We start from the raw sequence: 57671 nt of genomic DNA on the forward strand, positions 1-57671 counted from the left end.
ACCGCTGCCAATGTCAACGGCGGCGCGGGCGGCAATGGCGCGGCTCCGGGCACCGGTGGCAAGGGCGGCGTGGGTGCGAGCTTGTTCGGGGGCAGTGGCAGCGATGGCGCCCGCGGTGGCGGCGGCAACGGCGGTGACGGCGGTGATGGTTATGACGCGGCCACCGACGCCAATGCGTTAGCCGGTGCGGCCGGCGGCAACGGGGGCGCCGGTGGCAACGGTGGGGCCTACGGCAACGGCGGCAACGGCGGCGCCGGCGGCAACGGCGCGAACGGTGCCGCGGGCACCGCGGGCACGGCCACCAACCTCGACGGCGGTAACGGCACCGATGGCGGCACCGGCGGCCGGGGTGGTGACGGCGGGGCCGGCGGAACCAACGCCGGTAACGCCGGCAATGGCGGCGCCGGCGGGGCCGGTGGTAACGGCGGTGCCGGCGGGAACGGTGTTGAGGGGACCAACGGCGCCGACGCCGAAGCCGGCAGCGGCGGCAATGGCGGTGACGGTACCGACGGCGGCAGCGGCGGCAACGGCGGTGCCGGCGCCAACGGCGGTGTGGGTGGTGCCGGTGGCGTGGCACAGGCCGACGGCTACAGCGACGGTGCCGCAGGTGCCGGCGGGGTCGGCGGCAACGGCGGAGCAGCCGGCAACGCCGGTGATGGCGGTGACGGCGGAGCCGGCGCTGCGGGTGGAACCGGAACCACGGCCGGCAGCGGCGGCAACGGCGGCAATGCCGGCGACGCCGGTAGCGCCGGTAACGGCGGCACCGGGGGCGCCAGCGGTGACGGCAGCACCACAGCCGCCGACGGCACCGCCGGAGCCGCGGCGACCGGCGTCGGCAACGGCGGCAACGGCGGGGCCGGCGCTCACGGCCAAGTCGTCACCACCGGCAACGGCACCATCGCCCAGGACGGCGGCAACGGCGGCGCCGGCGGGGCGGCCGGGGCGGTCGGCAACGGCGGTCGGGGCGGTGCCGGCGGCAACGGTGTGGACGGCACCGGCGGCAACCCGCCGGCGCAGAACATCCCGCCGGCGGCTGGAAACGGTACCGATGCACCCGTAATCGAACAGGGCCCCGGCGGCATCGGGGCCGACGGCGGTGCCGGCGACCCCGGCACGGCAGTCGGCCAGGCCGGCGGTAACGGTGGGATCGGCGGCGGCTTCGCCAGCCCCACCGCAGACGCCACCGGCGGTAACGGCGGGACCGGCGGCACCGGTGGGCTCGGGGCGCCCGGTGGTGACGGCGGGATGGGCGGCACCGTATTCGGCGGCGAGGCCAACGGCACCGGCGGCACCGGCGGCACCGGTGGTGATGGCGGCCCCGGCGGAGCGGGAGGCAACGGCGGCAACGGCGGCAACGGCGACGTCGGCGCCGGCAACGGTACCGGCGGCGACGGCGGCAACGGCGGCACCGGCGGCACCGGGGCGGCCGGCGGCGACGGCGGCAACGGCGGCTACGGCGACAGCGATGGCACCGGCGATGCCTCCGGCGGTGCCGGTGGTCACGGCGGTAACGGCGGCGACGGCGCCAGCGGCACCAGCGGCAGCAATGGGGGCGCCGGTGGTGCCGGCGGAGCTGGCGGCACCGTGAGTGGTGTCGGCGGTGACGGCGGCGCCGGTGGCAGCGGCGGTAACGGCGCGGACGGTGACGTCGGCGGTGCCGGAGGTAACGGCGGCACCGGCGGCGCGGTCAGCAACGGAAACGTGGCCACCGCTGGCGACGGCGGTGACGGCGGTGACGGCGGCAACGGCGGCAACGGCGGTGACGGCGGCAACGGCGGCAACGGCGGGAACGCCGGCCACGGCGCCGACGGCGCGGGCACTGCCGGTGCTGGTGGTGCGGCGGGTACCGCCGGGACGGGCGCCGCGGGCGGTGACGGCGGTTCCGGCGGCGCTGCCGGTCAGGTTGCGCAGGGCAACACCATCATCGACGGCAGCGACGGCTCGGAAGGCCAAGGCGGCGCCCAGGGCACCGACGGCACCGCCGGCCAAGGCGGCGCGGCTGGTCAGCCCTGATCCTTGGTTGACGTTCGCCGAGCGTGTACCTGCTGCGAAATTTCGCCCGATTTTTCGCAGTGAGTACACGCTCGGCGAAGCGGCAAAAGCGCTACAGCTGCCGGATGGCCTCGATGCGCGCCCGCAGCTGATCTGACGTCGCTGCCGCCACCGGCGGGCCGCCGCAGATTCGGCGCAACTCGTTATGGATCCAGCCGTGCGGCTTGCCGAGGCGGTGATGCGCCGCCGAGACCAGCGCGTTGAGTTCGTGACGCAGCGCCCGCAACTGGCCATGGGTGGTCACCGGCACCGGAACCCCGCCGTCGTTGACCGCCTTGGACCGCCGGTCGAGCTGCTCTTCCTGCCTGCGCCGCAACAGGTCCCGCATCTGGTCGGCGTCGAGCAGCCCGGGGATGCCCAGATAGTCGGCCTCCTCCTCGCTGCCGGCCGGGGTGGCGGTGCCGAATGAGGCGCCGTCGAAGATCACCTGATCGAGCTCGGCGTCGGCGCCCAGCGATTCGAACTTGTTCTCCAGCTCCGAGGGCTCGTCGCGCCGGCGCTCGGCCTCGGCGAGCTCGTCGCGTTCGGACTCCCGGTGCGGCTTGCCCAACACGTGATTGCGCTGCTGTTCCAGCTCGCTGGCCAGGCCCAGCAGCGACGGCACCGACGGCAGGAAGATGCTGGCGGTCTCGCCGGGCCGCCGCGACCGCACGAACCGGCCGATCACCTGCGCGAAGAACAACGGAGTGGACGCGCTGGTGGCGTACACCCCGACCGCCAGCCGCGGCACGTCGACACCCTCGGAGACCATCCGCACCGCCACCAGCCAGCGACTGGTCCCCGCGGAGAACTGCGCGATCTTGTCGGAGGCACCGGCGTCGTCGGAGAGCACCACGGTCGGGGCCTCGCCGGTGAGGTTCGTCAGCAGTTTGGCGTAGGCCCGGGCGGCCTTCTGATCCGAGGCGATGATCATCCCGCCGGCGTCAGCCATGCCACCGTCACGCAGCTGGCGCAGCCGCTTGTCCGCAGCCGTGATGACCGCCGGCATCCATTCCCCGGCCGGGTCCAGCGCTGTGCGCCACGCCCGGGCGGTGTGTTCGGCGGTCAGCGGCTCGCCGAGCCGGGCCGAGTACTCTTCGCCGGCGCTGTCACGCCAGCGGGCCTCGCCCGAATACGCCATGAACATCACCGGGCGCACCACGCCGTCGGCCAGCGCCTCCGGGTAGCCGTAGCTGTCGTCGGCCACCGATCGGAGGTGGCCGGCGCCATCGGGCTCGTAGTTGACGAAGGGGATGGGACTGTCGTCGCTGCGGAACGGCGTGCCGGTCAGCGCCAGCCGGCGAGTGGCATCGGAGAACGCCTCCCGGATGCCGTCACCCCAGCTCTTGGCGTCGCCGCCGTGGTGGATCTCGTCGAAGATCACCAGCGTTTTGGCGGCCTCGGTGCGCACCCGGTGCCGGGCGGGGTGGCTGGCGACCTGCGCGTAGGTGACGACGACACCGTGGTACTCGGAGCTGGTCTGGGCGGCGGAGTTGGAAAACCGCGGGTCCAGTGCGACGCCGTGTTCCGCGGCGGCCGCCGCCCATTGCACCTTCAGGTGCTCGGTGGGCACCACGATCGTGATGCGCTCGACGGTGCGGTCGGCGAGCAGTTCGGCGACGATGCGCAGCGCGAAGGTCGTTTTGCCGGCGCCGGGGGTGGCCACCATCAGGAAATCTCGCGGCTTGGCGGTTAGGTACCGCACCAGAGCCCGCCGTTGCCAGCCCCGCAAAGCCCGGGTGCTGGGCGCTGCGTCAGCCCGCACCCGGTCTCCTATCTGATCGGAATGCAGTCTAGGGCAAGCCGATAGCATCGCAGGCGTGTCCACCCCGGGCGAGCCGGAATCCGTGCGTGTCGAGCGATTGCTCGACGCGCAGACCAGAGCCGCTGCGCTGTTCGACGAGATCGAGCGCCGCGGCATGGTCCGCCCCGGTGTCGGCGAGCGCCAGTTGTCCGATGAGATCGCCGACCTGGCCGCCCACATGTTCGGGGTGACCCGGCACTGGCACAAGCGGGTGGTGCGCGCCGGCGAGAACACCCTGCAGCCGTTCCGCGCCGACCCGCCCGATCGCGTCATGGCCGACGACGACATCGTCTACCTCGACCTGGGACCGATCTTCGAGGCGTGGGAGGCCGACTTCGGCCGCACCTTCGTGCTCGGCGACGACCCGGACAAGCTGGCGTTGCGTGACGCGCTGCCGGGAGTGTGGCAGTCCGGGCGGGCGTTCTTCGACGCGCACGCCGAGATCACCGGCGCCCAGCTCTACGACCACGTGGTGGGATTGGCGCGCGGGCGGGGCTTCGAGTTCGGCGCACCGATCGCCGGGCACCTGCTGGGTGAGTTCCCGCACAAGAAGATCTCCGGCGACGACGCCCAGTTCTACATCACCCCCGGCTCGGACAAGCCGATGCGCCGCACCGACCGCACCGGCCGGGTCTGCCACTGGATCCTCGAAGTGCACCTGGTCAACCCGGATCGCGGGTTCGGCGGCTTCTATGAGGAACTGCTCGACGTGGGTTGAGCCCGGCTATACGGGATAGACCACCCCGGTCAGTTCCTCCGAGACGGTCCAGAGCCGCTGCTGCGTGTCGGCGTCGTGGGATTTACGGCTGGACTTCACCAGCGTGGGGTAACCGCGTTGTTCGCCGAAACCGTCCGGGCCGTAGTACTGCCCGCCGAGTACGCCGGGGTCGGTGGCGGCGCGCAGCGTCGGCAGCGCGCCCATGTCCGCACCCTGGAAGAGCGGTTTGATCAGGGGGTAGGCGGCCGCAGCCCAGCGCGGCAGGTGGCGCATCAGCTCGGTGTCCGAGCCGCCGGGGTGGGCGGCCGTGGCGATCGTCGTCCCATGCGCCGCCAGCCGGCGCTGCAGCTCATAGGTGAACAGCAGATTGGCGAGCTTGGATTGCCCGTAGGCCCGGACCCGGCTGTAGCCGCGCTCGGACTGCAAGTCGTCGAAGTGGATGTCGGCGCGGATGCGGTGGCCGAGGCTGCTGACCGTCACGACCCGGGACCCGGGGACCGGCAGCAGCCGGTCCAGCAGTAGACCGGTGAAGGCGAAGTGGCCCAGGTGGTTGGTGCCGAACTGGAGCTCGAAGCCGTCCTTGGTGGTCGACTTGGGCGGGTACATCACTCCGGCGTTGTTGATCAGCAGGTCGATGCGGTCGTGGGCGGCGCGCACCTGATCGGCAGCGGCGCGGATCGAGTCCAGCGACGTCAGGTCGAGCTCCTGCAGCGCCACGTCGGCGCCGGGGCTGCGCCGGCGGATGAGCGACTCGGCGTCCTTGCCCTTCTCGAGATTGCGCACCGCGAGCACCACCTGGGCGCCCCGTTCGGCGAGCGCGGCGGCGGTTTCGAAGCCGAGGCCGGTGTTGGCCCCGGTGATGACGGCGACCCGGCCGCTCTGGTCGGGGATGTCGGCGGTTGTCCACTTGGCCACGGGAGACTCCTGAAGCGGTAGGGTAAACGGGGCGGGCGCTCCGGTTGGTTCAACTATACGGAACGCGCGCCCCGTTTTGTCAATCGATTGGGGATTCTGGTGGCTCGATCAGCACGCCCGTTGCGTGCCGATGCCGCGCGCAACCGCGCGCGTGTTCTGGAAGTCGCCTACGAAACCTTTGCGGCCGAAGGCTTGTCGGTACCGATCGACGAGATCGCCCGGCGCGCCGGAGTGGGAGCCGGCACCATCTACCGGCACTTCCCGACCAAGGACGAGCTGTTTCGGGCCGTCATCAAAGACCGTATGCAGCGCGTCGTCGACGGCGGCTATGCCCTGCTGGAATCCGACGAACCCGGGGCGGCGATCTTCACTTTCCTGCGGTCGGTGGTGTTGCAGTGGGGCGCGACGGATCGGGGTCTGGCCGAAGCGCTGGCCGGCCTCGGCATCGATATCGCGCAAGCCGCGCCGGAGTCCGAGCAGGCATTCCTGGCGGTGCTCGGCGAACTGCTGCGCGCCGCCCAGCAGGCCGGCACCGTGCGTCACGACCTCGACGTACCTGAGGTGAAGGCGATCCTGGTCGGATGCCAGGCGATGCAGTCCTATAACTCCGCCTTGGCCGAGCGCGTGACCGACGTCGTCATGGACGGTTTGCGCGCGCCGCAATAGGGCGGCGGTGATCTTGCACTCTCCATGGGCGAGTGCTAAGAATGACGTTGGCACTCGCGACCGGTGAGTGCTAGGTCGGGACGGTGAGGTACGGGGCCGCACCTGCGGAGCACACCCACAGCCGTCCGTCGCGGGCACTGACCCGACCGACAAGACGTGCATCCCCTAACCGGAGGAATCACTTCGCAATGGCTAAGCAAATTGCGTATGACGAAGAGGCCCGTCGCGGCCTCGAGCGGGGCCTGAACGCCCTCGCCGACGCGGTCAAGGTGACGCTGGGCCCCAAGGGCCGCAACGTCGTCCTGGAGAAGAAGTGGGGCGCCCCCACGATCACCAACGATGGTGTGTCCATCGCCAAGGAGATCGAGCTGGAGGACCCCTACGAGAAGATCGGCGCCGAGCTGGTCAAAGAGGTCGCCAAGAAGACCGACGACGTCGCCGGTGACGGCACCACCACCGCCACCGTGCTGGCCCAGGCGCTGGTCAAGGAAGGCCTGCGCAACGTGGCGGCCGGCGCCAACCCGCTGGCCCTCAAGCGCGGCATCGAGAAGGCCGTCGAGAAGGTCTCCGAGACCCTGCTGAAGGACGCCAAGGAGGTCGAGACCAAGGAGCAGATCGCGGCGACCGCCGGGATCTCCGCGGGCGACCAGTCCATCGGTGACCTGATCGCCGAGGCGATGGACAAGGTGGGCAACGAGGGTGTCATCACCGTCGAGGAGTCCAACACCTTCGGCCTGCAGCTGGAGCTCACCGAGGGCATGCGCTTCGACAAGGGCTACATCTCGGGCTACTTCGTCACCGACGCCGACCGTCAGGAAGCGGTCCTGGAGGACCCCTACATCCTGCTGGTCAGCTCCAAGGTGTCGACGGTCAAGGACCTGCTCCCGCTGCTGGAGAAGGTCATCCAGGGCGGCAAGCCGCTGCTGATCATCGCCGAGGACGTCGAGGGTGAGGCTTTGAGCACCCTGGTCGTCAACAAGATCCGCGGCACCTTCAAGTCGGTGGCCGTCAAGGCCCCCGGCTTCGGTGACCGCCGCAAGGCGATGCTGCAGGACATGGCGATCCTCACCGGTGGCCAGGTCATCAGCGAAGAGGTCGGCCTGTCGCTGGAGACCGCCGACATCTCGCTGCTGGGCAAGGCGCGCAAGGTCGTCGTCACCAAGGACGAGACCACCATCGTCGAGGGTGCCGGTGACTCCGACGCCATCGCCGGTCGGGTGTCGCAGATCCGCGCCGAGATCGAGAACAGCGACTCCGACTACGACCGGGAGAAGCTGCAGGAGCGGCTGGCCAAGCTGGCCGGCGGCGTCGCGGTCATCAAGGCCGGGGCTGCCACCGAGGTGGAGCTCAAGGAGCGCAAGCACCGCATCGAGGACGCGGTGCGCAACGCCAAGGCCGCCGTGGAGGAGGGCATCGTCGCCGGTGGTGGCGTGACCCTGCTGCAGGTCGCGCCGTCGCTGGACGAGCTGAAGCTCTCGGGCGACGAGGCCACCGGCGCCAACATCGTCAAGGTCGCGCTGGAGGCCCCGCTGAAGCAGATCGCCTTCAACGCCGGCCTGGAGCCGGGCGTGGTGGCCGAGAAGGTCCGCAACTCGCCCGCCGGCAGCGGCCTCAACGCCGCCACCGGTGAGTACGAGGACCTGCTGAAGGCCGGCGTCGCCGACCCGGTGAAGGTGACCCGCTCGGCGCTGCAGAACGCAGCCTCGATCGCGGCCCTGTTCCTGACCACCGAGGCGGTTGTCGCCGACAAGCCGGAGAAGGCGGCCGCACCCGCGGGCGACCCGACCGGTGGCATGGGCGGCATGGACTTCTAAGTCTGGTTGCACGAAAGAGCCCGGCTCCCCGCGGTGGGGGCCGGGCTTTTTCGTAGCTGTGCCGGCCGTGCGCAAGGATGGCGGTATGGAGATCCTGCTGCTGGGCACCGGCAGCGCCGACGGCTGGCCGAACCCGTTCTGCCGGTGCGCCTCCTGCCGATCGGCGACCGAGGTTCGCGGGCAGACCGCCGCGCTGGTCGACGACGTGCTGCTGCTCGATTGCGGGCCGGAGGCGCCGCGCGCCGCCGCACGCTTCGGGCGATCGCTGGCTTCGGTGCGCCATATCCTGTTCACCCACGGCCATTGGGATCATGTCGGGCCGGCAGCGCTGCTGATGCGGCACTGGACCGGGGCCGGCGAGCGCCTCGATGTGGTCGGGCCGGCCAGCGCTCTCGACCAGTGCCGGCACTGGGTCGGCCCCGACGATCCGGTGCGCTTTGTCGAGGTCGGGCCCGGCGACGACGTGCGGTTGGGTGACTACCGGGTGCGCGTGCTGGCGGCCGCGCACGGGGCGGACCTCGGCGGTGACGCGGTGCTCTACGACCTGGAAACCGTTGGGGGTCGGATTCTCTGGGCCACCGACACCGGCCCGCTGCCCGAACAGACGCACGCCGCGGTGGCGGGCGCCGCCTTCGATGCGGTGTTTCTGGAAGAGACGTTCGGGATGCACACCGGGCACGGCACCGAACACCATGATCTGCCCGCGTTCGCGGCGACCGTCTCGGCGTTGCGAAGCTCCGGTGCTGCCGTGGCCACGACCGATGTCATCGCCGTCCACCTGAGTCACCACAACCCTGCGGAAGCGGAATTGGTTGCAGTACTAGCAGATTCGGGTGCGCGTGCCGGGCGTGACGGGGAGATCGTGGGCGCGGCGCCGACCCGGGTCCTGGTTCTCGGTGGAGCCCGGTCGGGCAAGTCTGCGCACGCCGAAGCGCTGCTGGCTGGACAGGCTGCGGTGACCTACGTGGCCACCGGCGGGGTGCGCGAGGGCGACCCGGAGTGGGCCGAGCGGGTACGGTTGCACCGGTCCCGGCGTCCGGCGTCGTGGCGAACCGTGGAGACCAGCGATGCCGCCGATATGCTGCGGGCGGCCGAAACCCCGCTGCTGCTGGACTGTTTGGGCACCTGGCTCACCGCCCGGATGGATCTGCACGGCGTGTGGGACGGCGGCGCACTGGACGGCGTGCACACCGACATCGACGAGCTGGTGGCAGCTTGGCGGGCCTGCCCGGTGCGGGCGGTGGCGGTCAGCAACGAGGTCGGTAGCGGGGTGGTGCCGGCCACCGGGTCCGGCCGGCTGTTCCGTGACCTGCTCGGTGTGCTCAACGCGCGGATCGCCGCCGCGTCCGACGAGGTGGTGCTGATGGTGGCAGGTCGGCCGCTCAGGCTCCCTGCGCAGTGAGCTTCAGGTCGACGCAGTCGCTGTAGCAGGGGGTTTCGCCCGGTGACTCCGGGGTAGCGACCCGGATCAGCACCGCGCGGCTGGGGGAGATCGCTACGCGGGCCAGCTCGCCGGCGTCGGAGACCTCGGCGGTGCCGTCGACGATGACGGTGTAGCCGCCCGGGACCGGCGGCGGCCACATCACCGTCACATCGCTGCTGCGCGCCAGGTTCGCCCGGCTGCGCCGCCCGCCGAGCGCGCCGATGCGCACGATGTCGCCGTCCAGTGTCGGCATCACCGGCACCGGATGCGGACGGTTCTCGGCATCGACGGTGATCAGGTAGGCGTAGTCATAACCCACGAGCTTCTCGGCGAGGCGGTCGAAATCCACGTTGGAGCACATGGGGCGAGCCTAGTTGCCCGTGCGGAGCTGCACGCAGTCGTGGACGGTGCCGACAGCCCGTTCGCTGCCCTCCTCGAACACCGGCCGGTGCAGCAGGGCTTTGGTCGGGGTGACCAGGACCGGCGCGGCCGGGTCGTCGGGCAGCTCGGCGAGGCCGTCGACGAACAGTGAGTAGTCGGTCACCGCACGTGCGGGCCAGACCAGCGTGACGCCGGCCCGGGCCGCCATGTTCTCCCGGCCGTGGGTGCCGACCGGACCGACATTCACCCGGGCGCCGTCGAAGGTCGGGGTGACCGCGGTGATGCGGACCCGGTAGTCGTCGCCGACAGTCACCAGATAGGCGAAGCGGTAGCCGGGCAGCAGTTCGGCCAGGCGAGCGAGGTCGACGGAATTGGCCATGAAATCGAGAATAGTGATTCGCCGCAGACACCCCGCCCGCCGTGCGCCAAGATGGCGGTATGGAATTCCGCTATCTGGGCAACTCCGGCCTGCAGATCTCCGAGATCACCTACGGCAACTGGCTCACCCACGGCTCGCAGGTCGAAAACGATGTCGCCACCGCGTGCGTGCAGGCCGCGCTCGATGCCGGCATCACCACGTTCGACACCGCGGACGTGTATGCCAACGGTCGGGCCGAGGAAGTTCTCGGGGCCGCGTTGCGCGGCCGTCGGCGCGAATCGGTGGAGATCTTCACCAAGGTCTATTGGCCGATCGGGCCGGCCCCGTTGGGCCGCAACGACACCGGCCTGTCCCGCAAGCACATGATGGAGGCCATCAACGGGTCGCTGCGCCGGCTCGGCACCGACTACGTCGACTTGTATCAGGCACACCGCTATGACTCCTTCACGCCGCTGGAGGAGACCATGCAGGCCTTCGCCGACATCGTCCGGGCGGGCAAGGCGCTCTACATCGGTGTCAGTGAGTGGACCGCCGACCAGATCCGCCAGGCCCACGGGATGGCCCGCCAGCTGGGGGTCTCGCTGATCTCCAGCCAGCCGCAGTATTCGATGCTGTGGCGGGTGATCGAACCCGAGGTGATTCCGGTCTGCCGGGAGCTGGGCCTGAGCCAGATCGTCTGGTCGCCGATGGCCCAGGGGGTGCTGTCCGGCAAGTACCTGCCCGGGCAGCCGCCGCCGGCCGGATCGCGCGCCACCGACGAGAAGGGCGGGGCCAACTTCGTCAAGCGGTTCATGACCGACGACGTGCTGACCCGGGTGCAGCAGCTGCGCCCGATCGCCGACGAGTTGGGTCTCACCACGGCGCAGCTGGCGATCGCCTGGGTGCTGCAGAACGACAACGTCGCCGCCGCTTTGGTCGGGGCGTCCCGGCCCGAGCAGGTGAGCGAGAACGTCAAGGCTTCCGGGGTGCGCATCCCGGCCGAGCTGCTCGCCCGCATCGACGAGGTGCTGGGTGATGTCGTCACCTCAGACCCGGCGGTGGTGGCCAAGTCCACCCCGGCACAGCGCCTGCTGTAGGCACCTGACCCCTCCACCCGTTGTGCGGTTTTATCCCCAACACGCCGCGACTTCCGGATGAAACCGCACATTCGGCAGCGCAGTACCGACTGCTGTGGATAGGCGTCGGGCGATGACGGGGATTCTTGCGACCCTCCGGGTATGCAGGCAATTGAGTGGCCCTTTCGGGCGGCGGAGGCGCTTGAATCCGGTGCGCTGACGTTCCGCGAGCTCCGTCGCTTTCACGCCGCTATCTACCGGGGGTGTGGGCACCCCGGGAAGCGGACCTGTCGCCGCAGCGACGCGCTGTCGCCGCGTGGCTGTGGTCGCGCCGCCGAGGTGTCCTAGCCGGGCTGTCAGCAGCTGCGCTCTTGGGAACCAAGTGGATCGAGCCGGACTTACCCGCAGAACTCGTGCATACCAATCGCCGGCCCCCCAAGCTGATCCGTGTGCACTCCGACTCGCTGCTGCCAGGCGAGACCCAATTGCTTGACGGCCTTCCCTTGACCACGCCCGCCCGCACCGCCTTTGACATCGGCCGAAGGCTTCCGTTCCAAGAGGGCGTGCAGCGAGTTGATGCGTTGATGAATGCGACCGACGTCAAGGTGGTCGACATCCAGGCCGTCATGGCGAGCCACCGCGGCATACCCGGACTGCGCCAGTTGGCGGAGACGCTGCGGTTCGTCGATGCCGGTGCCGATTCTCCCTAGGAGTCATTGACCCGCCTTTTGCTCGTGCAAAACGGATTCCCGCCACTGCAGACTCAGATTCCGGTATACGACGCGTACGGTCACGTGTTCGCGCGCATCGATCTGGGCTGGCCGGAATTCCTGGTCGGGGTCGACTTCGAGGGCGCGCATCATTGGACCGACCCCAAGCAGCGTGAGTGGGACGCGGAGCGTTCTGCCCTGATCGCCGAACGCGGTTGGCTGGACATCAGGTTGGCCGCCGGGACGCTGCACAAGCGGCCGTGGGCCTTCCTCGACCAGGTGGGCGCGGCATTGATCGACCGCGGCTGCCCGAGGACGTGGTGAGCGTGCGGTCTCATACCCAACCCACGGCGTGTCGCGAATGAAACCGCACGGCGGGCGAAAGGGCCGAGCGTGGGACGAGGCTGATCAGGCCGGCGCCGCCTGACGGCCGCGCACCAGCTTGCCGGGCCGGGCCGCGGTGGGTTTGCCGTGCTCAGCGATGATCTCGCCGGAGACGACCGTCGCCACATAACCGTCGGCGGTCTGGTCGAGCCGTCGCCCACCGGCGGGCAGGTCATAGGTGACCACCGGCTTGTGTAGCCGCAGCCGCTCGTGGTCGATGACGTTGAGGTCCGCCTTGTAGCCGACAGCGATGCGGCCCCGGTCGTTGAGCCCGGCGGTCCGGGCCGGTACGGAGGTCAGTTCGCGGATCGCCTCGGCAACGCTGAGCCGGCCGGATTCGCGATCGCGGGCCCAGTGCGTCAGCACATAGGTGGGAAAGCTTGAGTCGCAGATCATTCCATAGTGGGCGCCACCGTCGCCCAGGCCCAGCACCACGTCGTCGCGGCGCATCAGCGCACCGACGGTGTCCAGCGAATTGTGCTCGAAGTTGGCCAGCGCATCCAGCAGGATGGCGTGCCCGTCGTCATCAAGCAGCCGGTCGTATGCTTCCTCGGCGGGGGAGACGCCACGTGCCTTGGCGCGCGCCGCAATGCTGTTCGTCGGATCCGGTTCGTAGTCGGCGTCATCGCCGAGCGGGTAGGTCCAGTCCCAGGACTGGGCCAGGTAAGCGATCGGATTCGTCGGGACGATGTTGGGCTGATCAGCCAGAATCCGTTTCCGCACCTCGGGTTTCCGCATCTCGGCGACCCGCTCCGCCAGCGGCAGGTGCGCGATCTCCCGGTAGCTCGGGTACAACACGAACGGGTTGATGCTCAGGTCCAAACCGACCATGAGCCCCACCGGACGGGGGAACACCTGGGCGGTGATCTCGGCGCCGGAGCTGTTGGCCTTCTCCACCATGGCGATCGCGTCGCGCCACAGCGGCTCGCCGGCGTTGCCGATCAGCAAAGTGAAGGTGACCGGCAGGCCCGCGTCGGTAGCGGCGTCGAAAACCTGCTGCAGCACAGGCTGATACGTGCCATCGGGAAGGTCCGGAACGAACTGGATCAAGCCTCCGCCACCGGCGGCGACGCCGCGCCCGATCTCGAGGATCTCGGTGTAGGCGGCGTTGTAGCTGGGGATCTGGGCTCCGGTCCGGGTGCGGTGCGTGGTCAGCCGAGACGACGAAAAGCCCAGTGCGCCAGCCTCGGCGGCCTCCCGGGCCAGCTCGCGCATCCGTGCCAGGTCCGCGGGGGTGGCCGGCTCGCGGTCGACACCGCGCTGTCCCATCACGTAGACCCGCAGTGGTGAATGCGGCAGGAATGCCGCGACGTCGATGTCGCGCGGCCGCGCGTCGAGGGCATCCATGAACTCCGGGAAGGTCTCCCACGTCCAGGGCAGGCCGTCGGTCATCACCACGCCGGGAATGTCTTCCACGCCGGCCATCAGATCGACCAGCACCTCATGGTCGGCGATCCGGCACGGCGCGAAACCCACCCCGCAGTTGCCCATCAACGCGGTCGTCACTCCGTGCGCCGACGAGGGATTGAGCCGATCCGACCAGATCGACTGCCCGTCGTAGTGCGTGTGCAGGTCCACGAAACCCGGTGTGACCAGCAGGCCGGTCGCGTCGATCACACGGTGCGCGTCCCCGGATATCTCGCCGATCTGGGTGATGACGCCGTCGCGGACCGCTACGTCGCCGACGTAGGGTTGCCCGCCCAGTCCGTCGACAATCGTGCCGTTGCGGACCACGACGTCGAGGCTCATCTAGTCAATCTACGACCGCGTCGGGGTCTCATGCCAGGATGTGTTTGTGATCGACCACTTGGGCATCAACTGCACTGACTACGCCAGGTCGCAGAAGTTTTACGACGCGGTGCTCGGCGTCCTCGGCTACAGCCGGAAGATGGATGTCGGTGTGGCCATCGGCTACGGCAGTGGCGAGCGCGCCCCCGACTTCTGGATCGCCGATGCCAGTGCGGGCGAGGCCAACGGTCCCAACCGCGAGGTCCACGTCGCGTTCAGCGCCGCCGACCGCGACCAAGTCCAGAGGTTCTACGACACCGCCGTGCAACTCGGTGCCGAGTCGCTGCACGCGCCGCGACTGTGGCCCGAGTACCACCCCGGCTACTTCGGGGCGTTCGTCCGCGATCCGGACGGCAACAACGTCGAGGCGGTCTGCCACCAGGCGTAGCGTCGGGCGGTATGACGGAGAACGACACAGCCGCCGCGCTGCGGGCCTTGCTCCGCGACGCGTTCACCCGGTTGATCGAGCACGCCGACGAACTCACCGACGGCCTCACCGATGAGGTGGCCGACTATCGGCCGACGGCGGAGGCCAACAGCATCGCGTGGCTGCTCTGGCACAGCGCGCGGGTGCAGGACATCCAGCTCGCGCAGGTCGCCGGACTCGAGCAGGTATGGACCCGCGACGGCTGGGTGGACCGGTTCGGCCTCGATCTGCCGCGTGACGACACCGGGTACGGCCACAGCGCCGCCGACGTCGCCAAGGTCCGCGCCCCGGCACAACTGCTGGCCGGCTACTACCACGCCGTGCACCAGCTGACCTTGGACTACCTCGACGGCGTCACCGCCGCCGAACTGGCCCGGGTCGTCGACAAACACTGGGATCCGCCGGTCACCGCAGGTGTGCGGCTGGTCAGCATCCTCGACGACTGCGCCCAGCACTTGGGGCAAGCCGCGTACCTGCGGGGGATCGCACCCAGCTGAACTTGACACCTGTCGAAGGCGGGTGCGACGGGGATCACAACCGGGACTAACATGGCGCCATGACCACCACCACGCCCGCCCCCACCACTGCACTGTCCGGCACCGACACCGTGCTCAGCCCCGCCACCGGGGCGGTTGCCGGGGAGGTGCGCTGGACCGATCCGTCCGACGTCGAAGCGATCGCCGCCGGCCTGCGCACCGCCCAGCAGGAATGGGAACGCCGCGGCGCCAAGGGGCGGGCCAAGGTGATGGCCCGCTTCGCGGTGTGGCTCGGCGAGCACCGGGACGAGATCGAGCGGCTGCTGATCGCCGAGACCGGCAAGTCCAGCACCGACGCGGCCCAAGAGGTGCCGTTGCTGATCATGATCCTGTCGTACGTGATCAAGGTGATGGACAAGGCCGTGGCCCCGGAGGCCCGGCCGGCGGCGCTGCCGCTGATGGCGGTCAAGAAGATCTCCGTGCACTACCGGCCGCGCCCGGTGGTCGGGGTGATCGCGCCGTGGAACTACCCGGTGGCCAACGCGTTGATGGACGCCATCGGGGCGCTGGCGGCCGGCTGCGCGGTGCTGCTCAAGCCGTCCGAGCAGACTCCGCTGACCGCGGAGCTGTTGCGTGACGGCTGGCAGGCCAGCGGTGGCCCGGACGTGTTCGCCGTGGTTCAGGGCGCCCGCGAGGTGGCCGAAGCCGTGATCGACAACGCCGACTACGTCCAGTTCACCGGCTCCACCGGCACCGGACGCAAGGTGGCCGAGCGGGCCGCAGGCCGACTGATTCCGTGCAGCCTGGAACTGGGCGGCAAGGACCCGATGATCGTCTGCGAGGACGCCGACATCGACCTGGCCGCGCACGCCGCGGTGTGGGGCGCGATGTTCAACGCCGGGCAGACCTGTGTGTCGGTCGAGCGGGTGTATGTGCTGGAACCCGTTTACGACAAGTTCGTGGCGGCAGTGGTCCGGGACGTGGAAGCGCTGCAGATGGGCACCGGTGAGGGCAAGCACTTCGGGGCGCTGATCAACGACGCGCAACTGGCTGTCACCGAGCGTCACGTCAAGGAGGCGGTGGCCGCGGGAGCGCGCGCGCTGACCGGCGGTGAACGCGCCACCGGCCCGGGCAGCTTCTACCAGCCGACCGTGCTCGTCGACGTCGACCACTCGATGGCCTGCATGACCGAGGAGACCTTCGGCCCGACCCTGCCGATCATGAAGGTCGCCAGCGTCGACGAGGCGATCCGGCTCGCCAACGACAGCCCCTACGGGCTGAGTGCCTCGGTCTTCTCCCGCGATGTGGCCCGGGCCAAAGACATCGCGGTCCAATTGGATTGCGGTGCGGTGAATATCAACGACGTGATCTCGAACCTGATGTGCACGACGGCGCCGATGGGCGGCTGGAAGACTTCGGGGATCGGGGCGCGTTTCGGCGGCGTCGACGGGATCCGCAAGTTCTGCCGGCAGGAGGTCGTCGTGGCGCCGCGCACCAACGTCGGTGCCGGCGGAAACTACTACCACAATTCGCTCAAGGCGCTGGCCCGGATGAACGGACTGATGACCCGGATGGCGCTGGCGCGACCGCGCCGCACGGCGAAGTAGTGCGCTTCCTCACGGCGGCGCTGTTCTGGTTGCTGACCACCGCGACCCTTGCGGTGACGTTGCCGGCGGCATGGGCGCAGTGCAATCTGATCGACGCCGACGGCTACGCGCGGCTGGCGGCGCGCGCCGCGGACCAGCCGGCCCTGCAGGACGCGGTTGCCGCTGAACTCACCTCGCAGACGGTCCGGCTGGTCCGTGCACAGGGTTTCCCGCTCGACCCGTCCCCGGTGCGCGAGGCCGCCGCCGAATACACCGCCGGGCCGTCGTTTCCTCAGCAGTTCGTGCAGGTGAACTCCGACGGCCATGATTGGCTGTTCGGCGGCGCCGACACCGGCCCGTGGCAAATCGACGTGGTACCGATGTTGCGGGACAAGGCATTTGCGCAACTGCTGTCGGACTATCACATTGCGCTGCCGGCGTCGATGACCATTCCGCTGACGCCGACGTCGACGGAGGTGGCGCGTCCCGGCGGATTGCACCGCCTGGCGGTGTGGGGGCCGTGGCTGACTCTGGTGCTGGTCGCGCTGACCGGATTGTGCGCGATCCTGACGCTGGCCGCGGCGCGGCATCGCGGCCGGGCATTGGCCGCCCTCGGTGTTTCCGGGCTGGTGGTGGGTGCGGCGGGCTGGTCGGGGATCGAGGTGGCGCGGCGCTATCTGAGCCAGGTGCTCAACCAGGCGACCGGCGACATCCGCCGGATCGCCGATGCCGTCGTGGATCTGGCCGAGAACAACCTGCACCTCTGGCTCAATCTGACCCTGGCCGCCGGGGCGGTGCTGGTGTTGGTCGGGGTGGCCGTCGCGCTGCTGGGCGGACTGCGCAAAGCCTGATTCTCAGCGCCGGCTGCCGAGCATCCGCCACAGGAACGCGAAGCTCAGCGCGGACTTGAACGCCGCCTGCGCGTTGTCGGCGGCCCCGCCGTGGCCGCCCTCGATGTTCTCGTAGTACCAGACGCGGTGCCCGGCGTCCTGCAGCGCCGCGGTCATCTTGCGGGCATGGCCCGGGTGCACCCGGTCGTCGCGGGTCGAGGTGGTGATCAGCACCGGTGGGTATGTCGCGTCAGCCGAAATGTTCTGGTAAGGCGAGTATTTGCTGATGAATTCCCAGTCTTCTGCGTTGTCGGGGTCGCCGTACTCGGCGACCCAGGACGCGCCGGCCAACAGCAAGTGGTAGCGGCGCATGTCCAGCAGCGGCACCTGGCAGACCAGCGCGCCGAAGTGTTGCGGGTAGGCGGTGAGCATGATGCCCATCAGCAGCCCGCCGTTGCTGCCTCCGATCGCCCCGAGTTGTGCCACCGTGGTGATCTCGCGGTCCACCAGATCGGTTGCCACCGCGGCGAAATCCTCGGCCACCAGGTGGCGGCCCGCGCGCATCGCCTGGGTGTGCCAACCCGGGCCGTATTCGCCGCCGCCGCGGATGTTGGCCAGCACGTAGGTGCCGCCGCGCGCCAGCCACAGCCGGCCCAGCACCCCGTCGTAGCCGGGGGTGCGCGCCACCTCGAATCCGCCGTAGCCGCCCAGCAGTGTCGGGCCGGTGGCCCCTTCCGGGCGCACCACGAAGTACGGGATGGCGGTGCCGTCTTTCGACGTGGCGAAGTACTGGGTGACCTGCAGGCCGTCGGCATCGAAAAAGGCGGGGGCGGATTTGATCTCGGTCAGCTCACCGTCGACCGGGCCGTGCAACAGTCGCGACGGGCGGTCGAATCCACTGGAGTCCAAGAAGATCTCGTCGCCGGTGTCGTCGGCGGCCGCGATCACGGTGTTGGTGTTGGCCGGCACTTCGGCAATCGGACGCCGCCGCCAGTCGCCGGGCGTCACCACCTCCACCCGGCTGGCCACGTCGTGCAGGGTGACCAGGATCAGCCGGTCGCGGGTCCACGCGTAGTGGTGCAGGGCGGTGTGGGCATCGGGTTCGAAGACGACGCGGCACTGCGCGGTGCCGGCCAGGAAGTCCTCGTAGTCGGCGGCCAGCAGTGAACCCGCCCGGTAGGACGCGGTGCCGGTGTCCCAGTCGGTGCGCAGATCGATCAGGATCCACTGCCGATGCACCGACACCGTCGCGTCGGTGGGTGCGTCGATGCGGATCAGCTCCTGCTGACCGGGATCGCCGCGCAGCTCATAGACCTCGTCGTTGAAGAAGTCGACCGCCCGCGAGACCAGGGTGCGTTCGAATCCGGGGGTGCGGTCGCGGCCCGCGGCCACCACCACATCGGTTGTCTCCCCGGCGAACACCAGCTCGGCGTCGGCGAGCGGCCGGCCGCGCCGCCACCGCTTGACGATCCGCGGATAGCCCGACTCGGTGAGCGAATCGGGTCCGAAGTCGGTGCCCACCAGCACGGTGTCCTCGTCCTCCCAGCCGATCCGGGTCTTGGCCTCGGGTAGCTGAAAGCCGCCAGCAGCAGGGGAGATGAATTCCCGGGTGGCCATGTCGAACTCGCGGACCACCACGGCGTCCGAGCCGCCGCGGGACAGCGACACCAGCGCCCGGGTGAGCTCGGGCTCGATCACTGTGGCACCGGCCCACACCCAGTTGGTGTCGTCAGTTCGGCCCAGTTCATCGACATCGATGAGCACGTCCCACTCCGGGGCGGCGCTGCGGTAGCTGTCCAACGTGGTGCGCCGCCACAGCCCGCGCGGATTGGCGGCATCGCGCCAGAAGTTGTAGAGAAACTCCCCGCGGCGGCGCACATACGGGATGCGGGCGTCGGTGTCGAGCACGTCCAGTGCCGCGGTGCGCATCGCCTCGAAGTCGTCGCCGGCGAACTCGTCGACGGTCGGGGCGTTGTGGGCGCGCACCCAGTCCAGCGATGGCTCGCCGGTGATGTCCTCCAGCCAGAGGTACGGATCGTCGACGTGGTCGGCAGCCTGGGAAGCCTGGGAAGCCATGGAAGCCATTGTGACGGCGGCGGTAATGTGAGTTGTGCAACACCCGAAAGGAGCACCCACCGATGACCGTATTCGCACGTCCGGGTTCCGCCGGGGCGCTGATGAGCTACGAGTCCCGCTACGGCAACTTCATCGGTGGGCAGTGGGAGGCACCGGTCTCCGGTGAGTACTTCGAGAACGCCACGCCGGTCACCGGCGAGGTGTTCTGCGAGATCCCGCGCTCCACGGCGGCCGACATCGACAAGGCCCTGGATGCCGCGCACGCGGCGGCTCCGGCGTGGGGCAAGACCGCGCCGGCCCAGCGGGCACAGGTCCTCAACAAGATCGCCGACCGTATCGAAGAGCACAGTCAGCAGCTCGCGGTCGCCGAGGTGTGGGACAACGGCAAACCGATCCGGGAGGCGCTGGCCGCCGACATTCCGCTGGCCGTCGACCACTTCCGCTATTTCGCCGCGGCGATCCGGGCCCAGGAGGGCTCGCTGAGCCAGCTCGACGACGACACCGTCGCCTACCACTTCCACGAGCCGTTGGGCGTCGTCGGCCAGATCATCCCGTGGAACTTCCCGCTGCTGATGGCGGCCTGGAAGCTGGCGCCGGCACTGGCCGCCGGTAACGCGGTGGTGCTCAAGCCGGCCGAGCAGACCCCCGCCTCGATCCTGTTCCTGATGAGCCTGATCGGTGACCTGCTGCCCGACGGTGTCATCAACGTGGTCAACGGATTCGGGGTGGAGGCCGGCAAGCCACTGGCATCGAGCAACCGGATCGCCAAGATCGGCTTCACCGGGGAGACCACCACCGGCCGGCTGATCATGCAGTACGCCAGCCACAACATCATTCCGGTCACCCTGGAGCTGGGCGGCAAGAGCCCCAACATCTTCTTCTCCGATGTGCTGGCCGCCAACGACGAATTCCAGGGCAAGGCCTTGGAGGGCTTCGCCGGGTTCGCGCTCAATCAAGGCGAAGTGTGCACCTGCCCGTCGCGGTCGCTGATCCAGGCCGACATCTACGACGAGTTCCTGGAGCTGGCCGCGATCCGCACCAAGGCGATCCGCCAAGGCGACCCGCTGGACCCCGCGACCATGATCGGCGCGCAGGCCTCCAACGACCAGCTGGAGAAGATCCTGTCCTACATCGAGATCGGTAAGGGTGAGGGCGCCAAAGTGATCACCGGCGGAGAGCGCGCCGAGTTGGGCGGCGATCTGTCCGGTGGCTACTACGTGCAGCCGACGATCTTCGCCGGAGACAACAAGATGCGGATCTTCCAGGAGGAGATCTTCGGCCCGGTGGTGTCGGTGACGTCGTTCACCGACTACGACGATGCCATTGCGATCGCCAACGACACCCTGTACGGGCTGGCCGCCGGGGTGTGGAGCCGCGACGGCAACACCGCCTACCGGGCCGGCCGCGACATCCAGGCCGGCCGGGTGTGGATCAACTGCTACCACGCCTATCCCGCGCACGCCGCGTTCGGCGGGTACAAGCAGTCCGGCATCGGCCGGGAGAACCACAAAATGGTACTCAGCCACTACCAGCAGACCAAGAACCTGCTGGTGTCCTACTCCCAGACGGCACAGGGTCTTTTTTGATGGGCCTGTTCTGATGGACGCGCCGGCCCGGGTGCTGATCACCGACGCCGCGGCCGACCTGGTGGCGCGACTGGTCGCCCGGCATGGCCCGGTGATGTTCCACCAGTCCGGCGGCTGCTGCGACGGCTCGGCGCCGATGTGCTATCCCGACGGCGACTTCATCGTTGGCGACCACGACGTGCTACTGGGGGTGCTCGATGTGAGCGGGGCCGGCGACGTCCCGGTGTGGATCTCCGGGCCGCAGTTCGGGGCGTGGAAGCACACCCAGCTGATCATCGATGTGGTGCCCGGCCGCGGTGCCGGGTTCAGCCTGGAAGCGCCGGAGGGCATGCGATTTTTGTCCCGTGGTCGGGCTTTCACCGACCGCGAGAACGCTGTGCTGGGGCAAGTCCCGGTGATCACCGGGTCGCTACCGCGCTAAGCGGCGCTGCGGTCGTAAAATCTGCTGGTGTGATTCCGCTGCCGCGCCCCTGGCTGTTGAGCAGCATCATGCTGGTCGGGACCGCCGTCGGTGTGCTGACCGGAGTCGGGACGACGCTGCTGATCACCGCTCACGTGCGCCCGGACGCCGTCATCGCGTTGGTGCTCGGAGTGCCCAGCGTCGCGGGCCTGGTGCTGGTGTTGGTGTCCTCGCGCCGCTGGGTAACCGCAGTGGGTGCGTTTCTGCTCGCGCTGGCGGTCGGCTGGTTCGGGGCCCTGGCGGCGATTCAGGCGGTCTCGGGTGTCTGAGACCACTGACACCGGGGCGCTGCCGATGACGGAACCGCACTGGCCGCCGGCGTTTGACACCGGCCCGCATCCGACGCCGCTGCCCGGGCCGGCGTCCCAGTCGGAGGCGGTGTTGGAACCTGAGCCGGGCGAGCCCGAGTCGAAGGTCGGGCCGGCACCGGTCAAGCCGCCCAAGCCGGTCGTGGTCGAGGGGCAATACCGCTTCCTCAAATGGTGGCAGCTGGCGCTGGTTCTGGTTGCGGTCTGGATCCCGGCGGCCGGTATCGGGCTGGGATTGTTCTCCTGGTGGTATTCGCTGGCCGACAAGACCCCGGCCGTGTTCGTGGTGGTGGTCTACGCGGCCGTGTGCATCGTCGCCGGGCTGATCACGGCGATGGTGGGCGAGAAACCGCTGGTGGCGGCGGTGGCGATAGCGCTGATGTCGGCGGTGTTCGCCTCGGCCGTCGCCGCGGCGCCGCTGTACGGCCACTACTTCTGCCAGCACGTGAGCCGCTGCGTCGGCGGGATCATCCCGTACTGATGCTCAGCGACGGATGGCTGCGGGCCGCCGCGCTTCCGAACGCCGCTAGGGTGAATCCGTGACCCACTATGACGTCGTTGTTCTCGGAGCCGGCCCCGGCGGATATGTCGCGGCCATTCGTGCCGCCCAATTGGGCCTCAACACCGCCATCGTCGAGCCCAAATACTGGGGTGGCGTCTGTCTCAACGTCGGCTGCATCCCGTCCAAGGCGCTGCTGCGCAACGCGGAACTGGCGCACATCTTCACCAAGGAAGCCAAAACCTTCGGCATAACCGGCGAGGCCACCTTCGACTACGGGGCGGCCTTCGACCGCAGCCGCAAGGTCGCCGAGGGCCGGGTGGCCGGGGTGCACTTCCTGATGAAGAAGAACAAGATCACCGAGATCCACGGCTACGGCACCTTCACCGACGCACACACCCTGTCGGTGGCCCTCAACGAGGGTGGCACCGAATCGGTGACCTTCGACCACGCCATCATCGCCACCGGCTCCAGCACCCGGCTGGTGCCCGGCACGTCGCTGTCGGACAACGTCGTCACCTATGAGCAGCTGATCCTCACCCGGGAACTACCCAAGTCGATCGTCATCGCCGGCGCCGGCGCGATCGGCATGGAGTTCGGTTACGTGCTGGCCAACTACGGCGTCGAGGTAACCATCGTCGAGTTCCTGCCGCGGGCGCTGCCCAACGAGGACGCCGAGGTGTCCAAGGAGATCGAGAAGCAGTTCAAGAAACTGGGCGTCACCATCCGCACCGGAACCAAGGTGGAAAGCATTGAAGACGACGGGTCGACGGTCGCCGTCGTCGTCAGCAAGGACGGCAACAGCGAGACGCTGAAGGCCGAGAAAGTCTTGCAGGCCATCGGTTTCGCGCCCAACGTCGAGGGCTACGGCCTGGAGGCTGCCGGGGTGGCGCTGACCGATCGGGGCGCGATCGGCGTCGGGGAGTACCTGCAGACGTCGGTGCCGCACATCTACGCGATCGGCGACGTCACCGGTCTGCTGCAGCTCGCCCACGTCGCCGAGGCTCAGGGCGTGGTGGCCGCCGAGACCATCGCCGGTGCGGAGACGATGCCGCTGGGCGACTACCGGATGATGCCGCGGGCCACGTTCTGCCAGCCGCAGGTGGCCAGCTTCGGGCTCACCGAGCAGCAGGCCCGCGACGAGGGCTACGACGTCAAGGTGGCCAAGTTTCCGTTCACCGCCAACGGTAAAGCGCACGGTGCCGGCGATCCCAGCGGGTTCGTCAAGCTGATCGCCGACGCCCGCTACGGCGAACTGCTCGGTGGGCACCTGATCGGCCACGATGTCTCCGAGTTGCTGCCGGAGCTGACTCTGGCGCAGAAATGGGATCTGACCGCAGGTGAGTTGGCCCGCAACGTGCACACCCACCCGACCATGTCCGAGGCGCTGCAGGAGTGTTTCCACGGGCTGACCGGTCACATGATCAACTTCTGAGTCCTTCGAGTTCAACGCGCGACTGTCGTTAGCGGAGAGTCTTCTCGAACTTTTCCGCGCTAACGACAGGCTCGGCGCTACTGCAGCAATTCGAAGACTCCGAACCCCACCGCCATGCCGCTGAGGTTCGCGCAGGCGTTGACGACGTCGTTGTCCACCCACCGCCACCCCGACGACGGCTGCGTCGGCGACCCGCAGTGCAGGCGGTCCTCCACGGTGGCGCCGCATCCGGCGCACCGGAAGCGGGCCTGGACGCTGGCGCCGATCAGGGTGTCCACCAGGGAGCCGGTGATCCCGGCCGCCAAGCCGACCGGCACCATCGCCAGCCCACCGAACAGCGCGCCGAAACTTCCGACCGATAACGCTCCCAGCACGGTCGCCCCCGAACCGAGCGGAGAGACCGCCCCCGAGCTGCCCTTGGGGACCCGGCGAAAGGCCCGCAGTGACACCGGCTCCCGGTGGGAGAACCGGCCGATCTCGGATGCCCACGAGTCGGCGATGCCGGCGGCGATCCCGCCGATGGACACCGCGTACCAGACCGGATCGCCGGTGAACGCATAGCCGATCACCGGGATCAGCACTGGAAGGCCGGCGTTGACCGCGACCTGACTCAGGCGGCGCATGCCCTGCGACCGGCCGGGCCGGCGATAGCCGGTGAGCAGGCTGGTCAGTGAGAAGAAGACGGCGGCCGGGATGATCCACGCCCACCCGCCGAGACCGACGGCGACACCGGCGATCAGGCCACCGCACAGCGCGCCCGGCAGATCCAGCCAGTGCATCCGGAGCATGAACGGCACGATGGCGCAGCCGAATACGGCCGCCGCCAGCCAGCGCAGCGCGTCGTCGGTCGACAGCTCGCGCGCCGCGTGCAGCAGCAGCGCCACCCACGGAGTGATCAGCAGGTTGTCCGCCGCCGGGGCCACCAGCAGTTCCACGGCCGCCGTCGTCAACGCGACGAAGACTGAAACCGTTACCGCCATAAACGAATTCAATTCGAGCCCGAGGCGGCAAAACCCCCATGACACCGCGAAGGCGATCACGACGAACGCCATCGAGCCCTCAAGGGTTCGCACGCCACCACCGGCCGTCACCGGGTGGCGCCCGAAGCGGTGTCCGATCAGTGCCGCACCCGCGTCGGCCAGACCCAGCACCACCACACCTGCGGCGATCGCCACCCGATCTGGCCAGAACGCCAGCACCGCGACCAGCGCCCCGGCGGCGAACCCGACCAGCCCGTAGTCGCGGGACCGGGTGCCGTCGAACACGCCGGGCACCGGAACCAGACCCCGCTCCACCATGACCGCCAACGCCAGCGTCGCGGCGGCCAACACCCCGGCCACCACCGCCCCGTGCGACAGCTGGAACGCGGCCACGGCGGCGAACAGCCCGCACAGCGCGTGCGGAACCTTGCGGGTGACCAGCGGGTCGGCACCCCGACGCACCAGCACCCGCCCGACGACGATCAGCACGGCCGCGATCAGCAGGATCCCGCCCCCGGCGACCGCCAGGTCATGGCTAACGGTAGCGCTCACGCAGCGCTACTCGTCGAAGTCCAGCGGCACCCGCAGTGCGCTCAGCGTCGCGGCCAGCGCGTCGTATTGCGATGTGAGCATGACGAATTCGATCAGCCGGGGGCGGTCCAGGTGCTCCGCTAACGCCGCCCACGTGCCATCCGACAACGTGCGGGTTCCCACGAGCTCGTCGATCGCGGTGAGCATGGTGCGCTGACGGTCGTCCAGGCCGGCCGCGCCGGGGCCTTCGAAGATCAGGTCCTGGGTGGCGTCGTCCAAGCCCGCCGCCCGGGCCATCCGGCGGTGGTGCTGCAGTTCGTACTGGCTGTCCCGCAGGTGGCCCACCCGCAGGATCACCAACTCGGTGTCGCGGGTGGACAGCTTGCCGCCGCGCATCAGCACCCCGCCGAACGGCAGCCAGGACCACATCAACCGCTTGTGCTGGCCCAGCGTGGTGAACAGGTGCGCGCGCGGCACCCGCTGCCGGGCGGCGACGACTTTGCAGACCAGCCAGTTGGCGAGACCGAGGTCGCGCAGGCCGGGGGCTTCGGGGATGCGAGCTGTCACCGGTGTTGCTTTACCAGATACGGCGACACCGTGCTGCGGTGTTCGTTGAGATCGAGGTCGCGGCCCAGCGCCGGGAACGCCCGCTGCGGGCAGTTGTCGCGTTCACAGACCCGGCAGCCCGCCCCGATCGGGGTGGCGTTCTCGCCGTGCAGATCCAGGCCCTCGGAGTAGACCAGCCGGTGGGCGTGCCGCAGCTCGCAGCCCAGCCCGATCGCGAACGTCTTGCCCGGCTGGCCCCACCGCGCGGCGCGGCGTTCGACGGTGCGCGCCACCCACAGGTATTTGCGGCCGTCGGGCATCTCGGCGATCTGCACGCCGATCTTTCCCGGATTGCCGAAAGTCTCGTAGACGTTCCACAGCGGGCAGGTACCGCCGGACGAGGAGAAGTGAAAACCGGTCGCCGACTGGCGTTTTGACATGTTTCCCGCCCGATCGACGCGCACGAACGAGAACGGCACCCCCCGCATCGACGGCCGCTGCAGGGTGGACAGCCGATGGGCGATGGTCTCGTAGCTGACCCGGTAGAACGCCGACAGCCGTTCGATGTCGTAGCGGAACGTCTCGGCGCTGTCGTGGAACTGCCCGTAGGGCAGCACGATCGCCGCCGCGAAGTAGTTGGCCAGTCCCAGCCGGGCCAGCGTGCGAGAGTCCTTCGAGGTGAACTTGCCCTCTTCCACCATCGCCGAGATCTGGTCGTCGAATTCCAGGTAGGCCAGCTCGGCGGCCATCTTGAACACCCGCTGGCCCCAGGACAGATGGTGGCCCATGTCCAGCGTCTTGGTGGCCGCGTCGTAGCGGTGCAGCACGGTATCGCCGAGGTCGATACGGCGGTTGATGTGCACGCCGTGGACCTCGGTGAGCCGGTTGGCCAACTCGACGGCCAACTCGCCCTGGTGCCGGCGCATCCGGGTGGCCAGCTCCTCGGCGGCGGTGTCGAGTTCGTGCAGGTAGTTCTGGCGCTGGTAGAAGTAGTCGCGCACCTCTTCGTGCGGCATGGTGATCGCGCCGGTGCCGCTGCCGTCGGTGTAGCGCTCCTCGGTGGCCGCGGCCAGTTGCGCCGTGGTGATTCGGTAGCGGCGGTGCAGGTTGACCATCGCCCGGGCCAGTTTGGGGTGGGCACTGACCAATTCGGCCACCTCGGTCAGCGCGACGTCGACGTCCAGGTCGCGGTCCATGGTGACCTCGCGCAACTCGGCGACCAACCGGGTGTCGTCCTGGGAGGCGAAGAAGGTGGCGTCGACCCCGAAGACCTCGGTGATGCGCAGCAGCACCGCCACCGTCAGCGGCCGGACGTCGTGCTCGATCTGGTTGAGGTAACTCGGTGAGATCTCCAACATCTGCGCCAGGGCGGCCTGGCTGAACCCGCGCTCGCTGCGCAGCTGGCGCACCCGGGAGCCGACGTACGTTTTGGCCACTTCGCCGAGCCTACCTGCTGCGAAGGCCGCATTCGCATTATTGGCATGGCATGATCGCTCGGGGAAAACCAACGGGGAGCGTCGATGCAGCAGACAGATCAGCCGACCGGTCTGGCGAAGGTTTTGATGCCGGTGCCGGACCCACACCCCGACGTGTTCGACCGGCAGTGGCCGCTGCGGGTGGCCGACATCGACCGGCGGGGCCGGCTGCGGATGGACGCGGCCGCCCGGCACATCCAGGACATCGGCCAGGATCAGCTGCGGGAGATGGGATACGAGGCCACCCACCCGCTGTGGATCGTCCGGCGCACCATGATGGACCTGATCGCACCCGTCCAATTCCAGGACATGCTGCGGGTGCGGCGCTGGTGCTCGGGCACCTCCAACCGCTGGTGCGAGATGCGGGTCCGCATCGACGGCAAGCGCAGTGGTGGCCTCATCGAGTCCGAGGCGTTCTGGATCAACATCAACCGCGAGACCCAGGGGCCGGCGCGGATCTCCGAGGACTTCCTGGCCGGCCTCAAACGCACCACCAGTGTCGACCGGTTGCGCTGGAAGGCGTACCTGAAAGCCGGTGGCCGCGAGGATGCGGCCGAGATCCACGAGTATCCGGTCCGCTTCACCGACATCGACCTGTTCGACCACATGAACAACGCGGTGTACTGGAGCGTGGTCGAGGACTACCTGTCGAGCTATCCGGACCTGCTCGCCGCGCCGCTTCGGGTCACGCTCGAACACGACGCCGCGGTCGCGCTCGGCGACAAACTAGAGATCGTCTCGCATGTTCACCCGGCCGGATCCACGGATCGGTTCGGGTCCGAGTTGGCTGATCGCGCTGTTAGAACGCTCACATACCTGGTGGGCGAAGAAGTCAAGGCGATCGCCGCGATCTTTGCGTTGTAACACGTTCTAGTCAGTACGGGCGTACTGCTAATACCGGCGTTGACCTGTGCAGATATGTTACCGGCTGGTAGCTTGGCCTGTCCGGATCACGAGAGGGCGTCCAGCATATTCTTCGCAAACTTCGCATAACGACCGTACTGTTTAGCCAAACTTGGCAACGAAAACCAGTGGACCTGGGCCGATGTGGTGTGCCAAGGTCGCGTTAACACACCAGTGAATTCGTCGGGGTGTTAGCAAGTCCGATAAGCGGCCCGGCGATCGCGCGAACACGAAGGAGTTGCCATGTCGACCGTTGGCACGCCGAAGAGCCCCGAGCAGATCCAGCACGACTGGGACCACAACCCGCGCTGGAAGGGCGTCACCCGCACCTACACCGCCGAGGACGTTGTCGCGCTGCAGGGCCACGTCGTCGAGGAGCACACCCTGGCCCGCCGCGGCGCCGAGGTGCTCTGGGAGCAGCTGCACGAGCTGGACTACATCAACGCCCTCGGTGCGCTGACCGGCAACATGGCCGTCCAGCAGGTCCGGGCCGGTCTGAAGGCCATCTACCTGTCCGGCTGGCAGGTCGCCGGCGACGCCAACCTGTCCGGGCACACCTACCCCGACCAGAGCCTCTACCCGGCCAACTCGGTGCCGCAGGTGGTGCGCCGGATCAACAACGCGCTGCTGCGCGCCGACGAGATCGCCAAGGTCGAGGGCGACACCTCGGTCGAGAACTGGCTGGCCCCGATCGTGGCCGACGGCGAGGCCGGCTTCGGTGGCGCGCTCAACGTCTACGAGCTGCAGAAGGCGATGATCGCCGCCGGCGTCGCGGGCTCGCACTGGGAGGACCAGCTGGCCTCGGAGAAGAAGTGTGGCCACCTGGGCGGCAAGGTGCTGATCCCCACCCAGCAGCACATCCGCACCCTGACGTCGGCTCGCCTGGCTGCCGACGTGGCCGGCGTGCCGACCGTGGTGATCGCGCGCACCGACGCCGAGGCGGCCACCTTGATCACCTCGGATGTCGACGAGCGCGACCAGCCGTTCATCACCGGTGAGCGGACCGCGGAGGGCTTCTACCGGGTGAAGAATGGCCTGGAGCCGTGCATCGCCCGGGCCAAGGCCTACGCCCCCTACGCCGACCTGATCTGGATGGAGACCGGCACGCCGGACCTGGAGCTGGCCCGAAAGTTCGCCGAGGGCGTCAAGGCCGAGTTCCCCGACCAGATGCTGGCCTACAACTGCTCGCCGTCGTTCAACTGGAAGGCCCACCTGGACGACGCGACCATCGCCAAGTTCCAGAACGAGCTGGGGGCGATGGGCTTCAAGTTCCAGTTCATCACGCTGGCCGGCTTCCACGCGCTGAACTACTCGATGTTCGACCTGGCTCACGGCTACGCCCGCAACCAGATGAGCGCGTATGTGGAGCTGCAGGAGCGCGAGTTCGCCGCCGAGTCCCGCGGCTACACCGCCACCAAGCACCAGCGCGAGGTCGGTGCCGGCTACTTCGACCGGATCGCCACCACCGTCGACCCGACGTCGTCGACCACGGCGCTGGCCGGCTCGACCGAGGAGGGTCAGTTCCACTGACCCTTCCGGGGGTGAATGTGCGCAGTGGTACGCCCTGACACGGCGTGTCGGCGTACAGACACGCGCGCTCGCGCAAGGAGAAGACTTCCGCGGTGCTTGTCGGATTGTGCCGCGGGGGAGTTGACAGCGCAGGCCCCGCCCAGCCAGCCTGGGCGGGGCCTGTTGCTGCCGTGCCAAGACTGAGAGGAACACAGTGTCGATCCAACGAGTAGGTGTCATCGGAGCCGGGCAGATGGGCGCCGGAATCGCCGAGGTGTCCGCGCGTGCCGGCGTCGAGGTGAAGGTCTTCGAGACCACCGATGCGCTGATCACCGCGGGGCGCAACCGGATCGTCAAGTCGCTGGAGCGCGGGGTGAGCGCGGGCAAGATCACCGAACGCGAGCGCGACGACGCCGTGGCCAATCTGACCTTCACCACCGACCTGGCCGACCTGGCCGACCGGCAGCTCGTCATCGAGGCCGTCATCGAAGACGACACCGTCAAATCGAAGATCTTCGCCGAACTGGACCGGGTGATCACCGACCCGGACGCGGTGCTGGCGTCGAACACCTCGTCCATCCCGATCATGAAGATCGCCGCTGCCACCAAGAACCCGCAGCGGGTGCTGGGCCTACACTTCTTCAACCCGGTGCCGGTGCTGCCGCTGGTCGAGTTGGTCAGCACGCTGGTCACCGACGAAGCCGCCGCCGCCCGCACCGAGGAGTTCGCCGGCGCGGTGCTGGGCAAGCAGGTGGTGCGCTGCAGCGACCGCTCCGGTTTCGTGGTGAACGCGCTGCTGGTGCCCTACCTGCTGTCGGCGGTGCGCATGCTCGAGTCCGGGTTCGCCACCGTCGAGGACATCGACAAAGCTATCGTCGCCGGGTTGTCGCACCCGATGGGCCCGCTGCGGCTGTCGGACCTGGTCGGCCTGGACACCCTCAAGCTGATCGCGGACAAGATGTACGAGGAGTTCAAGGAGCCGCTCTACGCCGCGCCGCCGCTGTTGCTGCGCATGGTCGAAGCCGGCCAGCTGGGCAAGAAGTCCGGCCGGGGCTTCTACACCTACTGAGCCTGGGCCGCCCGTCGCCAGGGCAGCATCGGCGGCGGGTGCGGCCCGGCGTTGAACTTCTCCAGCGACCCGCCCACCTCGACGATGCCGCACAGCGCATTCCAGCTCAGCATCGTCAGGTAGTCGATCAGGTCATCGGCGCTCATCCGCGGGTCCAGCAGCCAGGAGTGGGTGGCCAGCTGCACCCCGCCGACGATCATGTACGCCCACGGCTCGACCCCGCTGGTGTCCATCCCGACCACGCTCATCCGGCGGCGCAGCATCACCGCGAGCATCCGGGCGATGATGCGTTCGGAATCGGCGATCACCTTGCTCTTGGACGCCGAGCTGTTGGCCATCACGAACCGATAGGGCTCGGGCTCTTGGGCCACCGTCTGCACGTACACCCGGATGATCTCGCGGACCAGATCGAAGCCGTCCAGGTTCGACGACAGCGCCGCCGCCATGTTAGGGATCAGCGTGGTCTGCGCGAAGCGCATCATCACCGCGGTGGTCAGGTCGTTCTTGTCGACGAAGTAGCGGTAGAGCACCGTCTTGGATACGCCGATCTCCGCGGCGATCTCATCCATGCTCACGTACCGGCCGCGGTGCCGAATCGCGTCGATCGTTCCGTCGATCAGGTCATTTCGCCGGTCGACCTTATGTTGGTGCCAGCGCCGCTTACGACCATCAGTCTTAGCGACCCCGGCCCGAAGCTGCTCTGCCACTATCGCGGGTTCCCATTCACTAGACGTCATAGATAATACGGCCCGGTCCAGCAAACTCCGTGGTCCGGTAACAGTTACCGGCGGTTTAGCGAGGCTCGACGGAGGAGAGGCGAAGCTGGAACCGCCGGATGAACCGAGTGGTTTAGCGAGGCTCGACGAAGGAGAGGCGAAGCTGGAACCGCCGGATGAACCGAGCGGTTTAGCGAGGCTCGACGGAGGAGAGGCGAAGCTGGAACCGCCGGATATCCCCAGTGCCACAGATGGCGGATGATGGTGTGGTGGTGCACCGAGAAAACCGCCCGGCGTGGCCGGGGGCGGCGCGGACCGTGCAGTCGCTGGCGGAGTCGTTCGCCGACGCTGATCCGGGCGCCGATGCGGTCCGTCTGCGCGACCTGCGCCGCATGAAGGTGGTCGCACTGAGCTTCCTGCTCGGTGCGACCGTCGTCTTCCTGCTGTGCCGGTGGGCACAAGTAGACGGCACGGCCCCGGCCTGGGTGGGTTACGTCGGCGCCGCCGCCGAGGCCGGCATGGTCGGCGCATTAGCGGACTGGTTCGCGGTCACCGCGCTGTTCAAGCATCCGCTGGGTATCCCGATCCCGCACACCGCGATCATCAAACGCAAAAAGGACCAGCTCGGGCAGGGCCTGGGCACCTTCGTGCGGGAGAACTTCCTGTCGCCACCGGTGGTGGAGACCAAGCTGCGCGACGCGCAGATCGCCGGGCGGGTGGGCAAGTGGCTCTGCGAGCAGAACCACGCCGAGCGGGTGGCCGCCGAGACCGCAACCGTGCTGCGGGTGCTGATCGAGATGCTGCGCGACGACGACGTGCAGGAGGTGATCGACCGGATGATCGTGCAGCGCATCGCCGAACCGCACTGGGGCCCGCCGGTGGGCCGGGTGCTGAGCACCCTGCTGGCCGAGAATCGGCAGGAGGCGTTGATCCAGCTGCTGGCCGACCGGGCGTTCCAGTGGTCGCTCAATGCCGGCGAGGTCATCCAGCGGGTGGTGGAGCGGGACTCGCCCACCTGGTCGCCGCGGTTCGTCGACCACCTCGTCGGCGACCGGATCCACCGTGAGCTGATGGACTTCACCGACAAGGTGCGCCGCAACCCCGACCACGAATTGCGGCGCAGCGCGACGCGTTTTCTGTTCGAGTTCGCCGACGACCTGCAGAACGACCCGGCCACGATCGCCAAGGCCGACGCGGTCAAGGAGCAGTTGATGGCCCGCGACGAGGTGGCCAACGCTGCGGCGACGGCCTGGCGGACGCTGAAGCGCCTGGTGCTCGAGGGCGTCGACGACCCGTCCGGTGCGCTGCGCACCCGGGTGGCCGCCACGGTGATGCAGGTCGGTGAGTCGTTGCGGGACAAGGCCGAGCTGCGCGACAAGGTGGACAACTGGCTGGTGCGGGCCGCACAGCATCTGGTGGCGCATTACGGGGTGGAGATCACCGCGATCATCACCGAGACCATCGAGCGCTGGGACGCCGCGGAGGCCAGCCGTCGCATCGAATTGCATGTCGGCCGCGATCTGCAGTTCATCCGGATCAACGGCACCGTCGTCGGCGCGCTGGCCGGGCTGGCGATCTACGCCATAGCTCAACTTATGTTCTGACCTGCGCTAGCAGGTGCTTGCAAAAGTTAGCACTAGGTCGTATCGTGGCTTTCGTCAGCAGTCGCAAGTCCACGAAAGGGGTCACCGGTGTCGCAGGATGACAAACTCGCCGCAGTGGTCTCGACCGCCGCGGCGGATATCGGCAGCTTCATCCGGGCGCAGCGCGAAGCCGCGCAGGTGTCCATGCGGCAGCTGGCCGACAAGGCCGGCGTCAGCAACCCGTACCTCAGCCAGATCGAGCGCGGATTGCGCAAGCCCTCCGCTGACGTCCTCAATCAGATCGCCAAGGCCCTGCGGGTCTCCGCCGAGGTGCTCTACGTGCGCGCGGGAATCCTCGAGCCCAGCGAGAAGAGCGAGGTCCGCGACGCCGTCATTGCGGATGCGGCGATCACGGAACGGCAGAAGCAGGTTCTGCTCGACATCTACAGCTCCTTCGTCCAGCAGAACGAAGCCGACGGTGAGGAGACGACACCTGCCTGATCTCCATTCAGTCTCCTGACCGATCCACCACCCGAGAAACCAACCGAAAGGAATCCAGACATGGCCGAGAACCCGACCATCGAAGAACTGAAGGCCCCGCTGCTCGCCGCGATCGGCGCTGCCGACCTGGCCCTGGCCACCATGACCGACCTCGTCGCCAACCTGCGTGAGCGCGCCGGCGAGGCGCGCGAGGATGCCAGCAGCCGGGTCGAGGTGAGCCGTGCGCGCCTGACCAAGCTGCAGGAGGAGCTGCCCGAGCAGTTCGCCGAGCTTCGGGAGCGTTTCACCGCCGACGAGCTGCGCAAGGCCGCCGAGGGCTACGTGGAGGCCGCCACCGGCCGGTACAACGAGCTGGTGGCGCGCGGTGAGGCTGCCCTGGAGCGGCTGCGCAACCAGTCCGGTCTCGACGACGCGTCGGCGCAGGTGGAGGGTTACGTCGACCAGGCCGTCGAGCTGACCCAGGAGGTGCTGGGCAACGTGGCGTCGCAGACCCGCGAGGTCGGCGAGCGCGCCGCCAAGCTGGTCGGCATCGAGCTGCCCAAGAAGGAGCCCGCCCAGAAGGCCGCCCCGGCTGGCGGGGCCAAGAAGGCCGCCCCGGCTCCGGCCGCCAAGAAGGCTGCGGCGCCGGCCGCCGCCAAGAAGACCCCGGCCAAGAAGGCTCCGGCCAAGAAGGCTCCGGCCAAGAAGGTCACCCAGAAGTAACCGCAGTTCGACGTCCGGGACGGTACCCGCCTAGGCTTGCAGCGTGTTCGCTATGAACCTGGTGGGTATCGTCCTCGGCGTTTTGCAGCTCGTCGTCTTCGCGACGTCGGTATACGCGTTCGTACACGCGGCGATGCAGCGCTCCGACGCCTACACCGCGGCCGACAAGCTCACCAAGCCGGTCTGGCTGGTGATCCTCGGGGTGTGCGGGCTGCTGGCCCTGGTGCTGCAGGTGATGGGGATGGCGATCGCCGCCTGTGCCGCCGGGGTGTACCTGGTGGATGTGCGGCCCAGATTGCTTGAGGTCCAAGGCAAGTCCCACTAGCCCCATGGCCCGTTCGACTATCAGCGCCGTCGGGATCGTGGCAGCGGTACTGGTACCTGCCGCGCCGGTGTGGGCCGACGCCGGGTCGCCGGGCCTCGTCGACCACACCGAATGGGTGGGCTACGGCGACCTGTCCAGCCTGCGGGTGTATCCGACCCCGGCCGGCCGGGCCGCCGCCGCCCGGGTGGACGGCGCGGCCGAGGGCGAGCAAGCGTGGCGCGAAGTGCTCGCCGGCGCCCCCGAGGCCGACACCCCGAGCATGCGCGACCAATTCCTGTGTCACTGGAACTACGCCGAGTTCGCCCGGCCCGGCAAGACCAGTTGGAATCTGGAGCCGTGGCGCCCGGTCGTCGACGGTGTCACGATGCTGGAGTCCGGCTGCAACCCCGGCGCCGCCGAGGAGGCCTTCTGATGGCCGGGCAATCCGGGCCCCGGTGGGGCCGTGAACAGGTCGCGAAACTCGTCGACCACACCCTGCTCAAACCCGAAGCCACCCCGGCGCAGGTCGTCGCCGTCGTCGCCGAAGCTGCCGAACTCGGCGTCGCCGCGGTGTGTGTGTCCCCGTCGATGGTGGCCGTCGCCGCGGCCGCCAATCCGGCCGGTGTCCGGATCGCCGCGGTCGCGGGCTTCCCATCCGGCAAGCACCTGCCGGTGGTCAAAGCGCAGGAGGCGGCGCTGGCGGTGGCGGCCGGGGCCGCTGAAATCGACATGGTGATCGACATCGGTGCGGCGTGCGCGGGCGATTTCGCCGCGGTCGGCGCCGACATCGGCACCGTGCGCGCCGCCGCGCCCGACGCCGTGCTCAAGGTGATCCTGGAGTCCGCCGCGCTGCTGGAGCTGGGCGGTGAGGCCACCCTGGTCGCGGCTTGCCGCGCCGCCGAGGACGCCGGCGCGGATTTCGTCAAGACCTCCACCGGATTTCACCCCTCCGGCGGGGCGTCGGTGCGCGCGGTGACGCTGATGGCCGACACCGTTGGTGACCGGCTGGGCATCAAGGCTAGCGGCGGGATCCGCACGGCCGACGATGCGCTGGCCATGCTCGAGGCCGGGGCGACCCGGCTGGGACTGTCGGGCACCCGGGCGGTGCTCGACGGGCTGAGCTAGCTAACGCTTACAGCCGCGCGAAGCACTGACTCGACGACGACGCCGGGATGGTGGCGTTCTGCGTCGAAAACTTAACCACCACACCGGAATCGGTGACCTGCGAGCTGTCGATGTGGATCCCCAGCGGAAGATCGCCGGTCACCTTGGCGGTGAGGTCATCGAGGTTGCGCTGCACGGTGTCGGTGTCCAGGTCGTGGCCGAGCGCCTCCAGGTCCACCACCTGCAGGTGCAGCCCGTTGTCGACGATCTCCGGCTTGACGGTGGCGCGGTTGAGCAGGCCCTTGAGCTCCACGGTGCCGGCGCCCGGATCGGTGCTGACCTTGCCGGTGACGATGCTGCCGATCACCGGGACCACATCTTGAATCGACTGCTTGATGCCGTCCGCCGGCCAGGTGATGGTGCCGTCCAGCGACCCGATGGTGCCCTTGGAGTCCGAGGTCTTTTTCACATGGATGTCGCGGATGTCAAGGTCGAGCTGCATGCCCTTGGCCTTGCGGATCTGGTTGCCGGCGGTCTGCACCGAGATGTGCGGATAGTCGCCCCGCAGGTACTGCGCCAGCACCGGCGGACTGGAGTCGAACGACACCGTGGCGGTGTCCTCCGCCTCGCATTGGACCGCGTCGGCGACCAGGCTCTTAGCCCGGTGCGTGGCGTAGAGCTGGCCGCCGAACAACGCGACCACCGCCAGCACCAGCACCACGGTCAGCGCCAGCAGGACTGCCGGAAGGCCGGTGAACCGGTGCGGGGGACGCGTAGACCCGGGAGTAGTCATTACTGCAGGTTACAGGTGCGCGAAACAGGGGTCGTCGGACTTGGGCATGGTGGCGTTGCGGGTGGAGAACCGGGCCACCACACCGGTGTCGGTGACCTGGATGCTGTCGGCGCGCAGGCCGAGCGGGTACTTCTTGGTCAGCTCCTTGGCGAATCGGTCCAGCTCCGGCTGAATCGATTCGCGCGGCAGCGTCAGCGCACCCAGGCCGGTGAGTTTCTGCACCTGCAGTGAGAGCCCGCCGTCGACCACCTCCGGCTTGACCACCACGGTGGCCAGGCCGAACGCCCCATTGAGTTCGACGGTGCCGTCCTTGGCGTTGGTCTTCAGATCCGAGACCAGGTTGCCCAGGATCGGCACCATCGACTGGACGGTCTCCTTGATGCCGGCCGCCGGCCAGGTCAAGGTGGCGTCCAGGGCGCCGATGGTGCCCTTGGAGTCGCCGGTGCCGTGCAGATCGACGTCGGAGATGTTCAGGTCTGCGGTCATCTGCTGGGCGTCTTTGACCTGGTTGCCCGCGGTGTGGATGGAGATGTTGGTGTAGTTGCCGGTGAAGTGCTGCCACAGGAACGGCGGCGTCACCCCGAACGACACTTTGGCCTTGTCGTGCACCACGCATTCGGTGGCCTTGGCCACCTTGTTGTCGGCGATCCGGCGGGCGATCAGCTCGGCGCCGATCAAACCGGCCAGCGCCAGCGCGATCACCGTGACGAAGATCAGCACCAGGGCCAGCGGGTCCCGCAGCACCGAGGCCGACCGCGGCCGGGTGGGCGGGGCTTCGATCACGGTGGTGGGTGCCTCGCCGGCCGGGTTCTGGGCCGGTGGGGGCGGCGCGGCCGGCGGGGGCGGGTTGGACGGTGGCGGCGGCGCGGGAGCCGCGGGTGGGCTGGGAATCCGGGTGGTCGGCTCGTCGCGGTGCGGGCCGCTGACCGGCATCTGCCGGGTCGGCGACGCGGACGGCTCCGGCCGAGGTGGCGTGATGCCCTCGGTGGGCTGGTCGGGCTGGCCGGTGGGGCGCGCCCAAGGTGACTGGTCGCCGTGGGAAGGTCCGGGCGGATTGCTCACCCGCGCGATTCTGCCTTACCGACCTGAACAAAGTCCGCACGATTGCTCAACACCGCCAGCGTTCGGCGGGCGGTGGCGACCGCGTCGAGGTCGAGGTCGCAGACCAGCAGCTGCGGTTGCGGGCCGGCCGCTGCCAGCACCTCACCCCACGGTGAGGCGACCAGGCTGTGGCCGACCCCAGTCGGTGCACCCGACGAGTTCGCCGGGTCGGGGCCACCGGGTTCGGCCTGCCCGGCGGCGAGGAGGTAGCTCGTGGAGTCCAGCGCCCGCGCGCAGGCCAGCAGTTCCCACTGCCGCAACTTGCCCGGCCCGGCGCCCCACGAGGCGCACACCGCGATCATCTGGGCGCCGCGGTCGGCCAGCTCGGTGTACAGCGTCGGGAACCGGATGTCATAGCAGGTGGACAAACCGACCCCGACGCCGTCGACATCGATCACCACCGGATCGAATCCCGGTGCCACGGTGCGGGATTCGGTGAAGCCGAACGCGTCATACAGATGGATCTTGTGGTAGTGCGCCTCGGCTGCGGGCCCGGCTGCCAGCAGGGTGTTTCGCACCCGCGCGTCGTCGGCCGGGGTGAACATGCCCGCGACGACGGTGATGTTGTGCTGCGCCGCGATCTGCCGCACGCGATCCGCCCATGGCCCGTCGAGCGGTTCGGCGACCGGGCCCAGCGGCACCCCGAACCGGCACATGGCGGCCTCCGGGAACACCACCAGCTGGGCGCCCTGGGCCGCGGCCCGCTCGGTGTAATCGGCCACCAGCTGCAGGTTGTCGGCCGGGTCGGTGCCGCTGAGGATCTGCGCCAACGCAATCCGCATGGGTTCAGCCTATTCCGGTCGCGCGGCGCCGCCCTGCTGCAGCCACATCGAGGTGAACCGTTGCTCGGCGGTCATCAGCTCGGTCAGCTGGCTGCCGATGAAGTTCTCGATCTTGCCGCCCACCAGCGGGATGTCGACCTGCACCGTCGCGGTCAGCCGCAGCGCAGCGCCGCCGGCCGCCGGTTCGAGCACCGCATCCCCGGACAGCTTGGCCGGCGCGCCGACGATCTTGCCGGTGACCTCGGCGTGTGCCCGCCCATCGCGGATCGGACGCCACCGCTCGTGGCGTGCCACCTCCAGGTCGCCGGGATGGAACTGGGCGGCCAGCGCCGGCAGCTTGGCGCGGTGAATGCCCTGGGTGGTGGCGACGTCGACACCGCCGTCGGTCCCGACGCTCATCGTGTCCAGGGTGGCGGTGTCGGCGCCCGAATCGGCCAGCCTGGCCAGCCAGTATTGCTCGTCGGCGAATGCGGCATACACCTGCTCGACGCTTGCCGGATAGTGCTCGGACAGCGTGAATGTACGCGGCATAGCTGGTCACGCTACCGTTACCGGCCGTGGCGGGTTCCGAGTTCGCGGGCGCGCGTGTCGCCGAGGCGGTGCCGCTGGCGCCGTTGACCACGTTGCGGGTCGGGCCGGTCGCCCAGCGGGTCATCACCTGCGCCGACGCCGAGCAGATCGTGGCCACCGTGGGTGAACTCGACCGGGCCGGGGTCCGCCCGCTGCTGCTGTCGGGTGGCTCCAACGTGGTGATCGCCGACGACCTGGCCGACCTGACCGTGGTACTGCTGGCCAACGACGGCATCGAGATCGACGGCAACCTGCTGCGGGCCCAGGCCGGCGCGATCTGGGACGACGTGGTCGCCCGTGCGGTCGCCGCGGGGCTGGGCGGGCTGGAGTGCCTGTCGGGCATTCCCGGTTCGGCCGGGGCGACCCCGGTACAGAACGTCGGGGCGTACGGCGCGGAGGTCGCCGACACCTTGACCCGGGTGCGGCTGCTGGACCGTCGCACCGGCACCGTGCGCTGGGTATCGGGTGCGGAGTTGGGCTTCGGCTACCGCACCAGCGTGCTGAAGTACTCGGATGCGGCCGTGGTGTTGGAGGTGGAATTCGCCCTGGACCCCGCCGGGCGCAGCGCGCCGCTGCGCTACGGCGAACTGGCCACCGCATTGCAGGCCTCCGACGGCGACCGCGCCGACCCGGCCGCGGTGCGCGCCGCAGTGCTCACGCTGCGCTCAGCCAAGGGCATGGTGCTCGACGCCGATGATCACGACACCTGGAGTGTGGGCTCGTTCTTCACCAATCCGGTTGTGCCGCACGGCCTCTACCGGGAGATCGCCGACCGGGAGGACGGTCCGGTCCCGCACTGGGACGCTGCCGGCGGTGTGAAGCTGGCGGCCGGCTGGCTGGTGGAGCGGTCCGGCTTCGGCAAGGGCTATCCAAGCGACGGGCACGCGGCCGCCCGGTTATCGACCAAGCATGCGCTGGCGCTGACCAACCGGGGCGGCGCCACCACCGCCGACGTGCTGGCGCTGGCGCGCACTGTGCGCGACGGGGTGCGCGCGGCGTTCGGCATCACCTTGCACCCGGAGCCGGTGCTGGTGGGCTGCACGCTGTAACGAACATCGCAGGTGGTCACCCACACCGGCCGGTATCTTGGGATGCCGTGAACCTGAACCGGCGAAGGGCTCTGGCCGCGCTGGCGGCCGGGGTGCTGGCGCCGCAGGCGTTGGCGGGCTGCTCCAGCCGCGCCGGCAAGAGCGCCGACAAGGCGCCGCCGGCCGCGCCCGCCCTGAACTTCGAGCCCCCGGTCGGCCAGACCGACGTGTTGCCCACCGCCGAAGTCGCCGTCACCGTCACCGACGGCTGGCTTCAGCGGGTGGCGCTGACCAGCCCGGCCGGCAAGGTGCTGTCCGGGACGTTCAACCGGGACCGCACCCGCTACACCGTCACCGAGCCGCTGGGCTACGACGCCGTCTACACCTGGAGCGGCTCGGTGGTGGGCCACGACGGCAACGCCGTGCCGGTCGCCGGCACCGTCACCACGGTCACACCCACCACCGTGATCGATGGCGGATTTCAGCTGGCCGACGGGCAGACCGTCGGTGTCGCGGCGCCGGTGATCCTGCAGTTCGACGCGCCGATCGCGGACAAGGCGGCCGTCGAGGCGGCGCTGACCGTCACCACCGAACCACCGGTGGAGGGCGGTTGGGCCTGGCTGCCCGATGAGGTGCAGGGCGCCCGCGTGCACTGGCGTAGCCGCGACTACTTCCCGGCCGGAGCCACCGTTCGCGTCGACGCCAAGCTGTACGGCCTGGCCTTCGGTGACGGCGCCTACGGCGCCCAGGACATGTCGCTGGAATTCTCGATCGGGCGCCGGCAGGTGGTGAAGGCCGAAGTCTCCTCGCACCGCATCCAGGTGATCCGCGACGAAGGCGTGATCATGGACTTCCCGTGCAGCTACGGCCAGGCCGACAAGCCGCGCAACATCACCCGCAACGGCATCCATGTGGTCAGCGAGAAGTACGCCGACTTCTACATGTCCAACCCGGCCGCCGGCTACAGCAACATCCACGAGCGCTGGGCGGTCCGCATCTCCAACAACGGCGAATTCATCCACGCCAACCCGGCCAGCTCCGGTGCCCAGGGCAACACCAACGTCACCAACGGCTGCATCAACTTGTCGACCGAGGACGCCGAGCAGTACTTCCACAGCGCGATCTACGGCGACCCGGTTGAGGTGACCGGCAGCTCGATCGAACTGTCCTACGCCGACGGCGACATCTGGGACTGGGCGGTGGACTGGGACACCTGGCGGTCCATGTCGGCCGTGCAAGCGGACTCGTCGGCGCCGCCGTCGCCCCGGACCTCGCTGCCCAGCACCGCGCCGGCCACCCCGACCGACGCGCCGACGCTCTCGGGCACCCCGACGACGCCGTCGCCGAGCGCTACACGATCCGGCGGTTAGCGAAGCTCGACGAAGGAGAGCCGAAGCTGGACCGCCGCATCAAACCCGGCGGTTAGCGAAGCTCGACGAAGGAGAGCCGAAGCTGGACCGCCGCATCAAACCCGGCGGTTAGCCCGCGTGGCGCTGGCCTGGTCGCGGGGGCGGATCACGATCTGGTCCAGGTCGACGTGCGGGGGCCGGGAAGCGACGAACCCGATCACCTCGGCGATGTCGGCCGCCGTCAACGGAGTCAGTCCGGCATAGACGGCGTCGGAGCGCTCGCGGTCACCGTCGAAGCGCACCAGGGAGAACTCGGTGTCCACCATGCCGGGCGCGATCTCGGTGAGCCGCACCGGTTTTCCTAACAGCTCGCCGCGCAGCGTGCGGTGCAGCGCGCTCTGGGCGTGCTTGGCCGAGGTGTAACCGGCGCCGCCGTCATAGATCTCGAACGCCGCGATCGAGGTCACAGTGACGACCAGGCCGTCACCGGAGGCAATCAGCTTCGGTAGCAGCGCACGGGTCACCTGCAGCGTGCCCAGCACGTTGGTCTCCCACATCCACCGCCAGTGTTCGAGGTCGGCCTCGCCGACCGGAGCCAGGCCCTTGGCCCCGCCGGCGTTGTTGACCAGCACATGTATCGAATCGGCGACCCGGTCGCAGGTTTCGGCCAGCGCCGCGACCGCGGCGGCGTCGGTGACGTCCGCCACGACGGCGGTGCCGCCGATCTCGCGGGCCAGTGCGGAGATCCGGTCGGCGCGGCGAGCCACGGCGATCACGTGAAAGCCTTGCCCGGCAAGGGTTCTCGCGGTCGCCTCGCCGATACCCGAGCTGGCCCCGGTGACCACGGCGACCGGTTGCCCGGTGCGCTGATGCTGCGCAGGTGTCGTCATCGACCCAACTTTAGTGACCGTGATACATTTCTCCGTTATGTACCGCAGTGCCCGCTATCTGACAGCGGTCTGTCTCCTCGCCGACGGCGCCTGTTGTCGCTGCGCATGTTGCCGCGCTTGACCTGCTGCGAATAGCGCTCCCTGATCGGAGAGTTCGCCGGGTCGTAGCTGCGGCCAGGCCCCATTCGGACTTTCCAGACAAGGACACAGCGTGCGCACCACCTCTCTCACCACCCACCGCTCCACTCACCGCAACGGCGCTCTCCGCGCGCACCCGCGCGTCGTGCCGCCGTCACTGCAGCTGCCCGAGACCGCCGGCGCCGCCGTCTTCGCCGCGGTGCGCCAGCGCGGCCCGATCGCCCGGGAAGCCATCGCCGGCGCCACCTCGCTGAGTGTGGCCACGGTCAACCGCCAGGTCAGCGCGCTGCTGCAGGCCGGTCTGCTGCTGGAGCGCGCGGATCTGGCGACCTCCGGCGCGATCGGGCGCCCGCGGCGGCCGGTGGTGGTCAACCACGAGCCGTTCCTGGTTCTGGGTCTGCACATCGGGGCCAAAACCACCAGCATCGTGGCCACCGACCTGCTCGGACGCACCCTCGACGTCGTCGAGACACCCACCCCGGCCAACGGGGCGGCGCCAGCGCTGGCCTCGCTGGCCGCCAGCGCCAGCCGGTATCTGACCCGCTGGCAGAAACGCCGGCCGCTGTGGGTCGGGGTGGCGACCGGCGGCGCCGTCGACAGCAGCACCGGCCACGTCGACCACCCCCGACTGGGCTGGACCGCCGCCCCGGTCGGGCCGGTGCTGGCCGAGGAGCTGCGGCTGCCGGTGTCGGTGGCCTCCCACGTCGACGCGATGGCCGGTGCCGAACTGCTGCTGGGGGTGCGCCGGCCGGTGGCCGGCAGCTCCACCAGCCTCTACGTCTACGCCCGGGAGACGGTCGGCTACGCCCTGGTGATCGGCGGGCGGGTGCACAGCCCGACCAGCGGTCCCGGCACCATCGCCGGCCTGCCGGTGTCCTCGGACCTGCTCGGCGGCTCTGGACAGCTGGAATCCACCGTCAGCGACGAGGCGGTGCTGGCCGCCGCCCGTCGGCTGCGGATTCTGCCGGACGGCAGCGGCGCGGCATCGGCGGCGGTGACCGGCCTGGTGCGCGAGGCCCGGGCCGGCAACGAACGGGCCGGCGCGCTGCTCACCGAACGCGCCCGGGTGCTCGGCGAAGCGGTGGCGCTGCTGCGGGACGTGCTCAACCCCGACGACCTGGTGGTCGGCGGCCAGGGCTTCACCGAATACCCGGAGGGCATGGCCGAGGTGGAGCGGGCGTTCGCGGAGCGTTCGGTGCTGGCCGGGCGCACGATCCGGGTCACCGCATTCGGCAACCGGGTCCAGGAGGCCGGCGCCGGCACGGTGTCGCTGGGCGGGCTCTACGCCGATCCGGTCGGGGCGATGCGCCGCTCCCGCGGGTCGGTGGCCCGAGCGGTCCCGGAAGTGTCGGCCTGACCGGACCTGTAAAGATGGCGGGGTGGCGAGTGGCGTCGGATCCGATGTGCGCCGGGTAGCGGTGCTGTCGGTTCACACCTCGCCGCTGGCCCAGCCCGGCACCGGCGATGCCGGCGGCATGAACGTCTATGTGCTGCAGAGCGCGCTGCACCTGGCCCGCCGCGGGGTGGCCGTGGAGGTCTTCACCCGCGCCACGTCCTCGGCCGATCCGCCGGTGCAACACGTCGCACCCGGTGTGCTGGTGCGCAACGTGGTGGCCGGGCCGTTCGAAGGCCTGGACAAGAACGATCTGCCCACCCAGCTGTGCGCGTTCGCCGCCGGGGTGCTGCGCGCCGAGGCCGCCCATGAGCCCGGCTACTACGACGTGGTGCATTCGCACTACTGGCTCTCCGGCCAGGTCGGCTGGCTGGCCGCGGATCGGTGGGCGGTGCCGCTGGTGCACACCGCGCACACCCTGGCCGGGGTCAAAAACGCCGCCCTGGCCGCCGGTGACACCCCCGAACCGCCGCTGCGCACGGTCGGCGAACAGCAGGTCGTCGACGAGGCGGACCGGCTGATCGTCAACACCGACGACGAAGCGCGCCAACTCGTCGCGCTGCACGGCGCCGACCGCGGCCGCATCGATGTGGCCCACCCGGGCGTCGACCTGGAGGTCTTCCGCCCGGGCGACAAGCAGCAGGCCCGGGCCGGCCTGGGCCTGTCGCCCGACGAGCCGATCGTGGCCTTCGTCGGCCGCATCCAGCCACTCAAGGCGCCCGACGTCCTGCTGCGGGCCGTCGCCAAGCTGCCCGGGGTGCGCGTGGTGGTGGCCGGGGGGCCGTCGGGCAGCAGCGGGCTGGCCGCTCCCGGCGGCCTGGTTCGGCTGGCCGGCGAACTGGGTATCAGCGACCGGGTGACGTTCTTGCCGCCGCAGTCCCGGGAGGAGCTGGCCACCCTGTTCCGGGCGGCCGATTTGGTGGCGGTGCCGAGCTACTCCGAATCGTTCGGCCTAGTAGCTCTGGAGGCCCAGGCCTGCGGAACGCCGGTGGTCGCCGCGGCCGTCGGCGGGCTGCCGGTGGCGGTGCGCGACGGGGTGACCGGGAAGCTGGTGGCCGGACACGGCATCGAGGCATGGGCGACCGCCATCGACGACCTGCTGCGCCTGGGCTCCGGGCCCCGCGGCTGGGCGATGCGGCGGGCCGCCGCCGCCCACGCGGCGACGTTCTCCTGGGAGCGCACCGTGGATGCCCAGCTGAGCAGTTACACCAGCGCGATCGAGGACTTCGCCGCGGCCCGCGGGGCGCGGATGCGGGTGGTCGGGTCGGCGCGGCGGCCCCGGCGCTGGCCGGCGCGACGCGGGGCGCGGGCGTGAACCCCGACGACGTCCGTCAGCTCATCGAGGACACCCTCAAGGCGGCCGAGCTGACCTACTCGGAGTTCCCGGGCGCGCACGGCGGGCTGCCGGGTCTGGTCGTCGAGCTGCCAGGCGAGCGCAAGCTCAAGACCAACACCATGCTCAGCGTGGGCGAGCACTCGGTGCGCGTCGAGGCCTTCGTCTGCCGCAAACCCGACGAGAACCATGCCGGGGTGTACCGGTATCTGCTCAAGCGCAACCGCCGGCTCTACGGGGTGGCCTACACCCTGGACAACGTCGGCGACATCTACCTCATCGGCCGGATGGCGCTGGCGTCGGTGACCGCCGAGGAGATCGACCGGGTGCTCGGGCAGGTGCTCGAAGCCGTCGACTTCGACTTCAACACGTTGCTGGAGTTGGGATTTGCCTCCTCCATCCAGAAGGAATGGGAGTGGCGGGTGTCCACCGGGCAGTCGCTGAAGAACCTGCGGGCCTTCGAGCATTTGATTGACAAGGACGACGACTGAGACACTGACGCCCATGTCTGACACTGCCACGCTGGTGCTGCTGCGCCACGGAGAGAGCGAATGGAACGCCAGCAACCAGTTCACTGGCTGGATGGATGTCAACCTCACCGACAAGGGCCGCGCCGAGGCGGTCCGCGCCGGTCAGCTGCTTGTCGAGCACGACCTGCTGCCGGACGTGGCCTACACCTCGCTGCTGCGGCGGGCGATCACCACCGCGAACCTGGCGCTGGACGCCGCCGACCGGCACTGGATCCCGGTCCGGCGCACCTGGCGGCTCAACGAACGCCACTACGGCGCGCTGCAGGGTCTGGACAAGGCCGCAACCAAGGCCCGCTACGGCGATGACCAGTTCATGACGTGGCGGCGCAGCTACGACACCCCGCCGCCGCCGATCGAGGCCGGCAGCCGCTACAGCCAGGACACCGACGCCCGCTACGCCGACATCGGTGGCGGCCCGCTGACCGAGTGCCTGGCCGACGTGGTGGCGCGCTTCCTGCCGTACTACACCGACGTCGTCATCCCGGACCTGCGGTGCGGCAAGACGGTGCTGATCGCGGCGCACGGCAACTCGTTGCGGGCGCTGGTGAAGTACCTCGATCGGATGACCGACGACGAGGTGGTTGGCTTGAACATCCCCACCGGCATCCCGCTGCGTTATGACCTGGACGCCGACCTACGTCCGCAGGTCGCCGGCGGTGTGTACCTGGACCCCGAGGCAGCCGCAGCGGGGGCCGCTGCGGTGGCCAGCCAGGGCGCCAAGTAGCCCTAGCTGGCCCTCCAGTGTGAATTCCGGGTGGAAACGGGGTGAAATCTTCCCCCTGAATTCACACTCGGCGCACGTCGTGGTCGAGCGCTGGTCAGATAGGGCGGTCAAACTGCGTACGATTTTGCCGTGGCTGCGACCTCGGCGCTGACGCTCGCTGCGGTGTCGGCACTACCGGCGCTCGCGGCCGGCGTGGCGGCTGGTTTCTGGCTGGCGCCGCGGCTGGCCGAGCGGCGCCGCCGGGTGGTCACCGAACGGGCGGGGATCACCGTCTCGCAGATGCTGCAGCGGATCGTCGCGCATGCCTCGTTGGGGATCGCCGTCGTCGACACCCACCGCGATGTCGTCTACCTCAACGAGCGCGCCTCCGAGTTGGGGCTGGTGCATGACCGGCTGCTCGACGATGTCGCCTGGGAGGCCGCACAGCGGGCCCTGGCCGGTGAAGAAGAGGTGGTGTTCGACCTCTCGGCGGCCAAGCGGGCGGCCGGGGCTACCCGATCAGAACTGTCGGCGGTGCGCGGGTACGCCCGGTTGCTGTCCGACGAGGATCGCCGGTTTGCGGTGGTGATCGTCGACGATCAATCCGAACAGGCCCGAATGGAAGCCAGCCGGCGCGACTTCGTGGCCAACGTCAGCCACGAACTCAAAACGCCGGTCGGGGCGATGGGCCTGCTCGCCGAGGCACTGCTGGCCTCAGCCGACGACCCCGAGGCGGTCCGCCCGTTCGCGGAGAAGGTGCTGCTGGAGGCGAACCGGCTGGCCAGCATGATCGGCGAGCTGATCGAGCTGTCCCGGCTGCAGGGCGCCGATCCGCTGCCGGACCTCGGCGCCGTGGACGTCGACAGCGTGGTCAACGAGGCGATCTCCCGGCACAAGGTGGCCGCCGACAACGCGGAGATCACCATCACCACCGACGCCCCGAGCGGCTTTCGGGTGCTCGGCGACGAGCCGCTGCTGGTCACCGCGCTGGCTAACCTGGTGTCGAACGCGATCGCCTACTCACCGCACGGCTCGCCGGTGTCGATCAGTCGCCGCAGCCGGGACGGTTTCGTGGAGATCGCGGTCACCGACCGCGGCATCGGAATCGCGCGCAAGGACCAACAGCGGGTCTTCGAGCGGTTCTTCCGCAGTGACAAGGCGCGCTCGCGGGCCACCGGTGGCAGCGGGCTCGGGTTGGCGATCGTCAAGCACGTGGCGGCCAACCACAACGGCACCATCACGCTGTGGAGCCAGCCGGGCACCGGTTCGACGTTCACTCTGGCAATTCCCGCCTACCAAGCCGATTCGGAGCGAAGGGATGAAGAGCAGCGATGACACCTGCTGTCGACGATGCAGAGCGGAGCGTGCGGAGCGATGAGGAGGAGCAGCAGCGATGACATCTGCTGTCGACGATGCAGAGCGGAGCGTGCGGAGCGATGAGGAGGAGCAGCAGCGATGACATCTGCTGTCGACGATGCAGAGCGGAGCGTGCGGAGCGATGAGGAGGAGCAGCAGCGATGACACACGTGTTGATCGTTGAGGACGAGGAGTCGCTGGCCGATCCGCTGGCGTTCCTGCTGCGCAAGGAGGGGTTCGAGGCGACCGTGGTCACCGACGGAACCGCGGCCCTGGCCGAGTTCGACCGGGCCGGCGCCGACATCGTCCTGCTGGACCTGATGCTTCCGGGGATGTCGGGCACCGACGTCTGCAAGGCGCTGCGGGCCCGCTCCAGCGTGCCGGTGATTATGGTCACTGCCCGCGACAGCGAGATCGACAAGGTCGTCGGGCTGGAGCTCGGTGCCGACGACTACGTGACCAAGCCGTATTCGGCCCGCGAACTGATCGCCCGGATCCGCGCGGTGCTGCGCCGCGGCGGCGACGACGAGGGCGGCGTGGGCGAGGGCGTACTGGAATCCGGCCCCGTCCGCATGGACGTCGAACGGCATGTGGTCATGGTCAACGGTGAGCAGATCACCTTGCCGCTCAAGGAGTTCGACCTGCTGGAATACCTGATGCGCAACACCGGCCGGGTGCTCACCCGCGGCCAGCTGATCGACCGGGTGTGGGGCGCCGACTACGTCGGCGACACCAAAACCCTGGATGTCCACGTCAAACGACTCCGGTCCAAGATCGAGGCCGATCCGGCCAACCCGGTGCACCTGGTTACCGTGCGCGGCCTCGGATACAAGCTGGAGGGCTGAGCCCGCAGCCGGTGGCTGATGGGTGACCTAACTTGCTCGTTGCGGTCGTCGTCGCCGAAAATCACGGAATTGACGTCCTCGTTCTTAATGTAGCCTTAATGAAGGTTGCCTACGGACGCTTGGGCCCAATCTAAAACCAATTTTCGTTAGCCATACGGGAGACGCGATCGATGAGCGGGCCGGACGAAACGGTGCATACCCTCCGCACGTTGGTGGACCTGCTGACGCAGCGTGCCGGGCTGCGCGGCGACCGGCCGGCGTTCACCTTCTCCCGTGACGGCGACGAGCACGAAACCAGCCAGGTCAGCTACCGGCGGCTGGACCTGCGCGCCCGCCAGATCGCCGCCGACCTGCAGCGCCAGGGGGCCACCGGAGAGCGGGTGCTGGTGCTGTGCCCGCCGGGCCTGGACTTCATCGCCAGCTTCTTCGGCTGCTTGTACGCCGGTGCGATCGCGATCCCCGTGCACCCACCGATGCGCGAGCACCTTCTCCCGCGCGTCGAGTCGATCATCGCCGACGTCCAGCCTGGCTTCGCCCTCACCACCGCCGAGATCGAGCCCAGAATCAAGCCCGCCATCGACGGGCTGCCCGGCGGGCAGGCGCTGCAGTGGTCGATCACCGACTCCTACCCGCCCGGCACCGAGGCGGCCTGGGTGGCGCCGCAGATCGACGGCGACAGCATCGCGATGCTGCAGTACACCTCCGGGTCCACCAGCGCGCCCAAGGGCGTCGTGCTGACCCACGGCAACCTGGTGCACAACCTGAAGACCATTGCCGAAGCCTGGGACGCCAACACCGACATGCCGCATGTGACCGGCGTGTTCTGGCTCCCGCCGTACCACGACATGGGGCTGATCGGCGGCCTGCTCGAGACCCTGTACGTCGGGGGGCATTCGATCCTGATGCCGCCCACGGCCTTCATCAAGCGGCCGATGCGGTGGCTGGAGGCGATCTCGCGGCACCGCGCCATGATCACCGCCGCACCGAACTTCGCCTTCGACATGTGCGTGGAGCTGTCCAGCCCGCAGGAGCGCGCGGCGCTGGACCTGTCCAACTGGACGGTGGCGCTGTGCGGCGCCGAACCGGTGCGCACCGCCACCTTGGCGGGGTTCGCCGAGGCGTTCGCGCCCGCGGGTTTCCGGGCCGAGTCGTTCTATCCGGTCTACGGGCTGGCCGAGGGCACCTTGCTGGTCTCCGGCGGATCGGACTCGCCGCTGCCGGTGGTGCATAACGTCGACCGGGTCGCCCTGGGCGACAACCGGGTTGTCGGCGTCTCCGCCGACGATCCCAACGTCGCACCGCTGGTCGGCTGCGGCAAGCCGCGCGGTGGCCAGCGGGTGATCATCGTCGACCCGGAGACCCGCCGGGAATGCGCCGCCGATCGCGTCGGCGAGATCTGGGTGGCCGGGGGAAGCGTCGCCCACGGCTACTGGGGGGCCCCGGAACTGTCCGCCGAGACGTTCGCCGCCACGCTGTCCGACAGCGGTGAGGGTCCGTTCCTGCGCACCGGAGATTTGGGGTTCATCCATTCCGGCGAGCTGTTCGTCACCGGCCGCCGTAAAGACCTGATCATCATCCGGGGCACCAACCACTACCCCAACGACATTGAGCTGACCGTCCAGAACACCAACCCGGCGCTGCTGCGCGGCCGCGGGGCGGTGTTCTCGATCGCCCCGGAGCCGGGCGCGGCCGAGCAACTGGTTGTGGTGCAAGAGGTGGACCCGAGCCGCTTGGGCGGGGAGCAGGCCGACGCGGCCATGCAGGTCATCCGCACCGCGGTCACCGAGAACCATTCGGTTCGCACCTACGCGGTCGTGCTGGTGCAGCCGCTGCAGCTGCCGACGACCTCCAGCGGCAAGATCCAGCGCAGCGCCTGCAAGCAGCGCTATCTCGACGGCGCGCTGCCGGTGGTGGCGGCCTGGCCCCCGGCCGCGCCCGAGCCCGCGGCCCAGCCGCCGGCGCCGGCCGCACCCGAGCCCACCCCGGTGCCGATGGCCGAGGCAGCAGCGGGCACGCGCAGCGCAGCGGAGATCAGCGCCTGGCTCGTCGACCGGTTGTCGCAGGAACTCGAGCTTCCGGTCGCCGAGGTGGACCCGGCCAAGCCGTTCGCCTACTACGGCTTGGACTCCATCCACGCGGTGCGCCTGTCGACCGCCCTGGAACAGTGGCTGGGCTGCGAGCTGGCCCCGACCATCGCCTACGAATACCCGTCGATCGACATCCTGTCGGCGCACCTGGCCCGCGCCGCCGTGAAAACGCCGGCCGCCGAGCAGACCCTCCAACATCCCGAACGGCGCGCCGCCGACGAGCCGATCGCGATCGTCGGCATCGGTTGCCGGTTCCCGGGCGCCGACGGCCCCGAGGAGTTCTGGCGGCTGCTGTCCGGCGCGGTGGACGCCACCAGCGAGGTCCCGGCCGACCGCTGGGACGTCGACGCCTTCTACAGCCCCGACCCGTCGGTGCCGGGCACCGCGGTCACCCGCCGCGGCGGGTTCCTGGGCCAGGTCGACCAGTTCGACTTCCAGTTCTTCGGCATCTCGCCGCGCGAGTCGGCGCAGATGGACCCACAGCAGCGGCTGCTGCTCGAGGTGGCGTGGGAGGCCCTCGAGGACGCCGGGCAGGTGCCCGACGCCCTGGCCGGCAGCCGCACCGGGGTGTTCGTCGGGATCTCCACCAACGACTACGGCTTCCTGCGGCTGGGCCAGCCCCAGCTCGTCGACGCCTACACCGGCACCGGCAACGCCCTGAGCATCGCCGCCAACCGGCTGTCCTATACCTTCGATTTCCACGGGCCGAGCCTGTCGGTCGACACCGCCTGTTCGTCGTCGCTGGTCGCCGTCGACCTGGCCTGCCGCAGCCTGCGCGACGGCGAGTGCGACATGGCGCTGGCCGCCGGTGTGAACGTGATCCTGTCGCCGGCCCTGGCGATCAACTTTTCCAAGGCCCGGGTGATGGCCCCCGACGGCCGCTGCAAGACGTTCGACGCCGACGCCGACGGCTACGTGCGCGGCGAGGGCGCCGGTGTGGTGGTGCTCAAGCCGCTGAGTAAGGCGCTGGAGGACCGCGACCCGATCTACGCGGTGATCCGGGGCAGCGCCACCAACTCCGATGGCCGCACCAACGGGCTGATCGCGCCCAGCGGCCGGGCCCAGGAGAGCGTGCTCACCGAGGCGTTCCGCCGGGCGGGCCTGCCCGCCGGTGCGGTCCAATACATCGAGGCGCACGGCACCGGGACGTCGATCGGCGACGCCATCGAGGCCAACGCGCTGGGCGCCGTGCTGGCCGAGGGCCGCCCGCAGGGCAGTCGCTGCCTGGTGGGTTCGGTCAAGACCAACATCGGCCACCTGGAGGCGGCGGCCGGCATCGCCGGCCTGATCAAAGTGGCGCTGTCGCTGCAGCATCGGGCCATCCCGGCCAGCCTGAACTACACCGAACCCAACCCGCACATCGGCTTCGACCGCCTGCCGCTGGAGGTGGTGCAGACGCTGACGCCGTGGCCGGCGGGCAGCCGCGCCGTCGCCGGGGTGAGCTCGTTCGGCTTCGGCGGCACCAACGCCCACGTGGTGCTCACCGAGGCCCCGCAGGTGCGTAGCAGCCACCCGGACCCCTATTCCGACGACGCCGCGCCGCGGCGCGCCGAGCTGCTGGCGCTGTCCGCCCGGTCCCCGGAGGCACTGACCGCGCTGGTCGGCGAGTACGAGATGGCGCTGTTTTCCGGTGGTCTGGACGGCGGACGTTTCCTGACGGACCTGTGCTACACCGCCGGTGCCCGGCGCGGCCACCATGACTACCGGCTTGCGGTGGTCGGTGACTCCCCAGCGGCGCTGTTCGAGTCGTTGTCGGCCTACCGCCTGGGTGAGTCGCGGCCGGGCCTGTCGGTCGGGCACTGCGCGCCGAGTCGGCCCGGCCCCGGCGTGACGTTCATCTTCTCCGGACAGGGCTCGCAATGGCACGGCATGGCCCAGCAGCTGCAGGCCGATGAGCCCGTCTTCGCCGACGCCCTGGCCGCCTGCGATCACGCCCTGTTTCCGCACCTGGGGCACTCGATCCTCGAGGAGCTGGCGCGGGGTGAGGACGAATCCAGGCTCACCGACATCGGCATCCTGCAGCCCACGATCTTCGCGATTCAGGTGGCGCTGGCGGCGTTGTGGCGTTCTTGGGGCGTCGAGCCGGCCGCGGTGGTCGGCCACAGCCTCGGCGAGGTGGCGGCCGCCCACGTGGCCGGAGCACTGAGCCTGGAAGACGCCGCGCGGGTGATCTGCGCTCGCGCCCGCATGCTCCGCGGCGTGCGCGGTCGCGGGGCGATGATGGTCACCGAGACCACGATGGCCGAAGCGCAGGAGCTCATCGCCGGTCACGAGCGCGAGGTCGCCATCGCCGCCAGCAACAGCCACCGCTCGACGGTGCTTGCCGGGGAGCGCCCGGTGCTCGAAGAGCTGATGGCCAAACTGACCCAGCGGGACCGGTTCTGCCGGTGGATCGAGGTCGACGTCGCCTCGCACAGCCCGCAGATGGCGGCCCTCGCCGCCGGCCTGCGGGGCAGCCTGGTCAAGCTCAAGCCGACCGCGCCGACGGTGCCGATGTACTCGACGGTCACCGGGGAGCTGGTGGGCGCCACGCTGCTCGACGCCGACTACTGGGTGGCGAACCTGTGTTCGCCGGTGCGGTTCTCGCCGGCGCTGCGGCGGCTGCTGGAGACCGGGCACGACACGTTCGTCGAGCTCAGCCCGCACCCGATCCTGCTGACCGGGGCCCGCGAAGATGCCGAACACCTGCATCGCAGCGCCACCCTGCTGCCGTCGATGCGCCGCGACGACGACGGTTTCCGGGGCCGCTCGACCATGCTCGGCTCCCTGGGCACTCTCTACACCCTGGGACACCCGGTGGCCTGGGAGCAGGTCTACCCCGAGGGCAGCCGGTGCGTCCCGGCCCCCACCTACCCCTGGCAGCGGGTGCACTCCTGGCTGGACGCCGGGTCCATCGCCGCGCCGCGCTACAGCGGCGCCGGTGGGAACGGCTGGCGCGGGCCCATCCGGTCGGCCACCCAGAACACCGTGCTCACCGAGATCGACGTGACCACCGGGGCGCTGTCGGCCGAGCAACTCGGTGAGCTCGCCGGCCAAGCGGTCGAGCTGGCCTTCGGCCCGGGCAGCCGGTCGGTCGGTGCGCTGAACCTGTGTGCCGGTCCGGTCGAGGCACGCACCGTGCAGTTCGCCCTGACCGACGACGCGTTCGAGTGTTACGGCAGCACCGCCGGTACCGACTGGTCCCTGCTGGCCACCGGCAGCATCGTCACCGGCCCCTCCGGCGCGCCGGCCATCACCACCGGCCCCGCGGACCCGGTCGAGCACAGCTACCGGCTGCGCTGGCGGCCGGCGTCGCTGGCGGCCGACGGGGAGGGCCGCTCCGGGGAACCTGGCAGCTGGCTGATCCTGTCCGACGGCCCGGTGGCCGACACGCTGCGCGACCACCTCGAGGCCCACGCCCAGTCCTGTGTGCTGGTGGAGCCGGTCGTCGGGCTCGCCGAGATCGAGCGGGTGAGCGCCGACAGCTACCGCATCGACCCGGGCCGTCCCGAACACTTCGGCGAGCTGCTGCGCGCGGCGTTCGGCGGGGACCGGCCGCCGTGCCGCGGCGTGCTGCACCTGTGGAACCTGCTGGCCGACACCGAGTCGCTGGAGACGGCGACGACGCTGGGGTCGCTGAGCGTGGTGCATCTGATCCAGACGCTGACGGTGGCCGGCTGGCTGGAGTCGCCGCGGTTGTGGTGGGTGACCCGCGGGGCGCAGCCGGCCGGCTGGGACGACGGCGCCGAATCCGCCGTCGTGTCGGTCGGGCAGGCCCCGGTCTGGGGGCTGGGCCGCAGCATCGACCACGAGCACCCGGAGCTGCGCGCCACCGGAATCGATCTGTCGACCGACGGCGGCCCCGAAGAACTGCGCGGGTTGTTCAGCGAGATCTGGGCGGACGACCGTGAGACCGACGTGGCGCTGCGCGGCCACCGGCGCTACGTGGCGCGCCTGGAGCCCTACCGGGCCGGGCAGCCGGGCGAGTTCGCGCTCTCCGCTGACGCCACCTACCTGGTCACCGGTGGTCTCGGCGCGGTCGGCGGCGAGGTCGCCGGCTGGCTGGTCGAGCGCGGTGCGCGCCACCTGGTCCTGATGGGCCGCAGCGCCCCGTCGGCGACGGCGGAGGCGACGCTGGACGGGCTGCGCGCGGCCGGAGCGCAGGTGACGGTCGTCCAGGGCGATGTCACCAAGGCCGACGACGTTGCTGCGGTGCTCGCCACCATCGGCGCGTCGATGCCGCCGCTGCGCGGCGTGGTGCACGCCGCCGGCACCGTCGACGACGCGATCCTGGCGCGCCTGGACGCACCGAAGCTGCGGGAGGTGATGGCGCCCAAGGTGCAGGGCGCCTGGAACCTGCACACGCTGACCGCCGATGCGCAGTTGGACTTCTTCGTGCTGTTCTCCTCGGCCGCCTCGGTGCTGGGTTCGCCGGGGGCCGCCAACTACGGGGCCGCGAACGCCTTCCTGGACGCGCTGGCCTGGCACCGCCGCGCGGCCGGGCAGCCCGCGCTCAGCGTCAACTTCGGCCCGTGGGCGGGGTTGGGCATGTTCACCAACTCCGAACTGCACCGGCACTTCTCCCACTACGGCGTGGAAGGCATGCCGGCGCAGGACTACTTCGCAGCGCTGGCGAACCTGCTGGCCGGCTCCGGCGGGGGAGCGCCGCAGGTCATGCTGCTCGACATCGACTGGGCGCGTTGGCGTCCCAGCGCGCAGTCGCCGTTGCTGCGCGACCTGCAGGTGTCGGACGGCCCGGCCGAGGCAGCGACCGGAAGCGGTCTGTTCGAAGCGGTGCAGGCCGCCGATCCGCAGGAACGCCAGCGGCTGCTGGAGACCTACCTGCGTGATCTGGTCGCCGGCAAGCTGGGCCTGGCCCCGGCCGTCCTGGACGTGGCGGCGCCGCTGAACAGTCTCGGAGTGGACTCGCTGATCACCCTGGAACTTCGCATCCAGGTGGAACGCGAACTCGGCGTCGTCGTTCCTGTTGCCCGGCTGCTGGATGGGCCGAGCGTGGTCAGCCTGTCGGGCTGGCTCAGTGCGCAGCTGAGCACCGGGGCGGAACGGTCTGTGGTGCCCGAAGCCGTTGCCCAGCAAGACGTTCCGGCGGCGCCGGTGCAGGAGATGGAACTGCTGTCACAAGTGTCCGACCTCTCCGACGACGCCGTGGATGCACTGCTGGCGAAGATGATCGCCGACGGTGAGCACGTCAAGGACGGGGGTTAGCCCGTGACGGAGCGACCCCAGGCGCCCATCGACATCACCACGCTGTCGCCGGAGCGCAAGCGTGAACTGCTGGCCCAGTTGCTGTTGGCCAAAGCGCAGAACGCGGCGTCCGAACACGAGCTGTCCTACGGGCAGCGGTCGATGTGGTTCGTGCACCGGCTCGCGCCCGACAGCGCCGCCTACACCGTCGCCTACGCCGGACGCATCAGCGGGCAGCTCGACGTGCCGGCCCTAGAGCGGGCCGCCCAGGCCCTGGTGGACCGGCACCCGATGTTGCGGACCACCTACACCGAGCGGGACGGCCAGCCGGTCGGGCTGGTGCACCCGCACTGGCCGGTGCGAATCGCCACTCATCGCATCGGTGCGGACCCGGCCGAGCTCGAGCAGTGGATCCGCACGCAGACGGACCGGCCGTTCGACCTGAGCACCGGGCCGGTTCTGCGGCTGACCCTATTAGAGCGCCCCGCCGATCACGTGCTGCTGCTGACCGTGCACCACATCGCCGTCGACTTCTGGTCCATCGACATCATCCTCGACGAGCTGCGCGCGCTGTACGCGCATGAACACGGCGCCCCGGCACCTGAGCTGACCGCGGACCGATACGTCGACTACGCCGAGCAGCAGAACCGGATGCTGGCCGGGCCCGCAGGCGAACAGCTCTGGCAGTACTGGCGGGAGAAGTTCAGCGGCGAGTTGCCGACGCTGGCGCTGCCCACCGATCGGCCGCGGCCGGCCGTGCAGACCTACGCCGGTGCGCTGCACCGGTTCAGCATCGACGCCCAGGTGACCGCCGGGCTCAAACAGGCGGGGCGCAGCGTTGGCGCGACGCCCTACATGACCCTGCTGGCCGCCTACGCGGTGCTGCTGCACCGCTACAGCGGCCAGGACGATCTGATCATCGGCTCGCCGTTCGCGTGCCGCGACCGGGCCGGCCTGATGGGCATGGTCGGCTACGTCACCAACCCGCTGCCGTTGCGCGTCGATGTGCGCGACGACCCGAGTTTCGCTGCGCTGCTGGGTCAGGTCAAAGACACCGTGCTGGGCGCGATCGCGCACCAGGAGTATCCGCTGCCGCTGCTCGTCGAGCGGCTGCGGCCGGTCCGTGATGCCGGACGCACCCCGCTGTTCCAGGTGTCGTTCGCCTGGCAGCAGGTCCGGCTGTTCGAAGACGGCGCCGGTGCGGGTGATGGCGTGCTGTCGCTGGAAACTCTGCACATCGGGCAGGGCGGCTCACCGTTCGACATCACCATGCAGGTCGGCGAGCACGAGGATCGGCTTGAGGTCGCGCTGCAGTACAACACCGACCTGTTCGACGCCGCGACCATGGCGACGATGGCGCAGCGCTTCAGCCTGCTGCTGGCCGGGATCGCCGCTGACCCGAACACCAAGGTGTCGCAGCTGCCGCTGCTCACCGACGGCGAGCGCGCAAAGCTGCAGTCCTGGAACCAAACCCGGGTCGACTACCCGGATGTCCCGGCCGGTCTGCACGAGATGGTGGCCGCCGCCGCGGCGGGCACACCCGACGCCGTCGCGGTGAGCTACGACGGCCGCGAGCTCAGCTATGGCGAACTGGACCGGCGGGCCAATGGGCTGGCGCACCGGCTGCGTCAGCTCGGAGTCGGTGCCGACGCTGCCGTGGTCCCGGTGCTGCTGGAGCGTTCCGAAGACCTGGTGATCGCACTGCTCGGTGTGCTCAAGGCCGGGGGCGCCTTCCTGCCGTTGGATCCCGCCCAGCCGACCGGGCGGATGGAGGCGATGCTCGCCGACGTGCCCGATGCGCCGGTCTGCGTCACCCACCGAAAGCACCTGGCCCACGTACCAACCGGTTTCACCGGTGCCCGGCTCTGCCTGGATCAGACGCCGCCCGCGGAACAGGATTCGCCCCCCGACGCCG

General features: G+C 69.6%; 45 protein-coding genes and 6 pseudogenes (1 of these 51 running past the window's edge). 36 read left to right on the forward strand and 15 right to left on the reverse strand.

The genetic code is table 11. The features are described 5' to 3' along the window. Window positions 1–2013, forward strand: a pseudogene (locus AC5Y4Q_RS09710) (PE family protein); the annotation flags it as partial. Between the two features lie 91 nt (window positions 2014–2104). On the opposite strand, the gene AC5Y4Q_RS09715 reads toward AC5Y4Q_RS09710, so the two are convergent. Continuing rightward, window positions 2105–3796 carry a DEAD/DEAH box helicase gene (locus tag AC5Y4Q_RS09715; RefSeq protein WP_064922887.1) on the reverse strand — a complete coding sequence of 564 codons (1692 nt, stop codon included), beginning with the start codon at window positions 3794–3796 and terminating at the stop codon, window positions 2105–2107. Between the two features lie 55 nt (window positions 3797–3851). Between AC5Y4Q_RS09715 and AC5Y4Q_RS09720 the strand changes: the two genes are divergently transcribed. Next, entirely contained in the window at window positions 3852–4553 is a 702-nt protein-coding gene (locus AC5Y4Q_RS09720; protein ID WP_064922889.1) for a M24 family metallopeptidase, read from the forward strand. 6 nt (window positions 4554–4559) lie between these two features. Here AC5Y4Q_RS09720 and AC5Y4Q_RS09725 read toward each other — a convergent pair whose 3' ends face one another. After that, entirely contained in the window at window positions 4560–5468 is a 909-nt protein-coding gene (locus tag AC5Y4Q_RS09725; RefSeq protein ID WP_064922891.1) for an SDR family NAD(P)-dependent oxidoreductase, read from the reverse strand. A gap of 99 nt (window positions 5469–5567) precedes the next feature. On the opposite strand from AC5Y4Q_RS09725, the gene AC5Y4Q_RS09730 reads away from it, so the two are divergent. The 3 genes from AC5Y4Q_RS09730 to AC5Y4Q_RS09740 all read left to right on the forward strand — a co-directional run bounded on the left by AC5Y4Q_RS09730 (window position 5568) and on the right by AC5Y4Q_RS09740 (window position 9350). Next, entirely contained in the window at window positions 5568–6134 is a 567-nt protein-coding gene (locus tag AC5Y4Q_RS09730) for a TetR/AcrR family transcriptional regulator (protein WP_064922893.1), read from the forward strand. Window positions 6135–6322: 188 nt separating this feature from the next. Further along, window positions 6323–7948, forward strand: coding sequence for a chaperonin GroEL (groL, locus tag AC5Y4Q_RS09735; RefSeq protein WP_064922894.1), 1626 nt, complete (start codon window positions 6323–6325; stop codon window positions 7946–7948). An 85-nt stretch (window positions 7949–8033) separates the two neighbouring features. Continuing rightward, window positions 8034–9350 (forward strand): bifunctional adenosylcobinamide kinase/adenosylcobinamide-phosphate guanylyltransferase, encoded by a 1317-nt coding sequence (locus AC5Y4Q_RS09740; RefSeq protein WP_064922935.1) that lies wholly within the window; start codon window positions 8034–8036, stop codon window positions 9348–9350. Here the strand turns inward: AC5Y4Q_RS09740 and AC5Y4Q_RS09745 are convergent. Together AC5Y4Q_RS09745 and AC5Y4Q_RS09750 are read right to left on the reverse strand one after the other, a co-directional pair. Next, window positions 9331–9732, reverse strand: a complete 402-nt coding sequence (locus tag AC5Y4Q_RS09745) for a pyridoxamine 5'-phosphate oxidase family protein (RefSeq protein ID WP_064922896.1) — start codon at window positions 9730–9732, stop codon at window positions 9331–9333. The genes AC5Y4Q_RS09740 and AC5Y4Q_RS09745 overlap by 20 nt on opposite strands. 9 nt (window positions 9733–9741) lie before the next feature. Continuing rightward, window positions 9742–10131, reverse strand: coding sequence for a pyridoxamine 5'-phosphate oxidase family protein (locus AC5Y4Q_RS09750; protein WP_064922898.1), 390 nt, complete (start codon window positions 10129–10131; stop codon window positions 9742–9744). 59 nt (window positions 10132–10190) lie between these two features. On the opposite strand from AC5Y4Q_RS09750, the gene AC5Y4Q_RS09755 reads away from it, so the two are divergent. Both AC5Y4Q_RS09755 and AC5Y4Q_RS09760 read left to right on the forward strand, forming a co-directional pair. After that, on the forward strand, window positions 10191–11207 hold the full coding sequence (locus AC5Y4Q_RS09755; protein ID WP_065019272.1) for an aldo/keto reductase family protein: 1017 nt from the start codon (window positions 10191–10193) through the stop codon (window positions 11205–11207). Window positions 11208–11348: 141 nt separating this feature from the next. Continuing rightward, a pseudogene (locus AC5Y4Q_RS09760) lies at window positions 11349–12220 on the forward strand (type IV toxin-antitoxin system AbiEi family antitoxin). A gap of 84 nt (window positions 12221–12304) precedes the next feature. Here the strand turns inward: AC5Y4Q_RS09760 and AC5Y4Q_RS09765 are convergent. Then, entirely contained in the window at window positions 12305–14029 is a 1725-nt protein-coding gene (locus AC5Y4Q_RS09765; RefSeq protein ID WP_064922901.1) for an N-acyl-D-amino-acid deacylase family protein, read from the reverse strand. A 46-nt stretch (window positions 14030–14075) separates the two neighbouring features. On the opposite strand from AC5Y4Q_RS09765, the gene AC5Y4Q_RS09770 reads away from it, so the two are divergent. From AC5Y4Q_RS09770 to AC5Y4Q_RS09785, 4 genes are read left to right on the forward strand one after another with little or no spacing between them, the layout of a single operon-like run. After that, window positions 14076–14456, forward strand: coding sequence for a VOC family protein (locus AC5Y4Q_RS09770; RefSeq protein WP_064922937.1), 381 nt, complete (start codon window positions 14076–14078; stop codon window positions 14454–14456). 11 nt (window positions 14457–14467) lie between these two features. Further along, the gene (locus AC5Y4Q_RS09775) at window positions 14468–14992 is read left to right on the forward strand and encodes a mycothiol transferase (RefSeq protein ID WP_064922903.1); all 525 of its coding nucleotides are present in this window, start codon (window positions 14468–14470) and stop codon (window positions 14990–14992) included. Between the two features lie 59 nt (window positions 14993–15051). Beyond that, window positions 15052–16578 (forward strand): aldehyde dehydrogenase family protein, encoded by a 1527-nt coding sequence (locus AC5Y4Q_RS09780; RefSeq protein ID WP_064922905.1) that lies wholly within the window; start codon window positions 15052–15054, stop codon window positions 16576–16578. Next, window positions 16578–17408, forward strand: a complete 831-nt coding sequence (locus AC5Y4Q_RS09785; RefSeq protein ID WP_064922907.1) for a hypothetical protein — start codon at window positions 16578–16580, stop codon at window positions 17406–17408. The genes AC5Y4Q_RS09780 and AC5Y4Q_RS09785 overlap by 1 nt, the downstream gene beginning before the upstream one ends. Before the next feature lie 3 nt (window positions 17409–17411). Here AC5Y4Q_RS09785 and AC5Y4Q_RS09790 read toward each other — a convergent pair whose 3' ends face one another. Next, window positions 17412–19463, reverse strand: coding sequence for a prolyl oligopeptidase family serine peptidase (locus tag AC5Y4Q_RS09790; RefSeq protein ID WP_109535716.1), 2052 nt, complete (start codon window positions 19461–19463; stop codon window positions 17412–17414). Window positions 19464–19525: 62 nt separating this feature from the next. Between AC5Y4Q_RS09790 and exaC the strand changes: the two genes are divergently transcribed. The 5 genes and pseudogenes from exaC (at window position 19526) to lpdA (ending at window position 23751) form a co-directional block, all read left to right on the forward strand. Beyond that, window positions 19526–21049: an acetaldehyde dehydrogenase ExaC gene (gene exaC, locus AC5Y4Q_RS09795; protein ID WP_064922911.1), complete on the forward strand. Its 1524-nt coding sequence runs from the start codon at window positions 19526–19528 to the stop codon at window positions 21047–21049. A gap of 13 nt (window positions 21050–21062) precedes the next feature. After that, window positions 21063–21458, forward strand: a pseudogene (locus tag AC5Y4Q_RS09800) (DUF779 domain-containing protein); the annotation flags it as partial. Window positions 21459–21499: 41 nt separating this feature from the next. Next, complete coding sequence (locus AC5Y4Q_RS09805) at window positions 21500–21778, forward strand: putative holin (protein ID WP_064922915.1); 279 nt, start codon at window positions 21500–21502, stop codon at window positions 21776–21778. Then, window positions 21771–22298 carry a hypothetical protein gene (locus AC5Y4Q_RS09810; RefSeq protein WP_064922916.1) on the forward strand — a complete coding sequence of 176 codons (528 nt, stop codon included), beginning with the start codon at window positions 21771–21773 and terminating at the stop codon, window positions 22296–22298. Before AC5Y4Q_RS09805 ends, AC5Y4Q_RS09810 begins: the two co-directional genes overlap by 8 nt. A 58-nt stretch (window positions 22299–22356) precedes the next feature. Then, window positions 22357–23751: a dihydrolipoyl dehydrogenase gene (gene lpdA / locus AC5Y4Q_RS09815; RefSeq protein WP_064922918.1), complete on the forward strand. Its 1395-nt coding sequence runs from the start codon at window positions 22357–22359 to the stop codon at window positions 23749–23751. Between the two features lie 77 nt (window positions 23752–23828). On the opposite strand, the gene AC5Y4Q_RS09820 is transcribed toward lpdA, so the two are convergent. Genes AC5Y4Q_RS09820 through ramB form a run of 3 tightly spaced genes read right to left on the reverse strand, consistent with a single transcriptional unit; the run spans window position 23829 to window position 27244 of the window. Then, a complete protein-coding gene (locus AC5Y4Q_RS09820; RefSeq protein ID WP_064922920.1) occupies window positions 23829–25283 on the reverse strand; it encodes a DUF92 domain-containing protein in 1455 nt (484 codons plus the stop codon). A gap of 6 nt (window positions 25284–25289) precedes the next feature. Continuing rightward, the gene (locus AC5Y4Q_RS09825) at window positions 25290–25829 is read right to left on the reverse strand and encodes a carboxymuconolactone decarboxylase family protein (RefSeq protein ID WP_064922922.1); all 540 of its coding nucleotides are present in this window, start codon (window positions 25827–25829) and stop codon (window positions 25290–25292) included. Beyond that, a complete protein-coding gene (gene ramB / locus AC5Y4Q_RS09830) occupies window positions 25826–27244 on the reverse strand; it encodes an acetate metabolism transcriptional regulator RamB (protein ID WP_065019270.1) in 1419 nt (472 codons plus the stop codon). The genes AC5Y4Q_RS09825 and ramB overlap by 4 nt, the downstream gene beginning before the upstream one ends. 84 nt (window positions 27245–27328) lie before the next feature. Here ramB and AC5Y4Q_RS09835 point away from each other — a divergent pair, with 84 nt between their 5' ends. From AC5Y4Q_RS09835 to AC5Y4Q_RS09845, 3 genes are all read left to right on the forward strand, one after another. Continuing rightward, window positions 27329–28147 carry an acyl-[acyl-carrier-protein] thioesterase gene (locus AC5Y4Q_RS09835; RefSeq protein ID WP_064922927.1) on the forward strand — a complete coding sequence of 273 codons (819 nt, stop codon included), beginning with the start codon at window positions 27329–27331 and terminating at the stop codon, window positions 28145–28147. Window positions 28148–28429: 282 nt separating this feature from the next. Beyond that, window positions 28430–29716, forward strand: coding sequence for an isocitrate lyase (gene aceA, locus AC5Y4Q_RS09840; protein WP_064922929.1), 1287 nt, complete (start codon window positions 28430–28432; stop codon window positions 29714–29716). 193 nt (window positions 29717–29909) lie between these two features. Then, the gene (locus tag AC5Y4Q_RS09845) at window positions 29910–30764 is read left to right on the forward strand and encodes a 3-hydroxybutyryl-CoA dehydrogenase (RefSeq protein ID WP_125225844.1); all 855 of its coding nucleotides are present in this window, start codon (window positions 29910–29912) and stop codon (window positions 30762–30764) included. Here AC5Y4Q_RS09845 and AC5Y4Q_RS09850 read toward each other — a convergent pair. Next, complete coding sequence (locus AC5Y4Q_RS09850) at window positions 30758–31501, reverse strand: TetR/AcrR family transcriptional regulator (RefSeq protein WP_419179763.1); 744 nt, start codon at window positions 31499–31501, stop codon at window positions 30758–30760. The genes AC5Y4Q_RS09845 and AC5Y4Q_RS09850 overlap by 7 nt on opposite strands. A gap of 230 nt (window positions 31502–31731) precedes the next feature. Here AC5Y4Q_RS09850 and AC5Y4Q_RS09855 point away from each other — a divergent pair, with 230 nt between their 5' ends. The 6 genes from AC5Y4Q_RS09855 to deoC all read left to right on the forward strand — a co-directional run bounded on the left by AC5Y4Q_RS09855 (window position 31732) and on the right by deoC (window position 35695). Further along, entirely contained in the window at window positions 31732–33084 is a 1353-nt protein-coding gene (locus tag AC5Y4Q_RS09855) for a DUF445 domain-containing protein (protein WP_064922492.1), read from the forward strand. An 87-nt stretch (window positions 33085–33171) separates the two neighbouring features. Next, window positions 33172–33564, forward strand: a complete 393-nt coding sequence (locus tag AC5Y4Q_RS09860; protein ID WP_064922491.1) for a helix-turn-helix domain-containing protein — start codon at window positions 33172–33174, stop codon at window positions 33562–33564. Between the two features lie 60 nt (window positions 33565–33624). Beyond that, complete coding sequence (locus tag AC5Y4Q_RS09865) at window positions 33625–34266, forward strand: hypothetical protein (protein WP_064922490.1); 642 nt, start codon at window positions 33625–33627, stop codon at window positions 34264–34266. A gap of 52 nt (window positions 34267–34318) precedes the next feature. Continuing rightward, window positions 34319–34591, forward strand: coding sequence for a DUF2516 family protein (locus AC5Y4Q_RS09870; protein ID WP_499958809.1), 273 nt, complete (start codon window positions 34319–34321; stop codon window positions 34589–34591). Between the two features lie 4 nt (window positions 34592–34595). Next, window positions 34596–35003, forward strand: coding sequence for a DUF2599 domain-containing protein (locus AC5Y4Q_RS09875; protein WP_064922489.1), 408 nt, complete (start codon window positions 34596–34598; stop codon window positions 35001–35003). After that, the gene (gene deoC, locus AC5Y4Q_RS09880) at window positions 35003–35695 is read left to right on the forward strand and encodes a deoxyribose-phosphate aldolase (RefSeq protein WP_499958812.1); all 693 of its coding nucleotides are present in this window, start codon (window positions 35003–35005) and stop codon (window positions 35693–35695) included. Before AC5Y4Q_RS09875 ends, deoC begins: the two co-directional genes overlap by 1 nt. Before the next feature lie 7 nt (window positions 35696–35702). Here deoC and AC5Y4Q_RS09885 read toward each other — a convergent pair whose 3' ends face one another. The 4 genes from AC5Y4Q_RS09885 to AC5Y4Q_RS09900 all read right to left on the reverse strand — a co-directional run bounded on the left by AC5Y4Q_RS09885 (window position 35703) and on the right by AC5Y4Q_RS09900 (window position 38881). Continuing rightward, window positions 35703–36467 carry an LmeA family phospholipid-binding protein gene (locus AC5Y4Q_RS09885; protein WP_064922488.1) on the reverse strand — a complete coding sequence of 255 codons (765 nt, stop codon included), beginning with the start codon at window positions 36465–36467 and terminating at the stop codon, window positions 35703–35705. A 9-nt stretch (window positions 36468–36476) separates the two neighbouring features. After that, window positions 36477–37400 (reverse strand): LmeA family phospholipid-binding protein, encoded by a 924-nt coding sequence (locus tag AC5Y4Q_RS09890; RefSeq protein WP_499959044.1) that lies wholly within the window; start codon window positions 37398–37400, stop codon window positions 36477–36479. Between the two features lie 125 nt (window positions 37401–37525). Next, a complete protein-coding gene (locus AC5Y4Q_RS09895; protein WP_499958814.1) occupies window positions 37526–38350 on the reverse strand; it encodes a carbon-nitrogen hydrolase family protein in 825 nt (274 codons plus the stop codon). A gap of 9 nt (window positions 38351–38359) precedes the next feature. Then, on the reverse strand, window positions 38360–38881 hold the full coding sequence (locus AC5Y4Q_RS09900; protein ID WP_499958816.1) for a DUF2505 domain-containing protein: 522 nt from the start codon (window positions 38879–38881) through the stop codon (window positions 38360–38362). Window positions 38882–38907: 26 nt separating this feature from the next. On the opposite strand from AC5Y4Q_RS09900, the gene AC5Y4Q_RS09905 reads away from it, so the two are divergent. Continuing rightward, window positions 38908–39969 carry a UDP-N-acetylmuramate dehydrogenase gene (locus AC5Y4Q_RS09905; RefSeq protein ID WP_125225238.1) on the forward strand — a complete coding sequence of 354 codons (1062 nt, stop codon included), beginning with the start codon at window positions 38908–38910 and terminating at the stop codon, window positions 39967–39969. Between the two features lie 5 nt (window positions 39970–39974). After that, entirely contained in the window at window positions 39975–41318 is a 1344-nt protein-coding gene (locus AC5Y4Q_RS09910) for a L,D-transpeptidase (protein ID WP_499959046.1), read from the forward strand. Window positions 41319–41413: 95 nt separating this feature from the next. Here the strand turns inward: AC5Y4Q_RS09910 and AC5Y4Q_RS09915 are convergent, their stop codons facing one another. After that, the gene (locus AC5Y4Q_RS09915; RefSeq protein WP_064922961.1) at window positions 41414–42187 is read right to left on the reverse strand and encodes an SDR family NAD(P)-dependent oxidoreductase; all 774 of its coding nucleotides are present in this window, start codon (window positions 42185–42187) and stop codon (window positions 41414–41416) included. A gap of 211 nt (window positions 42188–42398) precedes the next feature. Between AC5Y4Q_RS09915 and AC5Y4Q_RS09920 the strand changes: the two genes are divergently transcribed. The 9 genes and pseudogenes from AC5Y4Q_RS09920 to AC5Y4Q_RS09960 all read left to right on the forward strand — a co-directional run. Continuing rightward, entirely contained in the window at window positions 42399–43682 is a 1284-nt protein-coding gene (locus AC5Y4Q_RS09920; protein ID WP_064922963.1) for an ROK family protein, read from the forward strand. 14 nt (window positions 43683–43696) lie between these two features. Further along, a pseudogene (mshA, locus tag AC5Y4Q_RS09925) lies at window positions 43697–45033 on the forward strand (D-inositol-3-phosphate glycosyltransferase). Then, complete coding sequence (locus tag AC5Y4Q_RS09930) at window positions 45030–45542, forward strand: type III secretion system chaperone family protein (RefSeq protein ID WP_064922965.1); 513 nt, start codon at window positions 45030–45032, stop codon at window positions 45540–45542. Before mshA ends, AC5Y4Q_RS09930 begins: the two are co-directional and overlap by 4 nt. Before the next feature lie 13 nt (window positions 45543–45555). Then, a complete protein-coding gene (locus tag AC5Y4Q_RS09935; protein ID WP_064922967.1) occupies window positions 45556–46305 on the forward strand; it encodes a phosphoglyceromutase in 750 nt (249 codons plus the stop codon). 129 nt (window positions 46306–46434) lie between these two features. Next, the gene (locus AC5Y4Q_RS09940) at window positions 46435–47619 is read left to right on the forward strand and encodes a sensor histidine kinase (RefSeq protein WP_064922969.1); all 1185 of its coding nucleotides are present in this window, start codon (window positions 46435–46437) and stop codon (window positions 47617–47619) included. A gap of 182 nt (window positions 47620–47801) precedes the next feature. Beyond that, the gene (gene regX / locus AC5Y4Q_RS09945; protein WP_064922971.1) at window positions 47802–48485 is read left to right on the forward strand and encodes a two-component sensory transduction protein RegX; all 684 of its coding nucleotides are present in this window, start codon (window positions 47802–47804) and stop codon (window positions 48483–48485) included. 212 nt (window positions 48486–48697) lie between these two features. Next, entirely contained in the window at window positions 48698–55777 is a 7080-nt protein-coding gene (locus AC5Y4Q_RS09950; RefSeq protein ID WP_499958821.1) for an SDR family NAD(P)-dependent oxidoreductase, read from the forward strand. 3 nt (window positions 55778–55780) lie between these two features. Further along, window positions 55781–57199: pseudogene (locus AC5Y4Q_RS09955) on the forward strand (condensation domain-containing protein); the annotation flags it as partial. A 69-nt stretch (window positions 57200–57268) separates the two neighbouring features. Further along, window positions 57269–57671 (forward strand): annotated as a pseudogene (locus AC5Y4Q_RS09960) (amino acid adenylation domain-containing protein) (its annotated part continues 1028 nt past the right edge of the window); the annotation flags it as partial.

It is taken from the genome of Mycobacterium sp. NGS16, assembly GCF_059813225.1.

Coding starts and splice junctions, on each gene's coding strand:
- AC5Y4Q_RS09865 (WP_064922490.1), top strand. CDS start 33,625: ATGGCCGAGAACCCGACCATCGAAGAACTGAAGGCCCCGCTGCTCGCC.
- AC5Y4Q_RS09900 (WP_499958816.1), bottom strand. CDS start 38,881: ATGCCGCGTACATTCACGCTGTCCGAGCACTATCCGGCAAGCGTCGAG.
- regX (WP_064922971.1), top strand. CDS start 47,802: ATGACACACGTGTTGATCGTTGAGGACGAGGAGTCGCTGGCCGATCCG.
- AC5Y4Q_RS09855 (WP_064922492.1), top strand. CDS start 31,732: ATGGCGGATGATGGTGTGGTGGTGCACCGAGAAAACCGCCCGGCGTGG.
- AC5Y4Q_RS09780 (WP_064922905.1), top strand. CDS start 15,052: ATGACCACCACCACGCCCGCCCCCACCACTGCACTGTCCGGCACCGAC.
- AC5Y4Q_RS09740 (WP_064922935.1), top strand. CDS start 8,034: ATGGAGATCCTGCTGCTGGGCACCGGCAGCGCCGACGGCTGGCCGAAC.
- AC5Y4Q_RS09895 (WP_499958814.1), bottom strand. CDS start 38,350: ATGCGGATTGCGTTGGCGCAGATCCTCAGCGGCACCGACCCGGCCGAC.
- AC5Y4Q_RS09915 (WP_064922961.1), bottom strand. CDS start 42,187: ATGACGACACCTGCGCAGCATCAGCGCACCGGGCAACCGGTCGCCGTG.
- AC5Y4Q_RS09790 (WP_109535716.1), bottom strand. CDS start 19,463: ATGGCTTCCCAGGCTTCCCAGGCTGCCGACCACGTCGACGATCCGTAC.
- deoC (WP_499958812.1), top strand. CDS start 35,003: ATGGCCGGGCAATCCGGGCCCCGGTGGGGCCGTGAACAGGTCGCGAAA.
- AC5Y4Q_RS09885 (WP_064922488.1), bottom strand. CDS start 36,467: ATGACTACTCCCGGGTCTACGCGTCCCCCGCACCGGTTCACCGGCCTT.
- AC5Y4Q_RS09835 (WP_064922927.1), top strand. CDS start 27,329: ATGCAGCAGACAGATCAGCCGACCGGTCTGGCGAAGGTTTTGATGCCG.
- groL (WP_064922894.1), top strand. CDS start 6,323: ATGGCTAAGCAAATTGCGTATGACGAAGAGGCCCGTCGCGGCCTCGAG.
- AC5Y4Q_RS09890 (WP_499959044.1), bottom strand. CDS start 37,400: ATGCCGGTCAGCGGCCCGCACCGCGACGAGCCGACCACCCGGATTCCC.
- aceA (WP_064922929.1), top strand. CDS start 28,430: ATGTCGACCGTTGGCACGCCGAAGAGCCCCGAGCAGATCCAGCACGAC.
- AC5Y4Q_RS09850 (WP_419179763.1), bottom strand. CDS start 31,501: ATGACGTCTAGTGAATGGGAACCCGCGATAGTGGCAGAGCAGCTTCGG.
- AC5Y4Q_RS09755 (WP_065019272.1), top strand. CDS start 10,191: ATGGAATTCCGCTATCTGGGCAACTCCGGCCTGCAGATCTCCGAGATC.
- AC5Y4Q_RS09765 (WP_064922901.1), bottom strand. CDS start 14,029: ATGAGCCTCGACGTCGTGGTCCGCAACGGCACGATTGTCGACGGACTG.
- AC5Y4Q_RS09775 (WP_064922903.1), top strand. CDS start 14,468: ATGACGGAGAACGACACAGCCGCCGCGCTGCGGGCCTTGCTCCGCGAC.
- AC5Y4Q_RS09745 (WP_064922896.1), bottom strand. CDS start 9,732: ATGTGCTCCAACGTGGATTTCGACCGCCTCGCCGAGAAGCTCGTGGGT.
- AC5Y4Q_RS09935 (WP_064922967.1), top strand. CDS start 45,556: ATGTCTGACACTGCCACGCTGGTGCTGCTGCGCCACGGAGAGAGCGAA.
- exaC (WP_064922911.1), top strand. CDS start 19,526: ATGACCGTATTCGCACGTCCGGGTTCCGCCGGGGCGCTGATGAGCTAC.
- AC5Y4Q_RS09870 (WP_499958809.1), top strand. CDS start 34,319: ATGAACCTGGTGGGTATCGTCCTCGGCGTTTTGCAGCTCGTCGTCTTC.
- AC5Y4Q_RS09875 (WP_064922489.1), top strand. CDS start 34,596: ATGGCCCGTTCGACTATCAGCGCCGTCGGGATCGTGGCAGCGGTACTG.
- AC5Y4Q_RS09750 (WP_064922898.1), bottom strand. CDS start 10,131: ATGGCCAATTCCGTCGACCTCGCTCGCCTGGCCGAACTGCTGCCCGGC.